The sequence below is a fragment of the Vreelandella rituensis genome (genome assembly GCF_003336665.1).
Taxonomy (GTDB): Bacteria; Pseudomonadota; Gammaproteobacteria; order Pseudomonadales; family Halomonadaceae; genus Vreelandella; species Vreelandella rituensis.
The window spans coordinates 1-49707 of record NZ_QPIJ01000031.1; the positions used below are offsets into that span (position 1 = coordinate 1).

The window sequence follows — 49707 nt, forward strand, 5'->3', positions numbered from 1 at the left end:
AATCTGAGCCATGATCAAACTCTTCAGTTTCAAATCATTGTGATCCTTGCCTGTCACTCGAAAGTCACAGAAGTGGATCAAACTTGGCTCAAGGTTCAAACGAGTTCATTCAAAACAGGTTCCGAAAAACCTTATTGCTTGAGTCGCTTGCCTTGATTTTCGGTGACATTGTCACCCTCATCGGCAAGCGCCCACATGAATTACCTGATCAATTGTTAAAGAGCTGTCGCGAGACCGGTAACCGTTTGGCCTCAGCGAGGAAGCGTATTCTACGCGTTCCTGGGTGGTTGTCAATGGGTAATTTCGATGCCGTCTGGCGTGACTTCGAAACCGCTAACCCTATGACAAACCGAGGTTTTTCAACCTCATTCACCGCTGGAAACGCCTGGCGTTCCCGGCAGCGGATGAGCACTTTACCCCCTGACCGGGACACTGGCAAGCCCTGGGTGTAAAAAAGCATAAAAAAGCGGTAGAGCTCTCCTCTACCGCAAACCAACGAGCTCAACTTTTTCTGGATAACTGCTCAACTTACTCTACCAAGCCTCAATACATCACAGCTCGAAACCACAGCCGAAATCTTCACTGGATATTGCCATAAGCGACCCTGCCCCCGCCTGGATCATGGCGGCGTGCGCGCGCGTGCGAGGCAGCAAACGCTGGAAGTAGAAGCGCGCGGTGTCGATTTTTGCCTGGTAGAAGGCCGTCTCATCACCTTCAAGCGACTGACTCGCTTGCTTCACCGCGCGCGCAAACAGGTAAGCCAGGGTCACATAGCCGGAATACATCAAATAATCGACGCTCGCCGCTCCGACTTCCTCGCGGTCCTGCATCGCTTTCATACCGATACCCAACGTCAGCTCGCCCCATTCGGCATTCAGTTTTGCCAATGGCTCGACAAAGGCCTTGAGCACTGGGTTATCAGCTTCCGCCTTGCAGAACTGGTGAATTTCCTTGGTGAATAGCTTTAGCGTCTCCCCCTGGCTCATGAGCACCTTGCGTCCCAGTAGATCCAGCGCCTGGATACCGGTAGTGCCTTCATATAGCCGAGTGATCCGCGCATCGCGTACCAGTTGCTCCATGCCCCATTCCCGGATGAAGCCATGACCACCAAACACCTGAACCCCTTCATTGGTAGCCTCAAAACCCACCTCAGTGAGAAAGGCCTTTACGATGGGCGTCAGCAACCCCAATAACGTTTCAGCCCGCTCACGCTCTGAATTATCTTCACCATGCTCAACCACATCCAACATCTGGGCCGTATACAACACCAGCATACGACCGCCTTCGGCAAACGCTTTTTGCGTCAGCAACATGCGGCGAACATCGGGATGCACAATGATCGGGTCAGCGGGTTTTTCCGGGGACTGCGGGCCGGAAAGGGCTCGCATTTGCAAGCGATCGCGAGCGTAGGCAAGCGAGTTTTGAAAGCTTGCCTCAGTTAGTCCCAACCCCTGGATACCCACACCCAAACGGGCAGCGTTCATCATGGTAAACATGCATGCCAGCCCTTTGTTGGGCGCTCCCACCAGATAACCGCGCGCCGCGTCGAAGTTCATCACGCAGGTAGCATTACCATGGATTCCCATCTTGTGTTCCAGAGACCCACACGCTACGCCGTTGTGCTCGCCAGGACCGCCATCAGCATCAGGCAAGTACTTTGGCACAACGAACAGCGAGATTCCCTTGGAGCCTTCCGGCGCATCAGGCAGCTTGGCAAGCACTAGATGAACAATATTTTCCGCTAGGTCGTGATCACCGGCAGAAATGAAAATCTTGGTGCCGCTAATATCATAACCACCGCCAGCCGCCGGCACGGCGCGAGTTTTGATCAAGCCCAAATCAGTACCACAGTGCGGTTCCGTGAGACACATGCTACCCGTCCACACACCTTCAACCAGCTTGGTGAGATACGTTGCTTTCTGCTCTTCCGTTCCATGGTGGCGTAGCGCATCAGCAGCACCATGAGATAACCCTGGATACATGCCCCACGCCAAGTTCGTGGCGCATATCATCTCCGAAAGCACCATGGCCAACGAATGAGGAAGCCCTTGCCCACCTTGTGCCGGGTCAGCGGCCAGGCTCGGCCAGCCGCCTTCAACATATTGCTGATAGGCTTCCTTGAAACCTTTCGGCGCCTTGACCTCGCCACCTTCTAACCGGCACCCCTCTTCGTCACCGCTCTGATTCAAGGGCAGCAATACCTCACGAGCAAAACGCGCCCCTTCTTCAAGGATGGCATCCACTGTCTCTGGAGAAGCTTCGTCGCCGCCCGGCAAGCGAGCGTAATGGGCGGGATAGCCCAGCATTTCGTTCATGACAAAACGTAGATCACGTAGAGGGGCCTGGTAGCTGGGCATCTTGTTTCTCCTAAATTAAGTACCGATGAGAGCGGTCAAAACCGATTTCAAACACATGTTTGAAAACTAGCGCCCCGCAGACCTAGAGTCAAGCGTTCGTTTTAATTTTAGCTGGAAATTGTAAGTTCTGTAGCGAACGCGCCCTGCTTTCCAAAAACAAAAAGCCCCACTCGATTGAATTCGACGGGGCTTAGGTAGCACTACCAGCCAAGCATTTACTGCATCCGGATACCGCCATCCAAACGGATTACTTCACCATTCAGCATGGGGTTAGTAATAATTTGCTCGGCCAGGCGGGCAAACTCATCCGGCCGCCCCAAACGTTTCGGAAATGGCACGGCAGCCGCCAATGCCTGCGCAGCCTCATCGGGAATTTCACTCATCATAGGCGTTTCAAATACGCCGGGGGCAATCGCCATGACCCGTACGCCATGCCGCGAAAGTTCACGCGCCGCTGGAAGGCTCATACCGACAACACCCGCTTTGGAAGCACTATAGGCACACTGCCCAACCTGGCCATCAAAGGCGGCAATTGAAGCTGTGTTGATAATGACCCCACGCTCACCGTCTTCACCTGGCGAATTCTTGGCCATTGCTGCTGCGGCTAAACGCATCACATTAAATGTGCCCACCAGGTTAATCTGAATCGTCTTGGCATAGGCATCGAGATCGGCCGGATTACCTTTACGGTCGACCAACTTGGCTACGCTGACCACCCCGGCACAGTGCACCACACCCGAAAGGCCTCGCTCTCCCCCCAGAGCCACTGCGGTTTCCACTGCCTTCTGCATATCGGAATCCGAGGTGATATCGCTGCGACAAGCTCTTGCGGCCTCCCCCAACACCTGGGCATGAGCATCGACACTTTCATTAAGGTCACACAGTACGACTTTGCCGCCGGCTGCGACAATGCGCTCTGCGGTCGCCGCGCCCAGGCCGGATGCCGCCCCGGTAATCAGAAAGGTATTGTCCTTGACTTGCATGTGAAGTTTTCCTGTTAAAGGTACGCTTAAGTATCTTTTTGAGATTCTTCCACCGCCTGGGCGCGCAGCTTGAAACGCTGAATCTTGCCACTAGGCGTCTTGGGTAGCTCATCGACAAACTCGATCACCCGAGGAAAAGCATGGGTCGAGAGTCGTTCGCGAACTTGCTGACGTATCTCGTCAGCCAAATCATCACTGGCGGTAAAACCTTCACGCAACACAATGTATGACTTGATAATTTCGCCACGAATCTCGTCCGGCTGACCCACGGCTGCCGATTCGGCGACAGCGGCATGGGCCATAACACTATTTTCCACGTCTGTGGGGCCCACGCGGTAACCTGCCGTGGTGATGATGTCGTCATCGCGGCCAGCAAACTGGAAAGTGCCATCTTCCTGCAGCAGTACCACATCCCCGGTCAAGTAATAGCCATGGGCAAAGGGGTCCTTTTCTTGCCACGTATAACCCTGGAAGAAATGCGCGGGTGAATTGGCAATATCCACTGCCAACACGCCCGGCTCGCCGGGAGGCAATTCGTTGTATTCGGCATCCAGAATCGCCAAACGATAGCCTGGCATCGGCACGCCCATTGCGCCCACATGCTTGGGATGCGCCAACCCATGATGATTACAGCACGTCATGCCGGTTTCCGTCTGGCCATAATGATCCATGACCGGGCAACCCAAAGCACGCTCAACCCAAGTCACCACTTCGGTGTTGAGCGGCTCACCGGCGGAACTTGCCACGCGCAACTCGAGCGTCTCATGGCCCGTATCGAAAAGTCCCGAGGCCTTCATCAGGCGATAAGCGGTGGGGGCTGCGGCAAAGTTGGTAATATGATGACGCTTCATGAATGCCATGGCGCCTTCAGCACTGAAGCCGGCTTCACAGAAATGCGTGGTTACGCCCAACAGCAGTGGCCCGGCAATCGCGTAGTATAAGCCATAGGCCCAGCCCGGATCCGCCATATTCCAGAAACGATCTTCCTCGCGCAGCCCGATAGCCAGTTCCATGTAGAGGGCAAACGCCGGCATACCCGCCAATGGCACCGCCACCCCTTTTGATTTACCCACCGTGCCTGAGGTAAACATCTGCAGGAAAGGCTTCTCCGAGGCCAGCCGAGGCGGCTGTTCGGTCATCGCAGCGTGGGCAAGTGCATCGGCCCAATCCAGATCATCAGCGTGCTCAGGCATTGCACCACCCACCGCCAAGACCGGTGGGCATTGGGCCAAGCCGACAAATTTAAAACGATTGGCATGATCGGTGATGACCAGTTTGGTATCGGCCCGCTCCAAGCGATAATCGACCGCATCCGGTCCGAAAGCCGTGAATAAGGGCTGATAAACCCCACCGATCCGCCAGACAGCCAACACGGTAATCAATAGCTGCGGTGAACGCGGCAACATGCAGGCGATACGATCACCTTCGCCCAGGCCTTGCGCCATGAACCAGCCCGCCAGCTTGGCGCTTTGTGCATCAAGTTCCGCATAGGTCAACTTGTTGATATTGCCCTGGGTATCTTCATGCACCAAGGCAAGCACATCACCGCGCCCCGCACGCAGATGCGTACCGCAACAAGATTCGTATGCATTGAACTTGCCATCGTTATGGTCATCCAGGCGTGCAATGACGTCATCGATGGAGAAATGGGCTAGGTAGTCGTGATAATCCGGCAATTGATCATGTTTCGCTGTCATGATGGCTCTCTTGTGTTGTGTTTATGAGCATACGGCAGAGCGTTTAATGCACTAAAGTGGTATCTGATACGCTGGGCGCTTATTATTTATTATCCGTTTACGTTAACGGAACCCAGCTGGTTAGAGCAACGCTAAAAGCATTCACGCCTGAGAGCAAGCTATCTAAGGGGCTGAGCACCTAGACCATGGTCGCAACCACTCTTGACTCGCTGTCGCTCAAGGAGTTTTTGGCATGATCATGAAAACCAATTCGTCAGCCAAATCATCGGGACTACGCGAGCCGCCGGGATCATACCAGCGCACCGTCCAATTCAATGCGCCCAATATGAAGCGTGATACGAGAAAGCGGTCGCCATGGATGAGCCCTGCTTCCAGCGCCTCATCAATCACTTCGACCCATAAGGCTTCATAAGCATCACGCAAATGGCTTAAATGTGCCCGGGCACTAGGGTCCAGGCGGCGCCATTCAAACAGGGCCACCACATGCGCATTGCGATCGGTAAACAATGTTTCCAGGTGAGCACGCGCCATCGCGCGCAGCCGCGAATCCGGGTCATCGCCAGCCAGTTCCAAGGCACGATGAGCGATATTCAGGGCATTCTGGGTGCCCTCTTCAATCACGGCCGCCAGAATTTCCTGTTTGTCTCTAAAATGATGAAACAGACTCCCGGATTTGATGCCCATTTCCTGGGCCAGCATACGCACCGTGGTCCGATCGAAACCTTCTTGAACGAAGAGTTGGGCAGCAAGGCGAGTCAATTCCTTGCGACGAGGAGATGCATTTATTACATTCATAGGTGTTCACACTAGCGCTTGCTTGGTTATACAGAGAAGACCACAGCACTGTCGACGGGTCAACGCATCCACTTTCACTTAGCGTGACAATCACAAGAACTTGCAGGAGTCTGCCATGAGCAACGCCAACGATATCGTATTTATTGCCGCTACCCGGACTCCGATGGGAGGCATGATGGGAAGCCTTTCAAGCATGAGTGCCCCGGAACTCGGCGCGGTCGCCATCAAGGCCGCCATTGAACGAGCCGGCATCGATGCCGCCAGCATCACTGAAGGCATCATGGGCTGTGTACTGCCTGCTGGAGTCAAACAAGGCCCGGCCCGCCAAGCCATGCGCCAGGCCGGCATTCCCGATGCAAGCGGTGCCACTACCGTCAACAAGCTATGTGGTTCCGGCATGAAAGCCGCCATGCTCGCCCATGACCTGATCAAGGCAGGCAGCGGTGACATGCTACTTGCAGGCGGCATGGAATCCATGAGCAATGCTCCGCATATATTGACCAAGGCACGCAGCGGTTATCGGCTCGGCCATGGCGAATTAAAGGACCATATGTTCCTGGACGGCCTGGAAGATGCTGAAACCGGCAAACTGATGGGTGTCTTTGCTCAGGATATTGCTACTGAGCGCGATTACGGCAGGGAGCGCCTGGACGACTTTGCCATTGCCTCGCTGGAACGTGCCATGGAAGCCACCAATGCCGGTCATCTCGACGCCGAGATGGCACCTGTGCTGGTGAAAGATCGCAAAGGGGAAACACTGGTCAAGCATGATGAACAGCCATTCCAGGCCAAGCTCGACAAGATCAGAACGCTGCGTCCGGCATTCGCCAAGGACGGCACCATCACCGCCGCCAATGCCAGCTCGATTTCTGATGGGGCCTCGGCACTGATTCTGGCCAGCCGAGCGTCAGCCGAGAAACATGGTGCCAAACCCATTGCTCGCATGCTGGGGCATAGCACATTTTCTCGTCATCCGAGCGAGTTCACCATCGCTCCAGTGGGCGCCATTGAGTCACTGATGAAGAAACTCGACTGGGGCGTCAATGACGTAGACCTGTTCGAAATCAATGAAGCCTTTGCCGTCGTCACGCTCATGGCCATGGACGATCTCGGCTTGCCCCACGACAAGGTCAACGTTTTCGGCGGAGCCTGCGCTCAAGGGCATCCCATTGGTTCAACCGGTTCGCGGATCATAGCCACCTTGATCCATGCGCTGCGCACCAAGGGCGGCAAGCGCGGTATCGCGAGCCTATGTATCGGAGGCGGCGAAGCCACCGCCGTTGCCGTTGAGCTGATCGACTAAGCACGTTAGAGCGCTATTCACCCACGTTGCCTATAGCAGCGTGGGTGACCCACAATTCCGGCAAGAAAAATTGCAATATACCTATCCCCTCGCTCTTTCAGCATAAAGCGGGTGAGGGTTCATTCCATTCTCTGTGTCTTAGTTCAACACTGGAAGTACTTTCCAGCCCGTTGATTTGAGGTTCATAGCGCGCCTCATACTGGACTTTCACACCACTCCATTCCGCTCGGGTTAACAACCCGGAGGGAGTCGTGAAGCGTTGTGCATGCTCTTTCATTTGAAGTGCTTCATTCTCAAGGGTCCGGGCACTCAATGTGGCTCCCTCAATCAAAATCATGTTGTCTTGAGTAGCCTGCTCGATTTGCGCCACAGCTTGGTGAGTCTCTTCGATTCCGCGTCGCTGCTCTTCGGATGCCTGAGTCATATCTCTCATCAAGGCATCCACTTCCTGGACTGCCAACATGATCGCTTGCGTATGTTCACCGGCCTTCGTTGACCACACATTACCTTGCTCAATGCTTTTTCCAGAAGCTTGTATACGCTCCCGAATGTCTTTTGCCGCATTCGCGCTGCGGGATGCCAAACCGCGAACTTCATTGGCGACCACTGCAAAACCTCGTCCTTGTTCACCTGCACGAGCCGCTTCCACTGACGCATTGAGTGCCAATAAATTCGTCTGGAAAGCGATGTTCTCAATAACTGAAATAATGGATTGTATTTCTTTGGAATGGCCGCTGATTTCCTGCATTGTTCCAATGAACCGGGTGATAACTTCGTCGCCCTCTCCCGCTTTCTTAGTCACATTCAACGTCGAGTTTCTTACGTAATGCGCAGTAGTGGTATTTTGGCTCACGGTGGCCGTCAATTGCCCCAGATTTGCCGCCATTTGCTCAAGAGCAGAAGCCTGTCTTTCAGTCTGGGCCGCCACTGCCTGGTTTCTTTGAGCCATTTCGCGACTACTGGTATGGACGCCTTCACTACTGCTACGCAGCCGACTTACCGTATCGATTAGCGATCCTTGCATATTGGCCAATTCTTTATATAGCTGACCGATTTCATTACCACTGTGGGACTCGATCGAACTGGAAAGGTCGCCATCGGCGATTCGCTTGAAGTGCCCAACTATTCGAGCCAAGGGTTTCAATACATTACAACGTACCCCCCAAACCACCACGCCGATCAACCCCAGCGCCAAGATCAGATTAAGCACCACGCCCCAGAACAGCCATGCCGAAACCTGTTCAAACCTGGCGGATAATTGGCTTCCCTGCTGTTCTGAAAGATCGAGAAACTTCGCTGTGCTTTCAATAAAGCGCTGGCTGCTGTCAGACATCCGGGAAGCCCCGGACTGATAACCAGCCACATCTTTATCTTTCAACACCAATAACTGCAACAACATATTGTTGTTTACTAAAGATTGAAAATGATTGCTCAAGGAAGCAATCAACTCGCTCTGTTCATCTAAAGGCTCAATTGCCAGGAAACGCTCGAACGCCTGTTGAGACTGTTGCACCAGATGCTCTGCATTCTCGATGACAGGACCAGGACGATCGAATGACGGCCGACTCATCAACTGAGCTGCACGATCCATTTCCAGTCGTGCACGAAGCATTGAATTATAAGCAGTCGTAAGTTCTCTGACGTGTAAGACATTGCTGCGATTGAGAGCGGTGTAGGCGTCTCGTCCAAAATGGTTGGCGTATAAGCCCAGCGAACCGATTCCCAGAATAAGAACGCTAAAAGCCAGCAAAACCAGCGTCCAGCTTGTTTTTACTGTCATATTTCCCAGCACTTTCATGTTTTGCTCCGTTCTTTGATAGCCAACCAGGCAAAACTAGCCTAACTCACGAAAATGACCGAAAGATTGCAGTAGCGGAAACTAAAAAAGGCAGCCTAAGCTGCCTTTTAATTCATATTGAAATAATGATTTAACCGTAGCGCCCGGAGATATAGTCTTCGGTTTTTTTCTTGGCTGGGGTTGAGAACATCACTTTCGTATCGTTGTACTCAATGATTTCCCCCAAGTGGAAAAATGCCGTGTAATCAGCCACTCGCGCTGCCTGCTGCATGTTATGAGTCACAGTGATGATGGTGAACTTCTCTTTCAGCTTGTCCATCAAGTCTTCAATGATAGCGGTCGAGATCGGGTCAAGAGCAGAGGTCGGCTCATCCATCAGGATCACATCCGGCTGTACCGCAATGGCACGGGCGATACACAGGCGTTGCTGCTGACCACCGGATAGAGATGTACCAGGCTCTTGAAGCTTGTCTTTCACTTCGTTCCAAAGACCCGCGTCGCGGAGCGCCTTTTCAACTAGCTCATCCTGCTCCGCCTTGCGGCTGACTATGTCGTGCATACGCGGCGCGTAGGCAACATTTTCGTAAATTGACTTAGGAAACGGATTGGGTTTTTGAAACACCATACCCACGCGGCGGCGTAACGCCACTTCATCCATCTTGGCGGCGTTGACGTCCCGGCCATCCATTTCCACCAGCCCTTCGGTATGTACGCTTGGAATCAGGTCATTCATCCGATTCAAGCAACGCAAAAAGGTCGATTTACCGCAACCCGAAGGGCCGATCAATGCCGTCACATTTTTTTGAAACAAATCAATATTGAGGTCCATCAACGCTTGGTTTTTGCCATACCAGAGGTTCAGATCTCGCACTCGAATACTCAGGTCATGACATGCCTGCTCATTGCGTGTGTAAGGCTGCCCTGCTGCTGGCGCCATCTGTTGACTGAATTGAGGTGCTTGACTATTCATAAACAGTATCCTTTGTGACGTCCTGGGTTACCAACGACGTTCAAATTTCTTACGTAACAGGACAGCGGAAGCGTTCAGCGAAATCAGTACTGCCAGGAGCACCACAATCCCGCCTGCGGTTTTTTCAACGAAGGCGCGACTAGGCTCACCTGACCAGGTAAATACCTGGGCGGGCATCACTGTCGCTGCTTCTGTAAAGGATGCAGTGACATCGGGAATAAACGCCACCATACCCACAATAATCAGCGGCGCTGTCTCGCCCATGGCCTGCGCCAGGCCGATGATCGAACCCGTCATAATGCCGGGCATGGCCAGTGGCAGTACGTGGTCTTTTACCACTTGCCACCGGGAGCAGCCCACCCCAAACGCCGCATGGCGTATAGATTCCGGCACACTACGCAGTGCAGTACGTGTCGAAATAATGATCACCGGCAGTGTCATCAACGCCAGGGTCATCCCGCCTACCAACGGCGTTGAACGCGGCACCCCAAAGAAATTAATAAAGATCGCCAACCCGAGCAAACCGAACAAAATGGAAGGAATGGCGGCAAGGTTATTGATGTTAATTTCAATTAGCTGGGTAAGCCGATTATCGGGTGCAAATTCTTCAAGATAAATTGCCGTCATCACACCGATAGGGAAGGCAATGGCCAGGGTGACGATCATGGTCATGACCGTACCAATGACGGCCGACATGATCCCCGCCAGTTCGGGCATCTTGGAATCACCTCGAGAAAAGAAGCCGGCATTGAACTGCATCTCAACCTTGCCCTCTTCAACCAGGCGATCAATTCTTGCCTTTTCGTCGTCGTCAAGACGGACGGGGTTTCCCTTAAGATATTGATCCACATCAGCGCTGGCCAACACCCATCGTTGAACCGACGTTCCCAGCAATGAAGGATCGTTACGCATTTCGAGGGGGATAACCCGCACCACACTGCGACTGATGATGGTGGAAAAATCTCGATCAACGGCTTCCCGACCATTTCTGGCCGCATCTTCGGTATAATTTATTTCTATATTGATCATCGCCTGTTTGAAGGCTGGCAAGCCCTTGCTCAACATATCGGCAAAGAATATCAACAAGAAAGCACCTGCCAACGCCAAAGCTCCCATCGATATGTATTTCAGGCGCGTAGATTTACGATGGCGGCCCTTGAGCTGCTGACTAATCTGATCGTATGAATCACTCATTGAGATATCCTAGCGTTACAGATTGTTGACGCGGTATTTGTCACGGAAGCGACGAATCATGATCACCGACACGAGGTTCAGCGAAAGCGTCACTACAAACAGCACCAGACCCAGCGCGAAAGCCGAAAGCGTTTCTGCGCTATCAAACTCCAGATCACCGGTCATGGCGGCGACAATCCGAACGGTGACGGTGGTCATCTCTTCCAATGGGTTAGCCGTCAAGTTGGGACGCATACCCGCTGCCATCACCACAATCATCGTTTCACCCAGCGCACGTGACATCCCCAACAGCGAGGCGGAAATAATACCCGGCAGCGCTGCGGGAATAACCACATCACGAATGGTTTCGCCCTTGGTCATGCCAAGCGCGAACGAGCCCTGGCGCATACTGTCAGGCACTGCGTTAATTACATCGTCAGAAAGCGACGAGATAAAAGGAATGATCATGATGCCCATGACGATACCGGGCGCTAACGCGTTATTGAAGGAAGCATCTAAGCCAACTGTTTCAGCCACGCGAACAATAAATGGCGCTACGGTAATCGCCGCAAAGAAGCCATACACCACGGTCGGTATACCAGCGAGAATTTCCAGCATGGGTTTAGCAATTGAACGGACACGGCTGGGCGCATACTCCGCCATATAAATGGCCGATAGCAGGCCGACTGGCACCGCCACCGCTAATGCGATGGCGGTAATCATGAAGGTACCGGCAAACAGCGGTACCGAACCAAACTCCGCGCCACCACTGGCGCCCTCTCCCCGGCCGGCGGCTATCAGAAAGCTATTACCGGGTGCCCAGGTGGTACCGGTAATAAATTCCCAGAAACTGTGCATCTGGAAAAAATTGAGCGCTTCACCAATGATTGAAATAAGTATCCCGAGCGTTGTCAGAATCGAGATGGTCGCAGCACCCGCTAGGGACCAAACAATGACGCGCTCAATTGCCTGACGCGCATGAAAATTTGCGCGAATTAGCATCATCCCCACGCCAAGCCCCACCCCCGCCACTGCAAGGCTTGCCAAAAGTAAGGGGAAAGTAGGAATCTCGGTGCCCATCACGAGCATGACAAAGGCACCCAGAGCACTCACCAGAATGGCTGGCCCAGCCGTCGCCACCACAGCAAACCATGCGTATTGGTCAGGCTGCGCATACATCGACGACCCTGATGCACGTACACGAGTGGCTTTGCTTCGCCCAACAAAAAAGGCTGCAAGCCCCAGCAGCAGAAGTACGCTGCAAAAAATCAAAAATAGCTGGTTGGTCTGCATCGTTGATATCTCAGGTTAACCATTGGTTCCGTTTGCCGAGTTACCTTAAGGCAAGAACATGACAGGTATGTGACAACCGCACTAACGCTTAACGGTTGCACCAAGGCCTAATGAAAAGCAAAAAGCCGGCAACATAGGCTGCCGGCTTTTTTACTGTCGTAAAGCTAACTTACTCCAGGTCTTCCTTCGCAAGCTGCTTGCGATCCGCCAGATCAGCCTGAACTTTATCAAGTGCTTCTTCGGTAGGAACGATCAAACCGATATCTCGTAGCAGGCCATCGCGACCAATCATCATGTCAGAGGCGAACATTTCGGCATACTCATACATGACCGGCACTTCTTCAGCATGCTGGTTCTTGATGTAGAAGAACATGGTGCGTGCAACCGGATACTCTTCACTGGCAATGGTATCAGGAGTCGGGTCAACACCGTCGATGCTTGAACCGATTAAAACGTTATCGTTTTCTTCAAGGAAAGAGTAACCAAACACACCGAATGCAGTGCTGTCTTGCGTTAGGCGCTGAACGATCAAGTTGTCGTTTTCGCCACCGTCAACCCAGCCGCCATCGGCACGAATATCGGAGTACTCTTCACCGTATTCCGGGAAGCTCTCGGAAGCAGCTTCCATGATCAGCTCTTCAAAGGAGTCGCGGGTACCAGACGTAGTAGGCGGGCCTACGATCACAATCTCACGATCTGGGAAAGACGAATCAATCTGATTCCAGTTGGTGTAGGGGTTTTCTACCAGCTCACCATCAACCGGCACCAGCTGAGCAGCTGCCAGGAAGATCTGCTCGCGAGTAACCGGCATCGGCTCGTTATCAGCGGTTTGTGCGAAGGCGATACCATCACTGCCAATATAGACTTCAGTAATATCGGTGACGCCGTTTTCTACACAACGCTCAAATTCGGAAACCTTCATGCGACGAGAAGAGTTGGTGACATCGGGCGTACCTGTGCCAACACCGTTACAGAACAGGCGCATACCACCACCAGAACCGGTGCCCTCAATTACTGGAGTTGGGTAATTAGTGGTTGCACCGAATTCTTCCGCTACAAAGCTGGAGAACGGGTAAACAGTACTGGAACCTACAATGTTGATTTGCTCACGCGCTTGGGCAACACCGGCAACGCTCATTACGGCAGCCGCGAGCACAGTAGTCTTGAGAATGCGGTTCATGCGAATACTCCTGTCATCAAAGAAATCTGGCCTTCACAAGGCATACCTTGCCTCGATTAGATGACATCTTCATGACAGGGATGCTTACCTTTAATTTTTCGTTATTTCTGTCTGACAGCTCCCCTTTCCACCCTGATTATTATTTTCCTAATGTATTCAACGACGGAGTCAGAAGACGCAACCCGATATTACCGATCGTTGCCGCCACCAACATGGTCACTACCATCGGCCATAGGCTTTCCACTTCAAATGCTCCCACCATGAAGCCGGCCAAGGCGCCGCAGCTGAACTGCACGGACCCCAGCAATGCCGTGGCCGTCGCACTGATATGACCAAAGTGGTCCAGCAGAGAAGAAATCGCATTCGGGGAAATCATGCCGATCATCCCGGTATACAACATCACTAACGGCACCACCACGTACAAGGACGCCGTGCCTGTCGCTGTGGCGATCACCAGCGCTGTCGCCGCCACCCATTGCACCGTAAGGCCCAAGCGTAGATTCTGCTGCGGTGTCCTGCGGCTCAGTAGTTGAATATTCACCCGGTTGGATAATGCAATCACCAGGACGTTAACCCCGAAAACCACGGGATACATGGCCGGTGAAAGACCGAAATGTTCCAGGTACAGAAAGGGAGACGCAGTAATGAAGGCAAATAAACCAGCAAAAGAAGCCGCTACCGCGCAGACATAACCCATGCCTTCGCGGTGAGACAATATGCTGGCATAGTGAACTAATACTTGACGTGGAGAGGCCACTGGCAGGCTCATGTCACGGGTTTCGGGTAGGCGCGTTCCCAATAGCCAGAACAGAAAAGCGGCGTAGATCGCAAGAAAGCCGAAAATAAGCCACCAACCCGCCACGTACAACAGCAGGCTACCCACTGTTGGAGCCACCAAGGGTGCCAGCATCATGATCAGCGCCATGGTCGACATGACCTTGGCGGCTTCTCGCCCGCTGAAACAGTCGCGTACGATGGCGGCCGAATTGACCACACAGGCCCCACCGCCTAATGCTTGAATAAACCGCCATATGAGCAAGGTTGAGAGGCTGTCCACACTGATTATCGCCAAGCTGGCAACGAAGAAGACCGCAAGCCCGCCTAAAAGAACCGGTTTCCTACCTAGCCGGTCGGATAACGGACCGAAAAACAGCTGACCCAGAGCGAACCCGAACAAGAAAACACTGATGGAAAGTTCGGTACGGTGAATACTGGCACCGATGCTTTCAGCCAACGCCGCCATGGCAGGGAGATACGCATCGATGGCGAAAGGTGCCAGGGCGGTATTGGCTGCCACCAACACCGCAACCCGACGTGGACTCAATAACAAAAGACACTCCTTTACGTATAATTAGATAGCCAGCTAATGATAATCGATTTCTATTGGCTTGTCGGTGACTGTTCGCGCTATCCATGCCTTGCTACAGTAAGCACTACGCCTCAAAGGAGCTGACATCATGGCAGATAGCCTGCTTTCACAACTCAAGAAAATGACCACAGTGGTCGCGGATACCGGCGATCTCGACGCTATTCGCCGTTTCTCGCCCCAGGATGCCACCACTAACCCCTCTTTGATTCTACAGGCAGCTCAGCAAGAAAGGCGCCGCGCACGGATGGCGGAAATCGCACGAGAAAGCGTGGATATCGATAATGCGGTGGATAGTGTCGCGGTGGAAGTGGGCAGTGAAATAAGCGCCCTGGTGCCGGGTTACGTTTCCACTGAAGTGAGTGCCCGGCTGTCTTTCGACCGTGATGCTACCGTCAACCGAGCTCTGTCACTGATCGAGCGCTATGCCCGTCAAGGCGTGGAGGCCGACCGCATCCTGATCAAGGTCGCCGCTACCTGGGAAGGCATACAGGCCGCTCGCCTGCTCGAACGCGAGGGTATTCGCACCAATCTCACGCTCTTGTTCAGCTTCACGCAAGCCCAGGCGTGCGCGGATGCCGGTGCTACCCTGGTCTCGCCATTCGTGGGGCGTATCCTCGACTGGCACAAGCACCGCAACCCGGACGCGGACTTCAGCGACTCGCGCGATCCCGGCGTCCAATCGGTCAAACGTATCTTTGACCACTACAAGGGACACGGCTACAAGACAATTGTCATGGGTGCGAGTTTTCGCAATTTAGGGGAAATTACCGCCTTGGCAGGTTGTGACCGTCTGACCATTTCACCGGCATTGCTCGATGAACTGGAAAACCGGCAAGGCACACTTGAACGCCAATTAATACCCACCGACGCAGACACGCCACACAGCGAGCCATTGGATCAAGCTAGCTTCCGCTGGCAAATGAACGAAGACGAAATGGCCAGCGACAAACTCAGTGACGGAATTCGCAAGTTCATGGCGGATCAACGCAAGCTGGAGGCCTTACTGGCCGACTTGCGTCAGCAGTGATCGAACGGCTAGTTGCTTGATGTTCTATATAGACTCCGACCCGGGAAACCGGGTTGGAAAACAGAGCGCGAATGCGCAAAAGACGATATCAGCAAAGTTTATTCAGGAATGCGAGTTGGTCTCTCTCGCTTCAAGCATCTGCACAAGAGGCTGAAATTGCTCACGGTTGTGCTCGTTCATATGCATCAAGATACGATGCGCTTCCAATATGCGCTCACGCAACCCTTCTTTATCAGCGGGAATTTCGGGCAATTCTTCCAGCACGCCATTGAGCGTGGCCGTTTTCTGAAAGGGGGCTTCCACCAAGGTAAAAAAACGCGCGAAGCCCATGACATCGAGCATTTGGCGGACATCCGGGTTATCCGCAATAATGGTCGGCGGTTGTTCCAGACGGTCTTTCACCGCCATAGCTATCTTGGCGAGAAAACCCAAGGCGGTAGAATCCACATTGGTGGCTTCTCGCAGGTCAATCATCACGGCATGCAATCCCGGTGTTTCAGCCAACCGCTGAGCCTGGGTATCCAGGGTGGCACACAGCGTCAGACGCACGTCGCCACACAGTTTCAGGACAAAAACACCGGAATCGAATGCCGCCTTCACACGGCCTTCTTCAATCAGCATGACCAAATCCGCTTACCATCATGATTGTCAGATCGTCGGGCAAGGCATCACGGTCAGCACTGGCCTCGGCTTTCGCTACCTCTTCTTTCGAACAGGCGACATGACCCAGTGCCAAGCGCTCCCGCAACTGCTCAAGCGAGACACTCGTACTTGCCAATTGCTCAAGCTCCTTGAGCCGTGCGTCGAGCGTGACACCCGGCAAGCATTCCAATACCCCATCCGAACACAGCCATAACCGAAAATCAGGCGGTAATGGCCACCCCAGGGCAGGATATTCCACATCGGGAAACAACCCCACAGGCATCCCTTCTCCAGGCAAGCGCTGCAAGGTGCCTTCCGCTACCAGTAGCGGCATGGGGAGCTGTGCGCCGAGCGAATAGTGTAAATAATGCGTTTCATGATCAATGATACCCACAAATAAAGTGGCATGCTTGCCGATATCAGTACCCTGCAATTCACGATTCAGTGCCGCCAACCAATTCGGGGCCAATGTCTCTGGATGTTCACCGTCCCATTCGCTCAACCAGCGGTTGCACAGGTATTTGAGTAATACCGTAACAAACGCCGAAGAAGCGCCATGTCCCGACACATCGGCAAAATAAAACGCACTATAGCGTTCGTTGTATGCCTGATAATCGAGAAAGTCCCCGGACAGATACAGCGAGGGAGCAAACCAATAGTCAAAACTCACGTCATTGAGCATTTTCGGCCGCGACGGTAACAGACGCCGCTGGATGTGGCTACCACTTTGCTGATCCATCCGTAACAGCGCCAAGTGGGTTTCGAGACTTTCATTGAGTTCGGTCAGGCGCTCACGGTCACGCTCACGCTCTTCCGATAACTGATGCAACTCGATGGCCTTGCGAATCATGCGGCGCAATAACTCTGTATGGCGCAGCGGGTGCACGATGTAGTCCACCAGCCCCACATCCACCGCCTTGATCAGATCGGCATCCTGGCGCGAATCGCTGACCACCAGGGTCGGCAAGCGTCGCGCAAGCTGCGACCAGTTCTGCCGCGGCACGGCACGCGCATGCGCTACAATCAGCGCTGTCCTACGCGGTAGCATGGCGATATCGTCTGTGGCGAAAACCGACATACCATCACAGGTAACCGCTTCAGCCAGCGCATCACGCTCCTGGCCGGGCTCGTCGATCACCGCAATCAAATGCTTGGCATGAACCATGAAAAGGCCTCAGTCGGCAAAATCCTCAGCATTGACATCCTTGCTCTCGAACACTTCACTCATCAAAGTCCGCGTCATCGAACTCAAAATCATCGGAAGCAAAAGGATCGTCGCCCATTTCCCCGTCATTGATCTGGTATCGGCGACTCTGCAGGTAAGCATCACGGATAAAACTATAACGTTCGCCGAAAATAAGTTCCTCCTGCTCCAGAAACCCTGCTCGCGTATCGATCACGCGCAACGCGCTCAAGCCGATGCGCAGGGCATCCTCTTCAAGGTAGGTGAGCGGATAGGTGGCCATATCAGCAGGCATGCCGGAGGTATCACGCAAGGTACTCGGGCCTAAAAATGGCAATACCAGGTAGCGCGATTCACCCCAGCCCCAGACAGCAAGTGTCTGGCCGAAGTCTTCTTCCTGGCCGGTAATCTCCATAGGCGTGGCGAAATCCCAGAGCCCGCCGATCCCGACTGTCGAGTTGATCAAGAATCGGGAAGTGGCAATACCTGCGTTGCCTGGTTTGCCTTGCAACACGCTATTGAGCGCCGTGCGCACTTCTCCCAAGTTGGAAAAGAAGTTACCCACACCGGTCTGAACCGGCTGTGGGGTTAGCGTGGCATAGCCAGAAGCCACCGGGCGCAGGGCGTAACGATCCACCACATCGTTGAAGGCAAATACCCGACGATTAAAGCCTTCCCAGGGGTCATCGGGATGCCTTTCTTCTGCGACCTGGGCCCCTGCGCAACCTGAAAGCAATGCGAGACTCGTCATCAGCAACAATGGGCCGCGTACTTTGTTAAACATGATGAAGCCACCTCTTTGAGCCGCCATTATTGGCGTTGTACCACGATGCTGCCAGCACTATACCCTGCCCCGAACGAACAGATGACCCCGAGATCTCCGGGTTTCAAGTCAGCACGGTGCAGATGGAAAGCGATAATCGACCCCGCCGAACTGGTATTGGCGTAACGATCCAGGATCACCGGTGCTTGCGTTTCGTCAGGCTCGAAGCCAAGCACCTTACGCGCGATCAAGTCATTCATGTGACGATTGGCCTGATGGAGCCAAAGGCGTGCCAGGTCGCTACCGGCAAGTTCCAGCGATGCCAGATGTTGCGTGATCAGCGTCGCCACCATGGGACACACTTCCTTGAATACACGCCGGCCCTCTTGCACAAATAATTTGTCCTCCGCCAAAGGATCACTATCGGTCACCCGGTTCAGAAAACCGGCATTATTACGGATGGCATTGGAAAATCGCGTCACCAGGCGAGTTCCCAGGACACTGAAACGCTCTTCAGCCACCGCGACACTATCGGCCTCCAAGACCGTGGCTGTACAAGCATCGCCGAAAATGAAATGGCTGTCACGGTCACAAAAATTGAGATGGGCGGAACAGATCTCTGGATTAACCACTAACGCCCGCTTGATACTACCCGAGGCAATCGCATTGGCCGCCGTCTCCATGGCAAACGTAGCCGAACTGCAGGCTACGTTCATATCGAACCCGTACCCCGCGGCGCCCAAGGCCTGCTGCAACTCCACGGCAACCGCTGGATAAGAACGCTCAAGATTAGAGCAAGCCACGATTACCAGCTCGATATCCGCAGCCTTGACCGAAGCATTAAGCAATGCCTCATGAGCTGCCTTGAGCGCCATCTCGCATTGAATGGAAGGTTCGTCATTAGCGCGTTGAGGTAAGCGTGGGCGCATGCGCCTGGGGTCGAGAATACCTTCAGCATCCAGCACATAGCGGCTCTTGATACCGGAGGCTTTTTCGATGAACTCACTGCTTGAATGCGCCAATGGTTGACATTCACCGCTGGCTATCGCCTGGGCATGCCGAGCATTCTCGAGGTCAACCCAAGCATTGAACGCTGCGACCAAGGCATCATTACCAATGGCGTGTTCCGGCGTATAAAGTCCTGTACCGGTAATCACCACGTTTGTCATGCATTTCTCCTTTTAGCCGCTCGCATGTTTAACCCGAACGCCTATTGGACGTCAGTGTCGGTCATCCGGTAAGCGGTTATTGCTTACTGTGTGCTTTTGCGACATGTTTTGCTAGTGCTGCCTAAGTAGCTGCAGGGAGACCAGTAATTTCCTGCCAACGTTTTTCCAGCCGCTTTACCGATACCGGCATCAAGGTGCCCAGTTGCTGGGCGAACAGAGAAACCCTTAATTCCTGTAGCCACCAGCCGAACTCCACCAGCGCCGGGTCTTCCACCTTTCCACGCCGTTCACTTTCACGCCGGGCATCCCAGCGTGCTTCCAGGGCCTGGACCTCATGCATCATCATCTGGTCGCGGCCCCGCTCACGGGGCGCTTTTTCCAGGCGAATCAAGGCACCCTCCATATAACGTGGGTATTCCTTGAGCCAATCACCAGCATCGCTGATGAAGCCTGGATACACCAGGCGCTGCATCTGACCTTTCAGGTCATTATAAACCAGCGCCAAAGCAAAATTGAGGTTTCCCTTGAGCGCCTTGGTAACCGCCAGGTGACCTTCCAGGGCGGGTTTGACCTGAGCCAGTTTAGCATCGGCCTGTACGACCAATTCACTAGCGGCGCCCTCCAGACGAGTGACAAACTCACTTTCCGAGCGTGGCAATGGCGCTTTCGCCATTACCTCATTGAACACCGCCAAGGTGATGTCCTCCACCAACGCCTGCTTGCTGCCCACCTTGGCAAACAGCAAGGCGCAGGTATCCACCCCCTTCAGCTGACGAATTCGTTTGACCTCTTCCGGCAAACGGGCCATGGCCAGTCGGGCGATGCCTTCACGATGCGCCTGATGCGCCTTGTCGGGATGGTCGAAAAGCTCCACCCGAAAGCTGTCTTTCTCCGGCACCAGAGCGGGATAAGCTTCCACCCGAATCCCCGCCTGGGTGGTCACGCGCGACGCGGGCAACGGCGTCGCCGGCAAGCCTTCCACCGCTGGTTCATCGGCGGCCTGTTGCGCCAGCGCACGAGCGCCCTCGCCTGCCGCCGCTTCAAAGCGTTGCTCCAGGGCACGCACATCGCGTCCTTGACCCAACAGTTTGCCTTCATGATTGACCACCTGCAGATTCATGACCAGGTGCGGCTCCAATTGATCCAGGCGCCAATCATCGGGGTGCACCCGGGTTCCCGTGCGCTTGCGGATAAATTCGCTCAACGCTTCAGTCAGCGGTCGGTTTTCCGGTGACAGGGACTCCAGCGCGGCATCCACCCAGTCAGGAATCGGTACCACCTGGCGACGCACCGCCTTGGGAAGCGACTTGAGCAGCGCAATACACTTTTCCCGCAATAGCCCCGGCACCAGCCACTCCAGCTGCGCCTTGGGTAGCTGAGGCAGCATGGCGGCAGGTACAGTCAGGGTGATGCCGTCGTCTTCCGATCCGGGGGCAAAATGGTACCTCAGCGGATAGGTGACTCCCGCCAGGGTAATCTGATCCGGATATTGGACCTGAGTCACGTCCTGAGCTTCACGAGCCAGTAGCGCCTCGCGATCGAATTTGAGTAGGCCCGGGGCATCCTTTTCCGCTTGTTTGCGCCAATGCTCGAAACTCTTGCCGTTATAGACGCCCTCGGGAATCCGCTCGTCGTAAAAAGCGAACAAAGTCTCTTCATCGACCAGAATGTCGCGTCGGCGGGCGCGGTCTTCCAGTGCTTCCACTTCCCCGATCAGATCACGGTTATGGGCAAAGAATTCCCCCTGCGTGTGAAACTCACCTTCCACCAGGGCGCGGCGGATGAAAATTTCACGGGCTTCAACCGGGGCTATCGGGCCGTAATGCACTTTGCGCCGCGCGACGATCGGCAAGCCGAATAGGGTCACCTGCTCAAAGGCCACCACCTGGGCGCGCTTCATTTCCCAGTGCGGCTCGCTCCAGGAGCGCTTGACCAGATGCTCGGCCTGAGGCTCGATCCACTGTGGGTCAATCTTGGCCACGGTACGGGCGAATAGCTTCGAGGTTTCCACCAACTCGAAGGCCATGATCCATTTAGGTGTCTTTTTGGACAGTCCCGAGCCGGGATGGATCATGAACTTGCGATTGCGAGCACCCTGATATTCCCGGTTTTCCAGGAACAACCCAAGGTTGGAAAGCAAGCCTGAAAGCAGTGCCTGATGCAGGTTGCCGGAGGTCTTGCGCCGTACCTGACGCGCCTGTTCTTCGCTTTCGTCATCATTGCGCTGTGCCGGCGGGGGCACTTCGATTTGCATATCGCGCAGCAACTGGCGCAACTGGCGGAACGTGTCGTGCCACTCACGCAACCGCAGATAATTAAGATAATGCTCGCGACACCAGCGTCGCAGCCGGTTGCCCGAAAGCTCGTTACGCGCGTTCTCGAAACCATGCCAGAGGTTGAGTAGCGCCACGAAATCGGATTCCGGATCATGCCAGCGCTGATGCGCCTGATCCGCCGCCTGGCGTTTATCCGCCGGTCGGTCACGCGGATCCTGCACCGCCAAGGCCGACACCACCACCAGCACATCGCGCAGTCCGCCGCGCTCCGCACCAGCCAACACCATGCGGGCCAGGCGCGGGTCGATGGGCAAGCGCGCCAGCTTGCGACCCAGCGGCATCAATTTCTGCTGGGCATTCACCGCGCCCAGCTCGAACAGCAGGCGAAAGCCATCCTTGATAAAGCGTGAATCAGGCGGATCGACGAATGGAAAGTCTTCAATATCGCCCAGCTTGAGGGCGAGCATGGAAAGTATCACCGACGCCAGGTTGGTGCGCTGAATTTCCGGATCGGTAAACGCCGGGCGTGCGAGAAAATCGTCTTCATCGTAAAGACGAATACACACCCCTTCCGCGATACGCCCGCAGCGCCCTTTCCGCTGGTTGGCGCTGGCCTGGCTGACCGGCTCCACCGGTAACCGCTGGATCTTGGCGCGGTAGCTGTAACGACTGATACGCACCAGCCCCGGGTCGATCACGTAGCGTATCCCGGGCACCGTCAGCGATGTTTCCGCCACATTGGTGGCCAGAACGATACGCCGACCCGAGTGGGGGGCAAACACTCGGTTTTGCTCTGCATTGGAAAGCCGGGCGTACAACGGCAATATTTCCGTGCCTCTGAGATCGGCTCGCCGCAGGGTGTCGGCGGTTTCACGGATTTCACGCTCGCCGGGGAGAAATATCAATACATCTCGCGGACCATGCAGCCAGCCCTTGGCGCGTTCGATGGTCTCGATCTCTTCCACCGCATGCAGGATGCCTTCCTGAAGCGTGCGGTCCTCTTCATCGTCAGCTTCGCGTACCAGGGGCCGATAATGCACATCAACCGGATAGGTGCGACCGGTGACTTCGACCACCGGTGCCGGCGACGCGGGCGTGCCGAAATGCGCTGAGAAACGCTCCACATCGATGGTCGCCGAGGTAATGATGACTTTCAGTTCAGGGCGCTTGGGCAGCAACCGCTTGAGGTAACCGAGTAGAAAATCGATGTTCAGGCTACGCTCATGGGCTTCATCGATGATGATGGTGTCATAACGCTGGAGCAGCGGATCATGTTGAGTTTCGGCCAACAAGATGCCGTCGGTCATCAGCTTGATCAGGGTGGTATCGCTACTCTGGTCGTGAAAGCGCACCTGATAGCCGACCTGTTCGCCCAAGGGGACTTCCAGTTCCTCCGCCAGGCGCGTGGCCACACTGCGAGCGGCCAGCCGGCGAGGCTGGGTATGCCCAATCATGCCCCGTCGCCCACGCCCCAGTTCCAGGCATATCTTGGGTAACTGGGTGGTTTTCCCGGAACCGGTTTCACCGGCCACCACCACAACTTGATGGTTGCGCAGCGCCTCGAGAATATCTTCGCGCCGCTCAACGACGGGCAATGCTTGTGGGTAGTTCAATGCGACCGGCTGTGCCTGACGCCTGGCCAAGGCGGCCTGGGAGCGCTGCAGGTCGCGCGAAACTTCCTGAATACCACGATCCACCGGTTTGCCTTCCCGAGCGCGGCGGGTCAACCCTGCCAGCCGCTGCTCGAGTGGCTGGACATCGCGCAGCATCACGCTCGACAAGCCTTGCTTGAGCGCATGAAGGGCATCGGTATCAGTCATGGCTGGGGTTTGACGGGATTGGGTAGTCACGATGGGTTGGCTAGCTCCGCAGTATTTGCAACATAGCTTGAAACATAGGCTCGAAACAGTCGTTCAAACGAATGCTCAAAACGAATGTTCAAGAAACCTATTCGACACGTAAAAACAGAAAGTCTCCCCTAAAAAAACATGCCCGCTCCAATAATAGAAGCGGGCATACCATTGTAACGTCACAGCTTGAGCTGCGCCTAACGCCCCAGGAAAAAACCTACCTGGCAACGGAACCATCGAGAGAGGCGTCAGGCATTCGACATCAGGTGCATCAAACTTTTTCCGCATCTTTTATGCTTTGTTCATCGCGCAACTGACGACGTTGAACCTTGCCCACATTGGTTTTGGGCAACTCATCACGAAATTCGACGTACTTGGGCACTTTATAACCGGTCAGCTCCTTCTTGCACCAACGGCGCAGGGTCTCGGCATCCAGGCTTTCATTGCGGGTGACCACAAACAGCTTGATGGCCTCGCCGCTATCGTCATCCGACACACCGACGGCCGCCGATTCCAGTACATCCGGATGTCCCGCGACCACATCCTCTATTTCATTGGGATACACATTGAAGCCTGAGACCAGAATCATGTCTTTCTTGCGGTCGACGATACGAATGTAGCCATCATCCTGGATCGTGGCGATATCACCGGTACGGAACCAGCCATTTTCATCAATGGAGGCGGCCGTCTGGTCTTCACACTTCCAATAGCCTTTCATGACTTGCGGGCCTTGAACACAAAGCTCGCCGGCCTCGCCGAAGGGTGCATTGTTATCATCGGCATCCACTATTTTCACCGCCGTTCCCGCAACCGGTTTACCAATTGTTCCCAGCTGAATCGCATTGGTAGGGTTGAAACTGACGATCGGGGAGGTTTCGGTCAGCCCGTAGCCTTCGGCTATCGGGCAACCCGTCACCTCTTCCCAGCGTTTGGCCGCGGCCTTGGTCAACGCCATCCCACCGGAAATGGTCAAATGGAGCTTGGAGAAATCCAGCTGCCTGAAATCGTCCCTACGGCATAACGCATTGAACAAGGTATTCAGTCCGATAAAACCGGTGAACGGAACACCTTTAAGTTCCTTGACGAAATTATCCAGATCTCTGGGATTGGGGATCAGTACCGAGTGGTTACCGGTTTCCATGAGAAACAAGCAATTCACCGTAAAGGTGTAGATATGATAGACCGGCAACGGCGCAATGATCAGCTCTTCACCATCGGTCAGGTGCGTGCCGATGGCCGCACGCGCCTGAAGCATATTCGCCACCAGATTACGGTGGGTCAGCATGGCGCCCTTGGGCATGCCGGTGGTACCGCCGGTGTATTGCAGTGCCGCTAGGTCGTCCGGGAAGCGATGAACGTCTTCAGAAGTTAACGAAGCGCCTTTTTTCAGCGCTGCGCGAAAATCTATCGCTCCCGGCAATGAATAGGCAGGCACCATTTTCTTGACGTGCTTGACCACTGAATTGATCAACAAGCGCTTGGGGAAGCCGTGCATGTCGCCCAATTGAGTGACCAGCACATGCTTGATCTCAGTCTTATCCAGGATCTTTTCCAGCTTATCCGCCATGTTGGCCAAGATCAGGATGGCTTTGGCACCCGAGTCCTTGAACTGATGAGCCATTTCCCGCTCGGTGTAAAGCGGATTGGTATTGACCACCACCATCCCCGCCCTCAGGGCACCGAATACAGCCACTGGAAACTGCAAGACGTTAGGCAGTTGAATGGCCACGCGATCACCGGGTTCAAGGTCGGTTTCGTGTTGAATCCAGGCGGCAAAAGCACCCGACAGGCGATCCAGTTCAGCAAACGTCAATGTCTGCCCCATGCAGGAAAACGCCGGTTTTTCCTTGAAGCGGCTGACTGCCGCATGAAACACATCCGTGACGGAGTCATACTGATCCAGCCCTTCAAGCGCTGGGCCACGCAGAATCGGGGCATTGGCATGGTCGTTCATGGGCGATCTCCGCTATGCATGTCGATGTACTATCACCGACCTTGTTATTTTACTCGTTCAACGACTCGGCAAGCTGTAACGCCTTGCCAGATCCAGGCCTACACGATAAACGACCCGTCGCGGCGTGTAAAACGACCGATTGAAACTTTCGTTTCATTCTTGTGCCAAGCAAGCTCTAATGACTGGATATGACTAATTTTTCAGAATGTTACCGCCTGATAGCGTGCCTTGACCTCACCATCACTCCACACCAGTAGCTCGCCCGGCACCATGCGTTCCCAGGCTTCATTGTGAGTCAAAGGTTCGGTTGCGATCACCGAGACCACGTCATTCGTGGTGGTATGTTCGGCAAAATTGACCGTTAATTCCGCATCGGAGAGCTCAGCCTGGCCGAACGGCGCCCGCCGAGTGATGTGGGCAAGTTTCGTGGAGCAGTAGCTGTAAAGATGAACCCCGTCGGACATCAGCAAGTTGAAGACACCTAGGCCGCGAAGTCTTTCGCATAGGCCGTGAAGACACTGCCATAACGCCTCCGGTGCCACAGGGGGCTCGGGGAAATCACGACGCAACTCGCCTAACAGCCAGCAGAAGGCATGTTCGCTATCGGTAGCGCCCACCGGGGTATAAAACGACAGGGGCAAGGTTTGCCAGCTTTCCAACTGGCCGTTGTGGGCATAACACCAAGGCCGTCCCCACATTTCGCGGGTGAAGGGGTGGGTGTTGGCCAGACGCACCCCGCCCACGTTGGCCTGACGAATATGGCTAATCACCACATGCGACTTGATCGGGTAGTCGCTGATCAGCCGAGCGATGGGTGAGTCTACCGACGGATGCGGGTCACGGAATTCGCGGTAACCACCCTCTTCGTAGAACGCAATCCCCCAGCCATCGCGGTGGGGCCCGGTGCCGCCACCACGATGCAGAAAACCTGCGAAACTGAAACAGATATCCGTGGGAACATTGGCACTCATGCCCAGTAGCTCGCACATTAAACCAATCTCGCCGTTGACTCAGTGAACACAGTGAAACGCTGCATTAGCCAACCACCGGTTCGCGGCGCGACGAGGAATCCGACTCTCTGCTCGAAGCAGAGCGGCCTTGAGATTTTTCGGCGGTGTCGGGTATGTCGACATAGCTCACCGGGCGGCGCCACCACCACAAGAACACGCCCAGCAATGCCCCGATGCTCATGCCGACAATCAACCATAGCAGGCCGTTAAGTAACGAAGCGCCCGCACCTTCAAGGAAGCCTACGGCACTGACCATCGCCGCAGGCGCCAAGCCGGTGTAGAATTCCCCTTCTTCTATCAAGGGTAAGCGAAAACGCGTTGGCATCCACATCGCCCCGGCGATACTCCATGTCAGCACCAAGCGCGCCAGACGCGGCAATAACGCCAAGGCGAAATAAACCGCTACCAGCACCAACATCGACAAGGCGTAATAGCTTACCCAAAGCAAAGACATCGAATCTGCAAACAACATACTGAATCCTCATGTGGGTGATTCCACCCGACGTTGACTTTCACCATTATGGTACCTGTCTGTTTATGAAAGCACAGCCCTGCGCGATGCCTCACTCCCCGGTTGCCTCCCATGCCCGTGCCGACGACCCCGAGTGGCACTGGCTGGAACAGCGCGATGCTCCTGAAGTCACGGCGTTTCTCGAAGCGGCCAATACCCAAAGCGATGCCTGGTTCTCTCCTCTCGACACCCTCACGCAGGCTTTATTCGATGGCCAGCTTGCCAGGCGCGAGCTGGCTGTCACCAGCCTGAAAACTCCGCTCGATTATTTCACCTTCTGGAATGAGACCGCCGCTGACGCCGATCATCCTACCTGGTGGCGCCATCCCAATGACGCTCCCGAGAACAGCCAGTGCGTGCTGGATGTCAGCGCTCGCGCCGCCGGGCATGAGTTCTACGACATGGGCGATATGGCGCTATCTCCCGATGAAGACTGGCTGGCGTGGACCGAAGACACCCAGGGCGACGAGCGCTTTTCCTTGTGGCTAAAACAGCTGCCCGCGGGGGAGCCGCAACGCTTGCTGGAAGACATCGGCGCGACATTGTGCTGGGCGGAAGACCAAACCACCACCAGTGCCACGCTGCTCTTCACGCGCTTCGATGCCACCCAGCGCCCGGACAGCGTATGGCGCTTGCCACTGCGGCTGGCGGCGCCGCAAGTAACGGCGGAGACGCCGGTATTGCTCTTGCAAGAACCCGATAGCGAGTTCTGGCTAGGCGTAGGCAAAAGCCGCTCGCGCCGCTGGCTGATGGTGGAAAGCGCTTCCAAGGACACCAGCGAAGTGTATCTGGTTCCTGCCCAGGCTCCATACGCCACTCCCATCTGTCTTCAGCCACGTAAAGCCGGTGTTGAATATAACGTGGAACACCGCCCGGGTGCTTTCTATGTATTGCACAACCGAAACGGCGCTAACTTCCAGCTGGATTGTCTCGAGGAAACCACGCTGCCGCCCAACCCGCCCGAAGAAGGGGGCGTTGAGGTCGCCGTCGCCGGCATTCCTTTCATTGCTCATCGGGAGGATGTCACTCTGGAAGGCGTCGAAGCTTTTTCCTGGGGGCTGGTGCTTGCCGAACGCGATCATCGCAGCGCGCAAGTATATCTGCGCCGTATCGAGCTAAATGATAAAGGCCAGACAATTGTCGATGAGCAGCTGGACTTGCCGGAAATTCCTTGCTCCCAAGATCTGGAAGATACACCGCACTTTGATACGCGCATCCTGCGCTTGCGCGAGGAGTCTTTCACTCAACCACCCCGCTGGATAGCGCTGGATCTGGACACTCAACAGCGCACAGAGCTCAAACGCCTACCGGTACATGGCAACTTGCAGCCCGAGCAACTGGTCAGCAAACGGCTATGGGCCACAGCCGCCGATGGCGAACGGATACCCGTCTCGGTCGTCATGCGCGCCGATCTGGCTGACCACCCCTTGCCGACGCTTCTTTACGGCTATGGCGCTTACGGCGAACCGCTCGACCCCTGGTTTTCCATCGCTCGGCTGGAGCTGCTCGAGCGTGGCGTGGCATTCGCCGTTGCCCACGTGAGAGGCGGTGGAGAGTGCGGCGAACCTTGGTACCTGAACGGCAAGATGGCGCACAAGGACAATAGTTTCGGCGACTTTCTCGCGGCTCGAGAGATATTGGTCAAGGAAGGAGTGAGCAAAGCGGAAAAGGTTGTGGCTTATGGCGCCAGCGCCGGAGGGCTACTGGTAGCCACCTGCGTCAATCGTGCTCCTCAAGCCTTTTGTGCTGCGGTCTTGGACGTCCCTTTCGTGGATGTGCTGCGCACCATGCAGAACCCCGACCTGCCCTTGACTACCGCCGAATACAGCGAGTGGGGCAACCCAGAAGCGCCTGACGTTGCCGAACGCATTCGCGCCTACTCACCACTGGACAACCTGACCGAGCAAGCTTATCCGGCCATGCTGATCGAAGGTAGCTGGCACGATACTCGCGTGGGCTATTGGGAACCGGCAAAACTCTATGCACGCATGACCCAGCTCAACACTAGTGATGCGCCTATCCTGCTGCGTACCGACATGAGTTCAGGCCACGGCGGGGCTTCCGGGCGCTTCAAGGCATGGCGCGATGCTGCACGTCAGGATGCCTTTATCCTGTGGGCGCTGGGATTGGCGAGCGTTACCAGCCACGCCTGAGCCTTGGCTAAGAGGTGAGTGTACAAATGAAGGCGCGCCTTGGATACCAATGGCGCGCCTTTATTGTGGGCAGGAGAGAAGATTAAGGTGCAGCTAGCGTCGGCACCGCCTGCCGTGGCGAGTCAGGTAACTGAAAGCCTCCCACCGCTGCCATCAGGGTTCTGGCAGTGTTGGCCAGTTCCTCGGCTGTCAGATGGGCATCGTCCAGGGAGCGGCGCGATACATCCAGTGCATCATGCATCTCGCTGACACTGCCTTCCAGCTCTTCAATACCCTGGTGCTGCTGCTGAATGGCGCCATCCATGCCGGTCAAGCGCGACGTCACCTCCTCGAAGGCCCCTATCAATTCCTGGGTAGTGGTTTGCACCGTTTGCGTCTGTGTCACCCCATACGCCACATTGCTGGTGGTCTGCTCGATCTGCTCACGGATGCGACTGGCAGTGGATTGCGTCTTGCCCGCCAATTGGCGTACTTCATTGGCCACCACCGCAAAACCACGCCCGTGTTCGCCCGCCCTTGCCGCTTCCACCGATGCATTTAACGCCAGCAGGTTGGTCTGGAAAGTAATCTGATCTATTTCACTGAGCATCCGGCTGATCTGTGAGGCTTGCTCATTCAGCTTCTGCATCACCTCCCGCATCGCCTGTACTTGTTGGCCACTTTCACGCGCGGCACGTTCGGCCTGCGTTGCCAATTCACGCACACGCCGTGACTCTTCAGCCCCTTCCCGCGTGGTAGCCGTCAATTGAGTGGCACTTGAAGAAATACGCTCCGTTTGAGCAGTATTACGGCCGGCCTGATCATGCAACGCCACCTGAGCGGTAAACAACTTATCACTCAGCTCACCCACCTCATTGGCCGCATGCTGGGCCTGACGCAAACTTTGCGCCACTTTTTCCTGCATGGTGTTGATGGCCGCCACGGCAGGCAATGCCAGTTCCGCCTGGGTGAACGTGACGTTCAATTGACCATTGCCTGCTTGCTCGGCAAACCGACGGACCTTGAGTCCTTCATACACCATGTGTTCGAGCACCTTGGCCAGATACCCCAACACACTGACTTGCACGACTACCGCACCGCCGTGCATTGCCAGGCAAGCCAACAAAGCATAGGTATCATGGCCGCTGGTCCCGGAATCTCCCACCATGCCACTGTAAAGCTGTACGACACCCAGATGATGTAACCAGGTGAACAAGACATGGTGCAGAGCGATCACCGCGCCACCAAAGACGATAACTCGCCAGTCGCTGTAAAGGATCAAAGCGGAAAGCATGATAAAGATGCTGAAATGCGCCTCTATCAACCCTCCGCTCTGTTCGATCAAAAGCGCCGAAAGCCCCATGAAGACAGCCGCTTTGATAAATCCATTTATCTGGTGGCCAGGCAGCTTGTGTTGCACCAGAAATGTCAGCGGAAGCACAATGATGCTAAGCACAACCGCCAGCCCCAGCGTTTGAGTGAATATGCCCACTCCCCAGCAAATAGCCGTGTGCAGCAACAACGGAAGCCACATCAGGCGGTCAGCACGCGCTCGGTGGGACGTAAAGATATCTTGAGTCATTAAAACACCCTTGGAAAAACCACCTTTCGATCCGATGCCGACAAATCAAGCACCAAATCCCTTTTAGAAATTCTCATACCTATACAATAGCTTTACAAGCCATTTTTCATGCTCTACGCACACCTACCTACAACTCAGACGCATAAAAACACCAAAACAAAGACAAAAAAAGCAAAAACAGCCTTAAAGTTACTTTAAATGAGACTTTATCTTTGTATTTCTATTAAATACCATTAAAAAACCATTAATAAACCACCAGAAAAGCAAAGGTACGCTACAAAAAGAAACCGTCCAGCTTGTGCCTCTACCTTGAATGGCATTATTATTGTGCGCAACTTATACAAATTTCCCTTGACGTTTTATTCATCAGATAAAAAATTGAATAGATGATATCTCAAATTAATCAAAGGGTTAATTAATTCATGCGCAAAAACTCTCCCGTCACACAGAGTAACCACCCTCTGCTTGATGATGATGTATTAATTTCCAAGACTGACAAACATAGCAACATCATCTACGCCAACCAACGTTTCATCGAGATCAGCGGCTTCGAATACGACGAACTGCTTGGCTCACCGCATAATGTCGTGCGTCATCCGGACATGCCCGAGATAGTGTTCAAGGACATGTGGCGTGATCTACAGGCTGGAAAGTATTGGTCAGGGTTAGTCAAGAATCGGTGCAAAAACGGGGATCATTACTGGGTACGCGCCAATGTGGTACCGATTCGCGAAGGTAACCACGTCAAAGGGTTCGCCTCGATACGCATCAAACCCGGTGCAGAGGAAGTCGCTCACGCGGAAAAGGTCTACCGGGACATTCGTGAAGGCAGAGGCCGTTACGTGGTCAAGAGCGGGGTACCTTATCGCCGTCACTTGCTGCGCCGCCTTACCGGCCTGAACACTCATAATGAGCATTTTCAAGCAACCACGGGGGCGCTTGCTCATTTTGCACTGATGGGTGGCCTGGGTATCGGTGCAGGGGTCGCACTCTACCAACTGGCGCCACATTCCACCGCCGCTTTCTGGGTCGGTGGACTGGGTGTTATCGGCGGCCTGGGCCTCGCACTGCATAATTGGTATGCCAGCCGGCGCGCACAGCGCTTTATCCACAGCGCCAACGACTTTTCCTTGCAAGTTGCTGCGGGAAACTTGCAGGCGGACCTGCCCACCATCGGCAAGGGCGAGATGAACCGCATGCTGGGCACCTTGGGCTTCATGCGCAAATCACTGGAAGCCCTGATCAACGATATCAGTCATCGCGTCGGGCTGGTGCGCCCTTCCGTGGAAGAGCTTGCCACCAGTAACGGTCAGATGGCTTCGCGTATCGAACAACAGGCTTCAGCCGTGCAACAGACCGCCGCCAGTGCGGAACAGATTTCGTCAACGGTCGCCCAGAGCGCCGAAAATGCCAATCTGGCAAGCCAGGCCTCGGTGGGTAACGTTGAAGAAGTCGATCGCGCCACTGGGGTCATGCAGACGCTGGCGAGTGCGATGCAGGACATCACACGCCAGGCCGACAACATGGCGGGCATGGTCAGCACCATTGATGCGATCGCTTTCCAGACCAATATTCTGGCCCTCAATGCGTCCGTAGAGGCAGCTCGGGCGGGCGAACACGGGCGTGGTTTTGCCGTGGTCGCTCAAGAGGTACGTAAACTGGCAGGCCAATCCGCCGATGCCGCCCACCAGGTACAGCAGCTCATCGAGCAGGCTCAGAAAAGTATTCAGGGAGGAAGATCACAGACCACCGAGGCTGAATCCGCGATGCAGCGAATTCGTGATGCCAGCCATCGAGTCAACGACCTGATGGGTGAAATCAGCGCTGCGACCCAGGAGCAGAGCGAAGGCATCCGCCAGATCAGCATGGCGATCAGCGAGATTGACCGGGGAACCCAGGAAAGCGCCTCCAGCATGCAGACCTACAATCACTCCACCCAACTTCTCCATCAGGAAGTCAACGGACTGGCTCACAGCGCCAAGGCCTTCATGGCCGAGCACGAAGATGTAACACAAGCGACCCAGCGCCTACCCGGCAGCTCGCATCCAGGCAATAATCGCCGCCTGCCAGCTGCCAAGCGCCAGCTCACCGTAGCAGGATAATAAGGCCACTAGGACATCGGAAGCACGGCAATGATATGTTCCTCGAGCTCACGCTCGGGGACATCATCCTGGGAAACCGCAAAGTTTCGAACGCTGACGCCTTTACGATGCACCCGTTCGGCATCATTGCTCAACAGTGGATGCCACCCCGCCAGCTTGCGGCCTTCCGCTACCCGGCGATAGGCGCAAGAGTTCGGCAGCCATTTGAATTCCTTGACTCTTGCCGGGGTCAGTTGGGTGCAGTCGGGTACGCTATCGAAACGGTTGGGATAATCGCTGCACTGACAACTGCCGATATCCAGTAGCCGGCACGCCACATTGAGCACTGCCAGCTCCTGGGTCTCGTCATCATGCAGCTTGAGCAGACAGCACTGACCGCAGCCGTCGCATAGGGCCTCCCACTCTTCGGCGGTCAGCTCTTCAAGAGAAAAACGTTCCCAGAAACGCTCGCGCATAGAGTCTCCTCGCCTGCATAGGCCATGTGATCAATAGCGCGCCTGCGTCGGCGTGCGATAAAGATCCATCAAATACTCTTCCTTGGCGGGGGGCATCTGGAAATAGAACCCCTGCTCCTCGATCTTGGCCATCACGTCCACTGCCTTGGCACGCGCCAAGGTGGTTGTCGGCCGGAGAATCATGGTCAGGAAAGGGACCGGTTTGCCAAACTGCTCCAGCAACCCTTCGGGCACTTCTCCCAAGCCCTTGCGCTTGTCCACGTAAAGGTACATTTCTTCCTTGCGTGAACTCTTGAAGATTTCACACAGCAATTTGTCATCGGTCATGAGAGTTCTCGCAAGGCGCCTTCCAGCGCCGGGTTCATGCATTCCCCCCGCCAGCCGTTAGGCAGCGGGAGTGTTGCTTGTGCCATATCGGCAATCACCAGCGCTTCCATATCCCGACGCCGCAACAGCATTTCAGGCGCCACGCCCAACGCCTCGGCCTGGGCATTGACGACGCCCTTCAATGCCTTGAAACGCGACTTGAATGCTGGGGCGGTAGGTGCAGGAAGTGCGGGCGGCAGGTCATTTTCCGTGGCGGCACAGGCTTTTTTAACCAACGCCAGCAAGGCATCGCCTTCTTTTTTCACCAACGTCGGTTTGATGCCTTCGACCTCGGCCAATTCATATCGGTTGGTGGGCAGTATTTCGGCGATGGCGTACAAGAGCTTATCGCTGACCAGCCAGTTGCGCGGCAGATCGCGTCGCCGAGCCTCGCCCTCACGCCAGGTAGTCAATAGCCGGTACGCTTCGATCTGACGCGGCGCCAAACGCCATAATTGCCGTTGGCGCACATACCATTGCCCATCCGCAGCTACGCTACGTCCCGCTTGTTGAATGAGCTCGGCACACTCCTGCTCGACCCAGCTCAGGCGACCCAGGCGTTCCAGGTGCTCACGCTGCAGGTGCCAGACCTTGAGCAGGTAAATGACATCGAGTGCCGCGTAATGGCATTGCGCCTGGCTTAACGGACGCTCCAGCCAGTTGGAGCGTGTCTCTTCCTTGGGCAAGGTTTCACCCACCCAGAATTCCACCAGTTTTTGATACCCCATGCCCGGGTTTTCCCCGAGAAATCCTTGGGCCACCTGGGTATCCACCAATGGCTCGGGCAACGCTTGCGCCCAATGGGCAAAGACTTCCAGGTCTTCACTGCATGCATGCAGCAACTTGACGGGGCCTTGAGTGAGAAGCTTGCGAAACTCGTCGGTGCAGGGCGTGGCGAGAGGATCGACCAGATAAGCCAATTCGCCGGCGGTAAATTGGATCAAGGCGGGAATTGGATAAAAGGTTTTTTCGCGAAAGAATTCGGTATCCAGGGCAATGACCTCAGCATCGGCAACACTCAGGCAAGCGGCATCCAAGGCTTCGGGGCTATCGATCCAGTGAAATGAAGGTGGGGTCAAATTCGGCAATGGGTTGATTCCGGGTTGGCTAAAAAAGGCTACTCACTACGAAACGGCAAACGGCCGTTGAAGGCACGACTCAAGGTGCCGCCATCCACATACTCAAGCTCTCCCCCCATGGGCACGCCATAGGCCAAGCGTGAAAGCGCGACACCCTGTTCGGCCAGTTGTGCGGCAATATAATGCGCCGTGGCCTCACCTTCCACGGTGGGATTGGTGGCCAGCACCACCTCGCGGATGCCACCCTCGGCCATGCGTGCTTCCAGCTGGTCCAGCCCGATATCCTCAGGGCCGATACCGTCCAGCGGGGAAAGATGCCCATGCAAGACGAAGTAGCGCCCCTGAAAACCACCGGCTTCTTCTATTGCCAACTGGTCGGCGGGCGATTCCACCACGCACAACAAGGCATCGTCTCGGCGAGGGCTTTCACATAAGGCGCACAGCGGTTGCTCGGTCAAGGTGCGGCAACGTTGACAATAGCCCACTTCATTCAAGGCAAGGCTGACTATTTCGGCAAGACGCTGGCCACCCTCACGGTCACGTTCGAGCAGGTGCATTGCCATGCGTTGGGCGGTTTTCGGCCCAACGCCGGGCAATACGCGAAAGGCCTCCATGAGTCTTTCGACAAGCGGGGAAAATCGCATCGATCAGAACGGCATCTTGAAGCCGGGCGGCAAGTTCAAACCGGCGGTGGCCTCTTCCATCCTGGCCTTGGAATCAGCTTCGACCTTGCGCACGGCATCGTTGACCGCCGCCGCCAGCAGGTCTTCCAGCAACTCCTTGTCTTCTTCCATGACACTGGGGTCGATATCCACCTTGCTGACATCGTGGCGCCCGTTCATGGTGACCTTGACCATTCCGGCCCCCGCTTCACCCAGCACCTCAGCCTTGGCGACTTCTTCCTGAACGTGCTGCATTTTTTCCTGCATTTCTTGGGCTTGCTTCATCAAGTTACCCATTCCACCTTTAAACATGCGTGCATCCTCTTTCAAAAAGCAAGAATTGACCTGGTATCTGGATAAGCTAGCGCAGTTCTTCCGCTGGCTTGACGCTGGATTCTATCAGCTTAGCCCCGAATACCTGTTGAAGTTTCTGTACATGAGGGTCTTTGTTCAGGGCTGCCACCGCCAGGGCATGACGCTCCCGGCTATGGCGTGTTTCACGCTGACGCGGCGTTTCCAGTTCATCGGGCAGCGCTGCCACCTCGAAACTTACCTTGCGAGGAAACCCTTGGCTTGCCAGTGATTTTTCCAAGCGCTGCTGATGGACGTCGGCTTGCATTGCCGCCTGGTTAGGGTCGAGGCGCAAACGCAGAATCGTACCGTTATCTTCTTCGACAATACAATGTGCCGCCAGGTTTCGCGTCAACCCCCCCAGCCCCAGCGCATCGAAAAGCTCCAACCAAGCCTGATGATCCAGCCGTCCAGGCACTGCCGCTTGTGAGGCCTCAAAATATTCGGCTTCAACGCTGGGATCATCCGAAACGCTATTCTCGATGACAGCGCTCTCGGTTACCGCACTCTCAGCCGCAAGGCTCTGGGTTTTGGCGGCGGGAATGCTTTCGCCGGTGGCCTCTTCGATGCCGGGTTCTTGCTCCCAAGGAGGAGCCGCTGCCGGCTCAGGCGAAACCGAAGCTTGTGATTCAGGAGGGCTACCCGGTGTAGCGTCAACCGCTTCCTCCCAAGGGGGTGGCGGCGGGGCTGGCTGCGCTGTCTCTGAGGGTGATTGCGCCAACGCTTCATTCGCTACGGGCGCCGAATGTGGTGACGGCGCCGCCGGTAAAGACTCGGACTTAGCCGTGGGTTCGCCACGCATGGGCAAGGAAACCTGTGGCGGCTTTGGCACACCCTGAGGACGAAACGCCAGCATCCGCAACAGCGTCATTTCCAGGGCACTGCGCAAGTCGGGGGCATGCACCATGTCGCCTCGGCCTTGTATGCCGATCTGGTAATACAATTGGATATCTTCAGCGATGAAACGCCCCGCCAGCGCGAGAATCGTTTCACGATCCCCGTGGCCGTTGTCCACCGCCTCCGGCACCATTTGAGCGACGGCCAGACGATGCAGCACAGCGGTGAGATCATCCAGCACGGCGGCAAAATCCGGGCCTTGCTCAGCCAGCTCGGCCACTTCATGAAGCAGCCGCGGCGCATCAATGTCCGCCAACGCCTCGACCAATGCCAAGACATGGCGATGGTCGAGGGTACCCAGCATGGCTGCCACATCCAGGTGCTGAACACTTCCCTGGCCGAAGGCGATGGCCTGATCGGTCAAGCTCATGGCGTCGCGCATGGAGCCATCGGCAGCCTTGCCGATCAACCATAGCGCGCTTTCCTCGAAGTGGACCCGCTCGGCCGCAAGCACCATGGCGAGATGCTCGACAATATGCGCCGGTTGCATGTGCTTGAGCGTGAACTGCAAGCAGCGCGAAAGCACCGTCGCCGGCAGTTTCTGGGGATCCGTGGTAGCCAACAGGAACTTGACGTGGGGCGGTGGTTCTTCCAGCGTTTTCAACAGGGCATTGAAACTGCTGGTGGAAAGCATGTGTACCTCATCGATGAGATACACCTTGTAGCGGCCTTGCGTCGGGGCATACTGGACGTTATCCAGCAACTCCCGGGTATCTTCCACCTTGGTACGCGAGGCTGCATCGACTTCGATCAAATCGACGAAACGCCCTTCATCGATCGCCTGGCAGCTATCGCATTTCCCACAGGGGGTCGAGGTCACGCCTTCATCGCCGTAACCGTTAGCCGTACAGTTCAGGCATTTTGCCAGAATACGCGCCAAGGTGGTCTTGCCTACGCCCCGGGTACCCGTAAACAAGTAAGCATGATGCAGGCGCCCCTGATCCAAAGCGTTGACCAGAGCACGCTGTACATGGGCCTGACCCACCAGTTCATGAAAAGTGCGCGGTCGCCACTTGCGGGCCAGTACCTGATAGCTCATCGAGCATGACATCCTTGCAGCAAAGCTGATGGACAGCGAGAGGATAGCCGTAATGAGTCTTCAATGTGTCGCCCAGTAGCGCGACATCACCAGCGATGATCATTACGAGAAAGAGGTTATACAACAAATATTCTAGCGGCTGCGGACACGCTCGCCAACCGGCGTTACTTCATGAACCAGGTGTTGGTATAAAGCAGTCACTGGAATGCCGGCCTCGGCAAGAAGACCGGGCCGGCAAGTAACACACGTTGCCAATAATACGCGTTGCCAAACTCAACGCTAAACCTTGGCCAAGGCCTTAGGCCTGGCTGTCGCCTTCAGCGGCATTGGCACGTTCAGAAGCTGCTTTGACCAGCTTTTCCAGCTCGCCACTCTGATGCATTTCCACGACGATGTCACAGCCACCCACCAGCTCACCTTCCACCCACAGCTGGGGAAAAGTGGGCCAGTTAGCCACCTTGGGCAGTTCAGCGCGAATGTCGGGGTTATCCAACACATTGACGAACGCAAAGCGCTCACCACAACTCATCAGCGCTTGAACCGTCTGGGCCGAAAAACCGCATTGCGGCAACTGCGGGGTTCCTTTCATGTAGATCAAAACGGTATTTTCGCTGATTTGCTGCTGGATATTCTCAACTGTGGTGCTCATGACACCTCCTTTCCAATGGTTCGGTTACGTCTTTTAACCGCTTGACAGGCATTACTGAAGGTACGATTCGAACAGAAGTATCGCTATCTGTCGAAAATAATACCCGAGCACGCCACTCAAGCTTGTTGATCTCTAGCATTCTACGCGTGCCTTTCGCGTTGCGCATCCCCCCCGGGCTGGCTAGGATGGTGGTTTTTGCGCGGAGAGTTGCCATGGCGACACGTCATTTTCTGACTTTGCTGGATCTTAACCCAGATGAGCTGCACTACCTGATTCAGCGCGCCATTACCATCAAGAGCAATCTCAAGACTCAAGGGCCACGCTACACACCGTTGCCCAATCGTACTCTGGCGATGATCTTCGAGAAATCCTCCACCCGCACGCGCGTTTCATTTGAAACGGCCATGACCCAGCTTGGTGGCCATGCCCTGTTTCTTTCGCCCCGCGACTCGCAACTGGGCCGAGGGGAGCCTATCGCCGATACCTCGCGAGTGCTATCGGAAATGGTCGATGCGGTCATGATCCGCACCTTTTCGCATGCCGGCCTTGAAGCCTTCGCGGATGCCAGCACGGTGCCTGTCATCAATGCATTGACCGATGATTATCACCCCTGCCAGCTATTGGCCGATGTGATGACCTGGACGGAACTGCGCGGCAGTACAAAAGGACGTACCGCGGTGTGGATCGGGGATGGCAACAACATGTGTCATTCATGGATCAATGCCGCACGCCAGTTCGATTTCCAGCTGCGCATCTGCTGCCCTAAGGGTTACGAGCCCGACCAGGATATCCTGGCCGCCGCCGGGGAGCGCGTCACGCTGTCTCACGAGCCCATGCAAGCCGTTCAAGGCGTTGATCTGATCACTACCGACGTCTGGGCCTCCATGGGACAGGAAGAAGAACAGGCCAAGCGTGTCGCGGATTTCACCGGTTTTCAGGTAACCGAAGCGATGCTGGATCACGCCAAGGAAGATGTGTTGTTTCTTCACTGCCTGCCTGCGCACCGGGGCGAAGAGATCAGCGAGACATTGTTGGACGACTCCCGAGCCGTCGTGTGGCAGGAGGCGGGCAATCGTCTTCACGCCCAGAAAGCCTTGATCGAGTTTCTGTTGCTGGGCAAGGTTTCCAACTGATCAAGCGAAAGCCTGACACGAAAAAACCGCCTGAAGTCAAGCTTCAGGCGGTTTTTTAATATGCGATTGGTGGAGCCTAGCGGGATCGAACCGCTGACCTCAACACTGCCAGTGTTGCGCTCTCCCAGCTGAGCTAAGGCCCCACGTTGCTGTGCTTGCAGAACGACAGCGAGGCGAATACTAATGATATCCTTGCCTGGGGTCAAGATTTTTCTGAGCACAGCCTCCCATCGCACTTTTTGTTAATTCTACTTTGCTTTCGGCTATGTCAGGCTACGTTTGAATAATCCAATATCGACAAACCTCCCTTCCCACGGCAACTATTGCCCAGCTCAAGCAGGAGCTTTTACCTTGATCAACGTCCTCATCGCTGATGATCACCACTTGGTAAGAACCAGTATTGCCCATCTGCTGAACAGTGAAAGCGATATCAAGATTGTGGGCGAGGCGCATGATGGGGAAACTGCCGTCTCCAGAACGCGCCAGTTACGGCCGGACATTGTGCTGATGGATATTCGTATGCCCGGCATTGGCGGACTGGAAGCCACACGCCGCATTCAACGCGGCATGCAAGACATCAAGGTATTGATACTTACCGCCCACATGGAAGACAGCGTGGCACGGCGACTGCTGGAAGCCGGGGCAGCGGGCTTTTTAAGCAAGGGTACACAAGCCGAAGAAATGGTGACCGCCATACGCCAGGTTTTTCAGGGCCACCGCTATATCAGTCAGGAAATTGCGTTACGTTTGGCACTCTCGCCTTTTAACGAAAATGCCAACCCCTTCGCCCAGCTTTCGCATCGCGAACTGCAAATCGCCATGATGATCGTGAACTGTCAACGCGTACAAGAAATTTCCGACCGACTTCACCTAAGCTCCAAGACCGTCAATACCTACCGCTATCGCTTGTTTGAAAAACTTCAAGTCGCCACCGATGTAGAGCTCACCCATGTAGCGTTGCGCCATGGTTTGGTGGAAGGCTACGATACGATAGAGTGAAGATTGTGCACCTCTGTTAAGCTAGCGGGGTGCCACTTCTACCGCCAGGCCCTGCATGACTACCTCTTCTTTTGATCCCAAGCACTTTCTCGACAACGTAAGCCAGGCACCGGGCATCTACCGGATGCTCAATGCCCGAGGCGAAACGCTTTACGTGGGCAAAGCCAAACGTTTGAAAACCCGCTTATCGAGCTATTTTCGAGGCCGGCTGAATACCAAGACTCAGGCCATGGTCACGCATATTGCCGACATCCAGGTCACCGTGACACGCAGCGAAATAGAAGCATTGCTGTTGGAACAGACGCTGATCAAGGAACTTCGCCCCCCCTACAACATCCTGCTGCGTGACGATAAATCCTATCCGTTCGTGTTTGTCAGCGACCGTCATCCTTATCCGGCACTGGAATATAAGCGCGTGCGCAAGCGCAGCAACGACGGGCGTTATCTCGGCCCCTACCCAAGCAGTGGTGCGGTGCGCGAAAGCTTGTCGTTGATGCAGAAAATTTTTCGTATCCGCAATTGTGAAGATAGCGTTTTCGCTCATCGCTCACGGCCTTGCCTGCAATATCAGATTCAGCGATGTAGCGCGCCCTGCGTGGATTACATCAGCCAGGAAGACTATCAGCGTGACCTCGACCATGCCGTCATGTGCCTGGAAGGTAAAAGCGATGCTGTCACCCAGGCACTGACACATGCCATGGAAACGGCCAGCGAAGCACTGAACTTCGAAGAAGCGGCCCGCTTTCGCGACCAGGTAAAACAACTCCGCGAACTGCAACAACGCCAGTTTGTTGACACCGAGGGTGGTGACGCCGACATATTCGCCCTCGCTCAACGCCCCGGCGCCCTGGGGATTTCCGTGCTAAGCGTGCGTGATGGACGCTTGCTGGGTGCTCGGCATCACATGCCCGCCAACGATCTCGACTTGAGTCCGGAGCAGCTACTGGCGGACTTCGTCAGCCAATTCTATCTCGGCCAACCCCGCGACATTCCCGGGGAAGTCATTATCAGCCACCCGCTGGCCGATGCCGAACTATTGGCCGAGGCGCTTTGCCACCAGGCAGGCAAACGCATTCGCCTGGCCCATCAGGTACGCGGCCATCGCGCCCAATGGCAGCACTTGGCAATGACCAATGCCGAGCAACAGCTAGCCTCCCAACTGGCAAACCAGACACAACTTTCTCAGCGCTTTGAAGCCCTGCAGCACGCCTTGCACCTGGACGAACCACCAAAACGCCTGGAGTGTTTCGACATCAGCCACAGCCATGGCGAGGCCACGGTGGCCTCTTGTGTGGTGTTCGACCAAAACGGGCCGCGTAAAGGCGATTACCGCCACTTTCGCATTGAAGGGGTGGCCGCCGGCGATGATTACGCCGCCATGCAGCAAGTACTCACTCGCCGCCTGAAGCGTGTCAAGAGCGGAGAAGCGCAAAAACCCGACATATTGATCGTGGATGGCGGCAAAGGCCAACTCAATATGGCGCGCACCGTGCTCGATGAATTGGCGTTGCCGGAGATTCGTTTATTGGGGGTGGCGAAAGGCAGTACTCGCAAGGCCGGGCTCGAGACGCTGTTTCTCGAAACCTCGGACAACACCCTCTCGCTGGACCCGGCATCTCCTGCCCTGCACTTGATCCAGCACATTCGTGACGAATCTCACCGTTTCGCCATCGCCGGCCACCGGGCGCAACGCGACAAGGCTCGCCGCACCTCCACCCTTCAGGATATTCCCGGCATCGGGCCCAAACGCCGACGTGAATTGCTGCGCTATTTCGGCGGATTGCAGGGAGTTCAAAAAGCCAGCCGCGAGGAACTCGCCCGCGCCCCCGGAATAAGCAACGCCCTAGCCGAAACCATTCACCGCTCACTTCACGGCTAGTCGTGAGATAAACCCTAGAACGGCATGGATGCCGTGAGCCAAGGCGGATAGAATGGACAGATCATTTCCCGCCCTCCTCGTTTACCTATAGCAAGGATCGCTCTTCGCGATGAATATACCCAACATCCTGACACTGGCTAGAATCGCATTCATTCCTTTACTGGTGGTGCTGTTTTACCTCCCCTTCGATTGGAGCTTGCCGCTAGCAGCCGCTCTCTTCGGAGTCGCCGCGCTGACAGACTGGCTGGATGGTTACCTGGCCCGCCGCTGGAACCAATCGACGCCGTTCGGTGCCTTTCTCGACCCCGTGGCTGATAAGCTCATGGTGGTTGTAGCGCTGGCCTTGCTCATCGAACGTTATGAAACCTTGATTCTGACGTTGCCCGCTCTGGTCATCATCGGCCGGGAAATTGTCATTTCCGCTTTGCGGGAATGGATGGCGGAAATGGGCAAGCGTGGACAAGTGGCCGTTTCCTGGATCGGCAAGGTAAAAACCACCTTGCAGATGATCGCGCTCCTGGTATTACTGGCCTTTCCTCCCGGCCACAGCCTGGCACTGGTCGGCGTTATTACTTTGTATGCCGCGGCTATTCTGACCCTATGGTCGATGATTCAGTATCTGAAAGCTGCATGGCCGCACCTAAGCCGTTCGATGTAACGCATCAAGCCGTTGACAGACACAGGTTTATCCGTATAATTCGCCCACGAGTCGAGCGGGAATAGCTCAGCGGTAGAGCATCGCCTTGCCAAGGCGAGGGTCGGGAGTTCGAATCTCCTTTCCCGCTCCATTGACTCTTGAAGGCTGGATGGCAGAGTGGTTATGCAGCGGACTGCAACTCCGTGTACGCCGGTTCGATTCCGACTCCAGCCTCCATCACATTTCGAAGCAGTGCCTATCCTTGTGCAATGCTTGGCAGTATCCAGACCGCCCGGATGGCGAAATCGGTAGACGCAAGAGACTTAAAATCTCTCGGGGGCAACCCCGTGCCGGTTCAAGTCCGGCTCCGGGCACCAAATACCCTGTCTGAATCTCTCCTTTCGATTTTCCTTCTTTAGCTGCCCCAGCTTCCGGCACCGCCCTCCTTTACTAATCTCGACGCTCATGCCGTTGTTGATTGGGCAATTGTCTGATTACAAGCAGCATCGCTAAACACCGGCTTTCACGTTATGATTCGACTCCCCCAACCACTTGGGTTGGATCGGCCGCTCGTGCTCAAGATTGCCTAGGCCAGGCTCTGTCTGAAAGGAGATTCGGCCCATGACCCCGCCTCAACCCGACGTATTGATTATCGGTGGTGGTGTTGCCGGCTTAACCCTGGCATTGGAAATTGCAGATAGCCGTCCGGTAACCCTGGTGCGCCCCGCTCAGGATGATCAAGGTGCAAGCCGCTGGGCTCAGGGAGGGATTGCGGCGGTACTTTCGCCGGATGACGATCTCGACGCACATATCAATGACACATTAATCGCCGGGGATGGTCTTTGCGACCCGCAGGCCGTACGTTTCACTGTGGAAAACGGCCCCGCTGCCATCCAGTGGCTAATTGATACCGGTGTGGCGTTCACCCCCGACCCCGACCCCAAGGCGCGCTACCCCTATCACCTGACGCGCGAAGGCGGGCATGGTGCCAGACGCATCATTCATGCGGATGATGCCACCGGCCGTGCCGTGGTCGATACCTTGTTGCACAAGGTAGCTCAGCATCCGCAGATTACCCAACGCAGCGACCTGGCGGTTATCGGCCTGCTACGCGACGTAGCTGGCCAATGTCGTGGTGCTTACTGCCTGGATGACGCTGCCCAGCCTCACACCCTGGTTGCCGATGACACCGTGCTAGCCACCGGGGGGGCCAGCGGGCTTTATCTGCACACCACCACGCCTGCACCGGCCAGCGGCGAAGGCATGCTCATGGCCGCCGAGCTCGGCGCAACGCTAATGAATCTGGAATTTCAGCAGTTTCACCCCACTTGTCTTTATGATCCCGAAGGCCAGGCCTTCTTGATCAGTGAAGCAGTGAGAGGTGAAGGAGGTCGATTGCTCAATGAACATGGGCATCGCTTCATGCTTGATATTGACCCACGTGGCGAACTGGCTCCTCGCGACATCGTGGCTCGAGCCATCGATGCCGAGATCCAGCACGGCACGCAAGGTCATGTTTGGCTGGATATTCGCCATCTCGATGAAACGGCCATTCGCCATCACTTCCCCACGATTCTTGCCCATTGCGCCTCGCGCGGCATCGATATTATACAGCAACCGATACCCGTGGTACCGGCGGCGCATTACAGCTGCGGCGGGATTGCCACCGACCTGCAGGGAGCCAGCAATGTACCCCGGTTATATGCCATCGGTGAAGCGGCTTGTACAGGCCTGCATGGCGCCAATCGCATGGCAAGCAACTCTTTGCTCGAATGCCTGGTGTTTGCCCGGAGTTGCGCTCAGGCACTGCGCGCGCCCAGGTCGCGCCCTAACGTCGCCTTAGTGCCGCTTGCGTTACCTCAAGCCACAAATGGTAATGACGATGACGGTGAAGAAATTGCCCGGATTCGCCGGCATATGCGTCAGACCATGAGCCAGTACGTTGCCATCGTTCGCAATGACCAAGGGCTCGACACCGCCGCAGCGCAGCTGAAAGCACTTCAACAAAGACTGGGGGAAATAGCCTCAGGCACAGAAAACAGGGTCGCTCTCCAACAGCTGGGCCAGGCCCTGCAATTGGCGCGGCTGACAGTGGCATGCGCGAGAAAGCGCCACGAATCACGCGGACTTCACTACAACCTTGATTGGCCTGATATCGCGGAGAGGGCGGCCGCCTCTCTGATAACACTCGATGCGCTCGATTAGTCGCTCAAGGGTAACGCAACCATCTGCGCAGAACGCGGCGCTGCTCTGCAGGGGCGCTGTCCGGCCAAAGCCATATCCGGCGCCCTGCCACGCGCAAGCCTATCAACCAAGGACCCAGGTAATCGCATTGCACTGAGCAATCCGGCCCCGGTCTCTGTTGGCTGGTCTGCCACTGAGCCAGGCAAGCCGGGAAGGTACCGGATATCGTCAAGGTGCCCCGAGCTTGATTGCGCGCTTCCTTGACAATACCCAGCGCAGTGAAAAGCATCACAAGCCCGCCGACAAGAACCCCCGCCACCCAGCCGGCCATGACCACAAGCCACAGTGCCAACACCAGTTGAAGGGCTATCGCCAGTCTAGAGGGTGCGATATGCAGAATTATCCGTGGTTTCGGCATGTTCAACGATCATTTTCACGATACGTCGCCGCTCCGGCTGCTGCGGCCATTCACGGCGCATTAACCACATGAACAGATCCTGATCCTCTTCCTCGATCAGCGCTTCATAGGCCAACTGGTCTTCTTTATCGAGCTGGACGAAGCGCTGCTCGAGAAAAGGGATCAATAGCAAATCCAACTCCCACATGCCACGACGAGAATGCCAATAGAGCCGCTTACGTAGTATGGCGTCCGAGGACGTGTCTTCGCTCAATGTCAGCCTCTGCAATAGGAGAAATGAACCGCTAGTATACCTCAGAGGGATAGGCACGCCAGCCTTGCTGCAGGCGCTGAAGACAATCTAGCCTAGTACCTTGTTTTATCTAAATTGTTTTATCCAGGATTGCACAGTATGCTGAGAAGAGTGCCATGAGGTCGGACGTACGCCACGGCCTTCAACGTTCGCATGGAGCCAACCGATGACCAAGTCAGAATTGATTGAACAAATCGCAATGCATCAGCCCGAATTATCCGTCAAGGAAGTGGAAACAGCGGTGCGCCTGATACTTGATGACATCACCGATGCCCTAGCCACTGGCGGGCGCGTGGAAATCCGCGGATTCGGCAGTTTTTCTCTGCATTATCGAGAACCGCGTACAGGGCGCAATCCCAAAACAGGCGACCCAGTGGAACTGGAGGGCAAGTACGTGCCTCACTTCAAGCCTGGCAAGGAGCTACGAGAACAAGTGGATGCCAGTCGCGCCTTGGGCTACTGAGATTACAGTTTACTTCGCCCAACGCGAAACTATCCGACCTTATGCGGATGACGTCGCGCGTCGACTCATTCACAATAGCCACACTGAACAAGTCACTGACTAGGAAACTCTCATGCGTTGGATAAAAGGGCTGATTCTGGCCGTTATTCTGCTATTGGTAATACTGACAGGCATCTTGTTTGCCGTTAACAACCAGCAAACCATCGGCCTGAACCTGATATGGGTGGAACTACCGCCAGTATCATTATCCGTATGGCTGCTGGCTGCCCTTGCCGTGGGTGTCGTGCTAGGCATGCTGGCCATGCTCGGCGTCTATGTGCGTTTGAGAGCCCTGCTCTCCCGAGCCGAACGGCAAAATAAACAACAACGCAAAGAACTGGATAGCCTGCGCACTCAGGAGCTCAAGGAACTGGCGTAAATGTTCGATATCGTGCTGCTGGCCGTTTTGTTGGCAGCCATTGCCATTGGTTATGGGTTGGGCCGGTATCGTGCATATCGCAATTTCTCGCGCGCCCAGCCCCCTTCCAGAACGCCTTCACGCGATTATTTCGTCGGGCTGAATCACTTGCTCAATGAACAACCCGACCAGGCTATTACCACTTTCATCAACGTACTCGAAGTTAACAGCGATACGATTGATACCCACATTGCCTTGGGCAAGCTGTTTCGTTCACGCGGCGAAGCGGACAAGGCTGTCAGCATCCATCAGAACCTGCTCGCCCGCCCGGCACTCAGCTCACATCAGAACGAAGAGGTGCAGCTTGAACTGGCGCACGACTTCATGGCACTGGGCCTTTATGACCGCGCCGAACGCTTACTCCGCTCGCTCCTCGGCATCACTCGCAACGATGCTCACCAGGAGGCCGCCAAGCAGTTACTGGTCAATCTGTTCGAGCGTGAAGGGGAATGGCAAGCGGCGCTCGATGTCACCTTGCCGACGCTGAAGCATCATCCCGAAATGCGCCGCCCTGCCGCACATTGGTTATGCGAAATCGCCCAAAAAGATATTCAGCAAGCCAGCCGCGCCCTGGCCAAGCGCCATTTGCGCAAGGCCCTGCAACTGGATGAAAACTGTGTGCGTGCCACGCTGATGTTGGCTGAACTGGCCATGGAAAATGGGCATTATTCTCACGCCATCAAGCAACTGGCGCGCATCCCCGCTCAGGACAAAGATCATATCCCCACCTTGCTGCCCCTGCTAAAGCGCGCTTACAACCTCAACAACAATGAGGTCGGCCTGAAGCAACACCTGGAGCAGTTACTGAGTGAGACGCCCTACACCAGTGTGATTATCTTGCTGGGTGACGTTATTCATCAACAGGAAGGGGTAGACAAAGCCATCGAGGGCGTCGGCAATCAATTGAGCCGAGCCCCCAGCTTAGGGGGCATTGATTACTTGATAAACTTGTACATGGAAAGCCAACGCCTGGACGGAAGGCCAACCCCCGACTCTCGCCTGGTGCTGCTAAAACGCCACACTCACGCCCTGCTCGAAAACCGACCTCGCCACCGCTGTCAGCGCTGCGGGTTCGATGGTGACGTACTGCACTGGCAGTGCCCCGCCTGTCGACGTTGGGGTACCACCAAGCCGATCACCGGGGTCGAAGGCGAGTAAGCTAGCTGGACACCGACAACTCGGTTTGAATAGCAGCCAATGCCGCTATGGGATCTTTCGCTTGCGTTACCGGCCTGCCGATCACCAGATGCGTGCTCCCCGCCGCCATTGCCTGTTTTGGCATCATGATACGTTGCTGATCATCGGCTGCAGAAAAACTTGGCCGGATGCCAGGAGTTACCTTCAAGAAGTCTTCTCCACAGATCTTTTTTAGTCGACCCGCTTCCTGGGCGGAACACACCACCCCCTGCATTCCGCTTTGTTGAGCAAGTAACGCCAAGCGCTCCACATGATCGGCAGGCGACGCCGTAACGCCCACTTCCCGCAAATCCTCGGCATGCAGACTGGTCAACACCGTGACCGCGATCAAATGCGTATGCAGGTCATGCTGTGCCAACCGCTCGCGCGCAGCCTCCATCATCCTTCGACCACCCCCGGCATGCAAATTGACCATCCACACGCCCTGCTCCGCGGCCGCCTGCACGGCACTCGCTACGGTGTTGGGAATATCATGAAACTTGAGATCCAGAAACACCTCGAAGCCTCGCCCATGCAGTGCCTCGATCACGCTCGGCCCGCTACGCGTAAACAACTCCTTGCCTACCTTGACCCGGCAATGCCGAGGATCCAGCTGGTCAGCCATGCACAGCGCGGCATCCAGCGAAGGGTAATCCAACGCAATAATCAGAGGGGATTCAGTCGACACGATGGGAACTCCAACAATAATTTTCCGAAGTATACCAGCCTACCGACAGCTCACCAGCCATTGAGCTTTTCATCGGTTGTTGAGCTTTTCAGGAATCCAGCATGTAAGCATTTTCTCTCTTTATTGAAAGTAAATGGTTACATGAAAAAGCGGCTTTTCCGACAGAAATTTTTACGCAGATGCGTATGTTGGGTAATGACCTCACAAGCTGCGTGGTCACCTCATCTGGCTAACGCAACTCGCAATACTGCGGCCAGGCATTGTGGGATCTGTTTTTACGCCGCCATTTTTTACAAGCTGCGGTAATCTGATGAAAGGATCATTCAAGGGATTTCTTGCTGCGCTTTTGCTTGGATTGGGCTTGAGCATGGGGACATCGTTGTTTGCTCAAGAAGTTCCCCGATTAACGTCAATACCGCTGATGCAGAGCTTCTCGCGGAGCTACCGGGCATCGGCCCCAGCCGTGCCGCCGCCATCATCGAAGAGCGCGAAAGCAACGGCGATTTCGCAGATGCCCAAGCACTGACAAGAGTCAGCGGCATCGGACCGGCCACGGTGGAAAATATGCAGGAACAGCTAGCGTTCTGACAGGCTGGAAAAAGCCCGGCACTCTGGATGCCGGGCTTGGAAACGGTCAAACCCTCTAGGAGACTGTCGGATTAAGGGGCGCGAATCGCAGAAGCAGCGTCCCTTCGTTGGTTTTTCCGCAGGGTAGGCGATCCTGCGGTTGGAAAGGTGCTTTCGCCTTCTACAGCCTTGTCTTG

Annotated in this window: 42 protein-coding genes and 4 tRNA genes; 16 read left to right on the forward strand and 30 right to left on the reverse strand. The window is 55.4% G+C overall.

The genetic code is table 11. The features are described from left to right. Nucleotides 1-551 precede the first annotated feature (551 nt). The 4 genes from DU506_RS12770 to DU506_RS12785 form a co-directional block, all read right to left on the reverse strand. Complete coding sequence (locus tag DU506_RS12770; RefSeq protein WP_114487298.1) at nt 552-2357, reverse strand: acyl-CoA dehydrogenase C-terminal domain-containing protein; 1806 nt, start codon at nt 2355-2357, stop codon at nt 552-554. 215 nt (nt 2358-2572) lie between these two features. Then, nucleotides 2573-3340 carry an SDR family NAD(P)-dependent oxidoreductase gene (locus tag DU506_RS12775; RefSeq protein WP_114487299.1) on the reverse strand — a complete coding sequence of 256 codons (768 nt, stop codon included), beginning with the start codon at nt 3338-3340 and terminating at the stop codon, nt 2573-2575. Nucleotides 3341-3366: 26 nt separating this feature from the next. After that, nucleotides 3367-5037 carry an AMP-binding protein gene (locus DU506_RS12780; protein WP_114487300.1) on the reverse strand — a complete coding sequence of 557 codons (1671 nt, stop codon included), beginning with the start codon at nt 5035-5037 and terminating at the stop codon, nt 3367-3369. Between the two features lie 216 nt (nt 5038-5253). Further along, the gene (locus DU506_RS12785) at nt 5254-5832 is read right to left on the reverse strand and encodes a TetR/AcrR family transcriptional regulator (RefSeq protein ID WP_114487301.1); all 579 of its coding nucleotides are present in this window, start codon (nt 5830-5832) and stop codon (nt 5254-5256) included. Between the two features lie 115 nt (nt 5833-5947). Here DU506_RS12785 and DU506_RS12790 point away from each other — a divergent pair, with 115 nt between their 5' ends. Further along, on the forward strand, nt 5948-7135 hold the full coding sequence (locus tag DU506_RS12790) for an acetyl-CoA C-acyltransferase (RefSeq protein ID WP_114487302.1): 1188 nt from the start codon (nt 5948-5950) through the stop codon (nt 7133-7135). Between the two features lie 97 nt (nt 7136-7232). On the opposite strand, the gene DU506_RS12795 is transcribed toward DU506_RS12790, so the two are convergent. The 6 genes from DU506_RS12795 to DU506_RS12820 form a co-directional block, all read right to left on the reverse strand. After that, nucleotides 7233-8933 (reverse strand): methyl-accepting chemotaxis protein, encoded by a 1701-nt coding sequence (locus DU506_RS12795; protein WP_114487303.1) that lies wholly within the window; start codon nt 8931-8933, stop codon nt 7233-7235. 130 nt (nt 8934-9063) lie between these two features. Continuing rightward, nucleotides 9064-9870 carry a phosphate ABC transporter ATP-binding protein PstB gene (gene pstB, locus DU506_RS12800; protein WP_114487336.1) on the reverse strand — a complete coding sequence of 269 codons (807 nt, stop codon included), beginning with the start codon at nt 9868-9870 and terminating at the stop codon, nt 9064-9066. Nucleotides 9871-9930: 60 nt separating this feature from the next. Then, on the reverse strand, nt 9931-11097 hold the full coding sequence (gene pstA / locus DU506_RS12805) for a phosphate ABC transporter permease PstA (protein WP_114487304.1): 1167 nt from the start codon (nt 11095-11097) through the stop codon (nt 9931-9933). Between the two features lie 15 nt (nt 11098-11112). Beyond that, a complete protein-coding gene (gene pstC, locus DU506_RS12810) occupies nt 11113-12369 on the reverse strand; it encodes a phosphate ABC transporter permease subunit PstC (RefSeq protein WP_114487305.1) in 1257 nt (418 codons plus the stop codon). Between the two features lie 169 nt (nt 12370-12538). Then, nucleotides 12539-13549: a substrate-binding domain-containing protein gene (locus DU506_RS12815; protein WP_114487306.1), complete on the reverse strand. Its 1011-nt coding sequence runs from the start codon at nt 13547-13549 to the stop codon at nt 12539-12541. 139 nt (nt 13550-13688) lie between these two features. Beyond that, nucleotides 13689-14879, reverse strand: coding sequence for a multidrug effflux MFS transporter (locus DU506_RS12820; RefSeq protein WP_114487307.1), 1191 nt, complete (start codon nt 14877-14879; stop codon nt 13689-13691). Between the two features lie 127 nt (nt 14880-15006). Here DU506_RS12820 and tal point away from each other — a divergent pair, with 127 nt between their 5' ends. Beyond that, a complete protein-coding gene (gene tal, locus DU506_RS12825) occupies nt 15007-15945 on the forward strand; it encodes a transaldolase (RefSeq protein WP_114487308.1) in 939 nt (312 codons plus the stop codon). Between the two features lie 102 nt (nt 15946-16047). On the opposite strand, the gene DU506_RS12830 is transcribed toward tal, so the two are convergent. The 8 genes from DU506_RS12830 to DU506_RS12865 all read right to left on the reverse strand — a co-directional run bounded on the left by DU506_RS12830 (nt 16048) and on the right by DU506_RS12865 (nt 27264). Beyond that, nucleotides 16048-16566, reverse strand: a complete 519-nt coding sequence (locus tag DU506_RS12830; RefSeq protein ID WP_114487309.1) for an STAS domain-containing protein — start codon at nt 16564-16566, stop codon at nt 16048-16050. Next, the gene (locus DU506_RS12835) at nt 16556-17752 is read right to left on the reverse strand and encodes a PP2C family protein-serine/threonine phosphatase (RefSeq protein ID WP_114487310.1); all 1197 of its coding nucleotides are present in this window, start codon (nt 17750-17752) and stop codon (nt 16556-16558) included. The genes DU506_RS12830 and DU506_RS12835 overlap by 11 nt, the downstream gene beginning before the upstream one ends. 55 nt (nt 17753-17807) lie before the next feature. Next, nucleotides 17808-18554 (reverse strand): MlaA family lipoprotein, encoded by a 747-nt coding sequence (locus DU506_RS12840; RefSeq protein ID WP_235825605.1) that lies wholly within the window; start codon nt 18552-18554, stop codon nt 17808-17810. 26 nt (nt 18555-18580) lie between these two features. Further along, nucleotides 18581-19702, reverse strand: coding sequence for a beta-ketoacyl-ACP synthase III (locus tag DU506_RS12845; protein ID WP_114487312.1), 1122 nt, complete (start codon nt 19700-19702; stop codon nt 18581-18583). Nucleotides 19703-19823: 121 nt separating this feature from the next. Next, on the reverse strand, nt 19824-23798 hold the full coding sequence (hrpA, locus tag DU506_RS12850; protein WP_114487313.1) for an ATP-dependent RNA helicase HrpA: 3975 nt from the start codon (nt 23796-23798) through the stop codon (nt 19824-19826). A 301-nt stretch (nt 23799-24099) separates the two neighbouring features. Further along, nucleotides 24100-25782: an AMP-binding protein gene (locus tag DU506_RS12855; RefSeq protein ID WP_114487314.1), complete on the reverse strand. Its 1683-nt coding sequence runs from the start codon at nt 25780-25782 to the stop codon at nt 24100-24102. A 200-nt stretch (nt 25783-25982) separates the two neighbouring features. Next, nucleotides 25983-26771 (reverse strand): class II glutamine amidotransferase, encoded by a 789-nt coding sequence (locus tag DU506_RS12860; protein WP_114487315.1) that lies wholly within the window; start codon nt 26769-26771, stop codon nt 25983-25985. A 46-nt stretch (nt 26772-26817) separates the two neighbouring features. Next, nucleotides 26818-27264, reverse strand: coding sequence for a hypothetical protein (locus DU506_RS12865; RefSeq protein WP_235825607.1), 447 nt, complete (start codon nt 27262-27264; stop codon nt 26818-26820). Between the two features lie 65 nt (nt 27265-27329). On the opposite strand from DU506_RS12865, the gene DU506_RS12870 reads away from it, so the two are divergent. Next, the gene (locus tag DU506_RS12870; RefSeq protein ID WP_114487337.1) at nt 27330-29456 is read left to right on the forward strand and encodes a S9 family peptidase; all 2127 of its coding nucleotides are present in this window, start codon (nt 27330-27332) and stop codon (nt 29454-29456) included. 82 nt (nt 29457-29538) lie between these two features. On the opposite strand, the gene DU506_RS12875 is transcribed toward DU506_RS12870, so the two are convergent. Continuing rightward, on the reverse strand, nt 29539-31017 hold the full coding sequence (locus DU506_RS12875; protein ID WP_114487316.1) for a methyl-accepting chemotaxis protein: 1479 nt from the start codon (nt 31015-31017) through the stop codon (nt 29539-29541). A gap of 422 nt (nt 31018-31439) precedes the next feature. Here DU506_RS12875 and DU506_RS12880 point away from each other — a divergent pair, with 422 nt between their 5' ends. Continuing rightward, complete coding sequence (locus DU506_RS12880) at nt 31440-33119, forward strand: methyl-accepting chemotaxis protein (RefSeq protein ID WP_114487317.1); 1680 nt, start codon at nt 31440-31442, stop codon at nt 33117-33119. 8 nt (nt 33120-33127) lie between these two features. Here DU506_RS12880 and DU506_RS12885 read toward each other — a convergent pair whose 3' ends face one another. The 7 genes from DU506_RS12885 to grxD form a co-directional block, all read right to left on the reverse strand. Beyond that, nucleotides 33128-33574: a YcgN family cysteine cluster protein gene (locus DU506_RS12885; protein ID WP_114487318.1), complete on the reverse strand. Its 447-nt coding sequence runs from the start codon at nt 33572-33574 to the stop codon at nt 33128-33130. A 30-nt stretch (nt 33575-33604) separates the two neighbouring features. After that, on the reverse strand, nt 33605-33901 hold the full coding sequence (locus DU506_RS12890; RefSeq protein ID WP_114487319.1) for a YcgL domain-containing protein: 297 nt from the start codon (nt 33899-33901) through the stop codon (nt 33605-33607). After that, nucleotides 33898-35028: a ribonuclease D gene (gene rnd / locus DU506_RS12895; RefSeq protein ID WP_114487320.1), complete on the reverse strand. Its 1131-nt coding sequence runs from the start codon at nt 35026-35028 to the stop codon at nt 33898-33900. The genes DU506_RS12890 and rnd overlap by 4 nt, the downstream gene beginning before the upstream one ends. 29 nt (nt 35029-35057) lie before the next feature. After that, on the reverse strand, nt 35058-35663 hold the full coding sequence (gene recR / locus DU506_RS12900; protein WP_114487321.1) for a recombination mediator RecR: 606 nt from the start codon (nt 35661-35663) through the stop codon (nt 35058-35060). A 3-nt stretch (nt 35664-35666) separates the two neighbouring features. Continuing rightward, entirely contained in the window at nt 35667-35993 is a 327-nt protein-coding gene (locus tag DU506_RS12905) for a YbaB/EbfC family nucleoid-associated protein (protein ID WP_114487322.1), read from the reverse strand. A 49-nt stretch (nt 35994-36042) separates the two neighbouring features. Beyond that, nucleotides 36043-37968 carry a DNA polymerase III subunit gamma/tau gene (gene dnaX, locus DU506_RS12910; RefSeq protein WP_114487323.1) on the reverse strand — a complete coding sequence of 642 codons (1926 nt, stop codon included), beginning with the start codon at nt 37966-37968 and terminating at the stop codon, nt 36043-36045. Nucleotides 37969-38266: 298 nt separating this feature from the next. After that, complete coding sequence (gene grxD, locus DU506_RS12915) at nt 38267-38617, reverse strand: Grx4 family monothiol glutaredoxin (RefSeq protein WP_114487324.1); 351 nt, start codon at nt 38615-38617, stop codon at nt 38267-38269. Nucleotides 38618-38829: 212 nt separating this feature from the next. Between grxD and argF the strand changes: the two genes are divergently transcribed. Continuing rightward, nucleotides 38830-39750 carry an ornithine carbamoyltransferase gene (gene argF, locus DU506_RS12920; RefSeq protein WP_114487325.1) on the forward strand — a complete coding sequence of 307 codons (921 nt, stop codon included), beginning with the start codon at nt 38830-38832 and terminating at the stop codon, nt 39748-39750. A 67-nt stretch (nt 39751-39817) separates the two neighbouring features. Here argF and DU506_RS12925 read toward each other — a convergent pair. Continuing rightward, nucleotides 39818-39893: transfer RNA gene (locus DU506_RS12925), tRNA-Ala, on the reverse strand. Nucleotides 39894-40101: 208 nt separating this feature from the next. Between DU506_RS12925 and uvrY the strand changes: the two genes are divergently transcribed. From uvrY to nadB, 7 genes are all read left to right on the forward strand, one after another. Then, nucleotides 40102-40749 (forward strand): UvrY/SirA/GacA family response regulator transcription factor, encoded by a 648-nt coding sequence (gene uvrY, locus DU506_RS12930; protein ID WP_114487326.1) that lies wholly within the window; start codon nt 40102-40104, stop codon nt 40747-40749. 55 nt (nt 40750-40804) lie between these two features. Continuing rightward, complete coding sequence (gene uvrC / locus DU506_RS12935; RefSeq protein WP_114487327.1) at nt 40805-42628, forward strand: excinuclease ABC subunit UvrC; 1824 nt, start codon at nt 40805-40807, stop codon at nt 42626-42628. A 109-nt stretch (nt 42629-42737) separates the two neighbouring features. Beyond that, nucleotides 42738-43286 (forward strand): CDP-diacylglycerol--glycerol-3-phosphate 3-phosphatidyltransferase, encoded by a 549-nt coding sequence (gene pgsA / locus DU506_RS12940; protein WP_114487328.1) that lies wholly within the window; start codon nt 42738-42740, stop codon nt 43284-43286. 55 nt (nt 43287-43341) lie between these two features. Next, nucleotides 43342-43416, forward strand: a tRNA-Gly gene (locus DU506_RS12945). Nucleotides 43417-43428: 12 nt separating this feature from the next. Next, nucleotides 43429-43502, forward strand: a tRNA-Cys gene (locus DU506_RS12950). Between the two features lie 53 nt (nt 43503-43555). Continuing rightward, nucleotides 43556-43642: transfer RNA gene (locus DU506_RS12955), tRNA-Leu, on the forward strand. A gap of 244 nt (nt 43643-43886) precedes the next feature. After that, complete coding sequence (gene nadB / locus DU506_RS12960) at nt 43887-45470, forward strand: L-aspartate oxidase (protein ID WP_114487329.1); 1584 nt, start codon at nt 43887-43889, stop codon at nt 45468-45470. A 4-nt stretch (nt 45471-45474) separates the two neighbouring features. On the opposite strand, the gene DU506_RS12965 is transcribed toward nadB, so the two are convergent. Beyond that, nucleotides 45475-45867: a protein YgfX gene (locus DU506_RS12965; protein WP_147273753.1), complete on the reverse strand. Its 393-nt coding sequence runs from the start codon at nt 45865-45867 to the stop codon at nt 45475-45477. Then, nucleotides 45827-46120 (reverse strand): FAD assembly factor SdhE, encoded by a 294-nt coding sequence (locus tag DU506_RS12970; RefSeq protein ID WP_114487331.1) that lies wholly within the window; start codon nt 46118-46120, stop codon nt 45827-45829. Before DU506_RS12970 ends, DU506_RS12965 begins: the two co-directional genes overlap by 41 nt. A 205-nt stretch (nt 46121-46325) precedes the next feature. Between DU506_RS12970 and DU506_RS12975 the strand changes: the two genes are divergently transcribed. From DU506_RS12975 to lapB, 3 genes are all read left to right on the forward strand, one after another. Beyond that, nucleotides 46326-46622, forward strand: coding sequence for an integration host factor subunit beta (locus tag DU506_RS12975; protein WP_114487332.1), 297 nt, complete (start codon nt 46326-46328; stop codon nt 46620-46622). A gap of 112 nt (nt 46623-46734) precedes the next feature. Then, on the forward strand, nt 46735-47040 hold the full coding sequence (locus DU506_RS12980) for a LapA family protein (protein WP_114487333.1): 306 nt from the start codon (nt 46735-46737) through the stop codon (nt 47038-47040). Continuing rightward, entirely contained in the window at nt 47041-48237 is a 1197-nt protein-coding gene (gene lapB / locus DU506_RS12985) for a lipopolysaccharide assembly protein LapB (RefSeq protein WP_114487334.1), read from the forward strand. A gap of 1 nt (nt 48238) precedes the next feature. Here the strand turns inward: lapB and pyrF are convergent, their stop codons facing one another. Continuing rightward, on the reverse strand, nt 48239-48943 hold the full coding sequence (pyrF, locus tag DU506_RS12990) for an orotidine-5'-phosphate decarboxylase (RefSeq protein WP_114487335.1): 705 nt from the start codon (nt 48941-48943) through the stop codon (nt 48239-48241). A gap of 402 nt (nt 48944-49345) precedes the next feature. Here pyrF and DU506_RS12995 point away from each other — a divergent pair, with 402 nt between their 5' ends. Beyond that, complete coding sequence (locus tag DU506_RS12995) at nt 49346-49531, forward strand: ComEA family DNA-binding protein (RefSeq protein ID WP_328587980.1); 186 nt, start codon at nt 49346-49348, stop codon at nt 49529-49531. Nucleotides 49532-49707: the final 176 nt, after the last annotated feature.

Coding starts and splice junctions, on each gene's coding strand:
- DU506_RS12795 (WP_114487303.1), bottom strand. CDS start 8,933: ATGAAAGTGCTGGGAAATATGACAGTAAAAACAAGCTGGACGCTGGTT.
- DU506_RS12785 (WP_114487301.1), bottom strand. CDS start 5,832: ATGAATGTAATAAATGCATCTCCTCGTCGCAAGGAATTGACTCGCCTT.
- uvrC (WP_114487327.1), top strand. CDS start 40,805: ATGACTACCTCTTCTTTTGATCCCAAGCACTTTCTCGACAACGTAAGC.
- DU506_RS12780 (WP_114487300.1), bottom strand. CDS start 5,037: ATGACAGCGAAACATGATCAATTGCCGGATTATCACGACTACCTAGCC.
- DU506_RS12860 (WP_114487315.1), bottom strand. CDS start 26,771: ATGTGCGAGCTACTGGGCATGAGTGCCAATGTTCCCACGGATATCTGT.
- pstC (WP_114487305.1), bottom strand. CDS start 12,369: ATGCAGACCAACCAGCTATTTTTGATTTTTTGCAGCGTACTTCTGCTG.
- DU506_RS12840 (WP_235825605.1), bottom strand. CDS start 18,554: ATGTTTAACAAAGTACGCGGCCCATTGTTGCTGATGACGAGTCTCGCA.
- DU506_RS12855 (WP_114487314.1), bottom strand. CDS start 25,782: ATGAACGACCATGCCAATGCCCCGATTCTGCGTGGCCCAGCGCTTGAA.
- lapB (WP_114487334.1), top strand. CDS start 47,041: ATGTTCGATATCGTGCTGCTGGCCGTTTTGTTGGCAGCCATTGCCATT.
- pstA (WP_114487304.1), bottom strand. CDS start 11,097: ATGAGTGATTCATACGATCAGATTAGTCAGCAGCTCAAGGGCCGCCAT.
- DU506_RS12775 (WP_114487299.1), bottom strand. CDS start 3,340: ATGCAAGTCAAGGACAATACCTTTCTGATTACCGGGGCGGCATCCGGC.
- DU506_RS12975 (WP_114487332.1), top strand. CDS start 46,326: ATGACCAAGTCAGAATTGATTGAACAAATCGCAATGCATCAGCCCGAA.
- pgsA (WP_114487328.1), top strand. CDS start 42,738: ATGAATATACCCAACATCCTGACACTGGCTAGAATCGCATTCATTCCT.
- hrpA (WP_114487313.1), bottom strand. CDS start 23,798: ATGACTGATACCGATGCCCTTCATGCGCTCAAGCAAGGCTTGTCGAGC.
- argF (WP_114487325.1), top strand. CDS start 38,830: ATGGCGACACGTCATTTTCTGACTTTGCTGGATCTTAACCCAGATGAG.
- recR (WP_114487321.1), bottom strand. CDS start 35,663: ATGCGATTTTCCCCGCTTGTCGAAAGACTCATGGAGGCCTTTCGCGTA.
- DU506_RS12980 (WP_114487333.1), top strand. CDS start 46,735: ATGCGTTGGATAAAAGGGCTGATTCTGGCCGTTATTCTGCTATTGGTA.
- DU506_RS12870 (WP_114487337.1), top strand. CDS start 27,330: ATGAAAGCACAGCCCTGCGCGATGCCTCACTCCCCGGTTGCCTCCCAT.
- DU506_RS12790 (WP_114487302.1), top strand. CDS start 5,948: ATGAGCAACGCCAACGATATCGTATTTATTGCCGCTACCCGGACTCCG.
- DU506_RS12885 (WP_114487318.1), bottom strand. CDS start 33,574: ATGCGCGAGCGTTTCTGGGAACGTTTTTCTCTTGAAGAGCTGACCGCC.
- DU506_RS12865 (WP_235825607.1), bottom strand. CDS start 27,264: ATGTTGTTTGCAGATTCGATGTCTTTGCTTTGGGTAAGCTATTACGCC.
- DU506_RS12905 (WP_114487322.1), bottom strand. CDS start 35,993: ATGTTTAAAGGTGGAATGGGTAACTTGATGAAGCAAGCCCAAGAAATG.
- nadB (WP_114487329.1), top strand. CDS start 43,887: ATGACCCCGCCTCAACCCGACGTATTGATTATCGGTGGTGGTGTTGCC.
- DU506_RS12815 (WP_114487306.1), bottom strand. CDS start 13,549: ATGAACCGCATTCTCAAGACTACTGTGCTCGCGGCTGCCGTAATGAGC.
- DU506_RS12830 (WP_114487309.1), bottom strand. CDS start 16,566: ATGCTGATTGAAGAAGGCCGTGTGAAGGCGGCATTCGATTCCGGTGTT.
- DU506_RS12845 (WP_114487312.1), bottom strand. CDS start 19,702: ATGACAAACGTGGTGATTACCGGTACAGGACTTTATACGCCGGAACAC.
- DU506_RS12835 (WP_114487310.1), bottom strand. CDS start 17,752: ATGGTTCATGCCAAGCATTTGATTGCGGTGATCGACGAGCCCGGCCAG.
- DU506_RS12770 (WP_114487298.1), bottom strand. CDS start 2,357: ATGCCCAGCTACCAGGCCCCTCTACGTGATCTACGTTTTGTCATGAAC.
- DU506_RS12890 (WP_114487319.1), bottom strand. CDS start 33,901: ATGACCGATGACAAATTGCTGTGTGAAATCTTCAAGAGTTCACGCAAG.
- DU506_RS12880 (WP_114487317.1), top strand. CDS start 31,440: ATGCGCAAAAACTCTCCCGTCACACAGAGTAACCACCCTCTGCTTGAT.
- pstB (WP_114487336.1), bottom strand. CDS start 9,870: ATGGCGCCAGCAGCAGGGCAGCCTTACACACGCAATGAGCAGGCATGT.
- grxD (WP_114487324.1), bottom strand. CDS start 38,617: ATGAGCACCACAGTTGAGAATATCCAGCAGCAAATCAGCGAAAATACC.
- dnaX (WP_114487323.1), bottom strand. CDS start 37,968: ATGAGCTATCAGGTACTGGCCCGCAAGTGGCGACCGCGCACTTTTCAT.
- tal (WP_114487308.1), top strand. CDS start 15,007: ATGGCAGATAGCCTGCTTTCACAACTCAAGAAAATGACCACAGTGGTC.
- DU506_RS12875 (WP_114487316.1), bottom strand. CDS start 31,017: ATGACTCAAGATATCTTTACGTCCCACCGAGCGCGTGCTGACCGCCTG.
- DU506_RS12965 (WP_147273753.1), bottom strand. CDS start 45,867: ATGCCGAAACCACGGATAATTCTGCATATCGCACCCTCTAGACTGGCG.